The organism is Pedobacter sp. UYP24 (assembly GCF_054057295.1).
Genome location: NZ_JBSRZD010000010.1, coordinates 57,672 through 115,342, shown reverse-complemented (window position 1 = coordinate 115,342; position 57,671 = coordinate 57,672). Strand labels below are relative to the sequence as shown.

The 57,671-nt window shown below is 38.2% G+C and carries 44 protein-coding genes (2 of these 44 cut by a window edge); 18 read left to right on the top strand and 26 right to left on the bottom strand.

The window, feature by feature from the left end:
• The 11 genes from ACVWYN_RS15850 to ACVWYN_RS15800 all read right to left on the bottom strand — a co-directional run.
• A protein-coding gene (locus ACVWYN_RS15850; RefSeq protein WP_457289856.1) for a hypothetical protein crosses the window boundary here: on the bottom strand, positions 1-47 show its 5' end (the start). The gene continues 1,195 nt to the left of window position 1, outside the view; 47 of the gene's 1,242 nt are visible here — the first part of the coding sequence; it begins with the start codon at positions 45-47; its stop codon lies beyond the left edge, outside the window.
• 84 nt (positions 48-131) lie between these two features.
• Complete coding sequence (locus ACVWYN_RS15845) at positions 132-914, bottom strand: hypothetical protein (protein ID WP_457289855.1); 783 nt, start codon at positions 912-914, stop codon at positions 132-134.
• A gap of 151 nt (positions 915-1,065) precedes the next feature.
• Positions 1,066-2,823, bottom strand: coding sequence for an alpha-L-rhamnosidase-related protein (locus ACVWYN_RS15840; RefSeq protein ID WP_457289854.1), 1,758 nt, complete (start codon positions 2,821-2,823; stop codon positions 1,066-1,068).
• Positions 2,824-2,851: 28 nt separating this feature from the next.
• Positions 2,852-6,133, bottom strand: coding sequence for a glycosyl hydrolase (locus tag ACVWYN_RS15835; protein ID WP_457289853.1), 3,282 nt, complete (start codon positions 6,131-6,133; stop codon positions 2,852-2,854).
• Between the two features lie 200 nt (positions 6,134-6,333).
• Entirely contained in the window at positions 6,334-7,410 is a 1,077-nt protein-coding gene (locus ACVWYN_RS15830) for a phosphatidylinositol-specific phospholipase C1-like protein (protein WP_457289852.1), read from the bottom strand.
• Between the two features lie 62 nt (positions 7,411-7,472).
• Positions 7,473-9,062: a RagB/SusD family nutrient uptake outer membrane protein gene (locus tag ACVWYN_RS15825; RefSeq protein WP_457289851.1), complete on the bottom strand. Its 1,590-nt coding sequence runs from the start codon at positions 9,060-9,062 to the stop codon at positions 7,473-7,475.
• 24 nt (positions 9,063-9,086) lie between these two features.
• On the bottom strand, positions 9,087-12,089 hold the full coding sequence (locus tag ACVWYN_RS15820) for a SusC/RagA family TonB-linked outer membrane protein (RefSeq protein ID WP_457289850.1): 3,003 nt from the start codon (positions 12,087-12,089) through the stop codon (positions 9,087-9,089).
• Positions 12,090-12,345: 256 nt separating this feature from the next.
• On the bottom strand, positions 12,346-15,066 hold the full coding sequence (locus ACVWYN_RS15815; RefSeq protein ID WP_457289849.1) for an alkaline phosphatase family protein: 2,721 nt from the start codon (positions 15,064-15,066) through the stop codon (positions 12,346-12,348).
• A 137-nt stretch (positions 15,067-15,203) separates the two neighbouring features.
• Positions 15,204-15,983, bottom strand: coding sequence for a hypothetical protein (locus ACVWYN_RS15810; RefSeq protein WP_457289848.1), 780 nt, complete (start codon positions 15,981-15,983; stop codon positions 15,204-15,206).
• A 268-nt stretch (positions 15,984-16,251) separates the two neighbouring features.
• Positions 16,252-18,111, bottom strand: a complete 1,860-nt coding sequence (locus tag ACVWYN_RS15805; RefSeq protein ID WP_457289847.1) for an MGH1-like glycoside hydrolase domain-containing protein — start codon at positions 18,109-18,111, stop codon at positions 16,252-16,254.
• Positions 18,112-18,149: 38 nt separating this feature from the next.
• Complete coding sequence (locus ACVWYN_RS15800) at positions 18,150-20,009, bottom strand: family 43 glycosylhydrolase (RefSeq protein ID WP_457289846.1); 1,860 nt, start codon at positions 20,007-20,009, stop codon at positions 18,150-18,152.
• Between the two features lie 483 nt (positions 20,010-20,492).
• Here ACVWYN_RS15800 and glgP point away from each other — a divergent pair, with 483 nt between their 5' ends.
• Positions 20,493-22,151 (top strand): alpha-glucan family phosphorylase, encoded by a 1,659-nt coding sequence (gene glgP / locus ACVWYN_RS15795; protein ID WP_457289845.1) that lies wholly within the window; start codon positions 20,493-20,495, stop codon positions 22,149-22,151.
• A gap of 19 nt (positions 22,152-22,170) precedes the next feature.
• Here the strand turns inward: glgP and msrA are convergent, their stop codons facing one another.
• The 3 genes from msrA to ACVWYN_RS15780 all read right to left on the bottom strand — a co-directional run bounded on the left by msrA (position 22,171) and on the right by ACVWYN_RS15780 (position 25,988).
• Positions 22,171-22,827: a peptide-methionine (S)-S-oxide reductase MsrA gene (gene msrA / locus ACVWYN_RS15790; RefSeq protein WP_457289844.1), complete on the bottom strand. Its 657-nt coding sequence runs from the start codon at positions 22,825-22,827 to the stop codon at positions 22,171-22,173.
• An 11-nt stretch (positions 22,828-22,838) separates the two neighbouring features.
• Positions 22,839-23,348: a peptide-methionine (R)-S-oxide reductase MsrB gene (gene msrB / locus ACVWYN_RS15785; RefSeq protein WP_457289843.1), complete on the bottom strand. Its 510-nt coding sequence runs from the start codon at positions 23,346-23,348 to the stop codon at positions 22,839-22,841.
• Between the two features lie 717 nt (positions 23,349-24,065).
• Positions 24,066-25,988: an SPFH domain-containing protein gene (locus tag ACVWYN_RS15780; RefSeq protein WP_457289842.1), complete on the bottom strand. Its 1,923-nt coding sequence runs from the start codon at positions 25,986-25,988 to the stop codon at positions 24,066-24,068.
• Positions 25,989-26,341: 353 nt separating this feature from the next.
• Between ACVWYN_RS15780 and ACVWYN_RS15775 the strand changes: the two genes are divergently transcribed.
• Together ACVWYN_RS15775 and ACVWYN_RS15770 are read left to right on the top strand one after the other, a co-directional pair.
• Positions 26,342-27,223, top strand: coding sequence for an SDR family NAD(P)-dependent oxidoreductase (locus ACVWYN_RS15775; RefSeq protein ID WP_457289841.1), 882 nt, complete (start codon positions 26,342-26,344; stop codon positions 27,221-27,223).
• Positions 27,224-27,309: 86 nt separating this feature from the next.
• A complete protein-coding gene (locus tag ACVWYN_RS15770) occupies positions 27,310-28,230 on the top strand; it encodes a helix-turn-helix domain-containing protein (RefSeq protein WP_457289840.1) in 921 nt (306 codons plus the stop codon).
• A gap of 82 nt (positions 28,231-28,312) precedes the next feature.
• On the opposite strand, the gene ACVWYN_RS15765 is transcribed toward ACVWYN_RS15770, so the two are convergent.
• A complete protein-coding gene (locus ACVWYN_RS15765) occupies positions 28,313-29,287 on the bottom strand; it encodes a GlxA family transcriptional regulator (RefSeq protein ID WP_457289839.1) in 975 nt (324 codons plus the stop codon).
• Between the two features lie 206 nt (positions 29,288-29,493).
• On the opposite strand from ACVWYN_RS15765, the gene ACVWYN_RS15760 reads away from it, so the two are divergent.
• Positions 29,494-30,405, top strand: a complete 912-nt coding sequence (locus tag ACVWYN_RS15760; protein WP_457289838.1) for an SRPBCC family protein — start codon at positions 29,494-29,496, stop codon at positions 30,403-30,405.
• Here the strand turns inward: ACVWYN_RS15760 and ACVWYN_RS15755 are convergent, their stop codons facing one another.
• Positions 30,406-30,600: a hypothetical protein gene (locus ACVWYN_RS15755; protein ID WP_457289837.1), complete on the bottom strand. Its 195-nt coding sequence runs from the start codon at positions 30,598-30,600 to the stop codon at positions 30,406-30,408. It abuts the gene before it with no gap.
• A 230-nt stretch (positions 30,601-30,830) separates the two neighbouring features.
• On the opposite strand from ACVWYN_RS15755, the gene ACVWYN_RS15750 reads away from it, so the two are divergent.
• The gene (locus tag ACVWYN_RS15750) at positions 30,831-31,475 is read left to right on the top strand and encodes a Crp/Fnr family transcriptional regulator (RefSeq protein WP_457289836.1); all 645 of its coding nucleotides are present in this window, start codon (positions 30,831-30,833) and stop codon (positions 31,473-31,475) included.
• 1 nt (position 31,476) lies between these two features.
• Complete coding sequence (locus ACVWYN_RS15745; RefSeq protein WP_457289835.1) at positions 31,477-32,061, top strand: molybdenum cofactor guanylyltransferase; 585 nt, start codon at positions 31,477-31,479, stop codon at positions 32,059-32,061.
• Here the strand turns inward: ACVWYN_RS15745 and ACVWYN_RS15740 are convergent.
• From ACVWYN_RS15740 to nirB, 6 genes are read right to left on the bottom strand one after another with little or no spacing between them, the layout of a single operon-like run.
• Positions 32,056-33,540 (bottom strand): rubredoxin, encoded by a 1,485-nt coding sequence (locus ACVWYN_RS15740; protein WP_457289834.1) that lies wholly within the window; start codon positions 33,538-33,540, stop codon positions 32,056-32,058. The two genes, ACVWYN_RS15745 and ACVWYN_RS15740, sit on opposite strands and share 6 nt — an antisense overlap.
• Before the next feature lies 1 nt (position 33,541).
• Positions 33,542-34,048, bottom strand: coding sequence for a nitrate reductase associated protein (locus tag ACVWYN_RS15735; RefSeq protein ID WP_457289833.1), 507 nt, complete (start codon positions 34,046-34,048; stop codon positions 33,542-33,544).
• Between the two features lie 18 nt (positions 34,049-34,066).
• Complete coding sequence (locus tag ACVWYN_RS15730; RefSeq protein ID WP_457289832.1) at positions 34,067-37,615, bottom strand: molybdopterin-dependent oxidoreductase; 3,549 nt, start codon at positions 37,613-37,615, stop codon at positions 34,067-34,069.
• 43 nt (positions 37,616-37,658) lie between these two features.
• Positions 37,659-39,026, bottom strand: a complete 1,368-nt coding sequence (locus ACVWYN_RS15725) for an MFS transporter (RefSeq protein ID WP_457289831.1) — start codon at positions 39,024-39,026, stop codon at positions 37,659-37,661.
• 10 nt (positions 39,027-39,036) lie between these two features.
• On the bottom strand, positions 39,037-39,387 hold the full coding sequence (gene nirD, locus ACVWYN_RS15720; RefSeq protein ID WP_457289830.1) for a nitrite reductase small subunit NirD: 351 nt from the start codon (positions 39,385-39,387) through the stop codon (positions 39,037-39,039).
• Positions 39,388-39,436: 49 nt separating this feature from the next.
• Entirely contained in the window at positions 39,437-41,938 is a 2,502-nt protein-coding gene (gene nirB, locus ACVWYN_RS15715) for a nitrite reductase large subunit NirB (protein ID WP_457289829.1), read from the bottom strand.
• A 238-nt stretch (positions 41,939-42,176) separates the two neighbouring features.
• Here nirB and cobA point away from each other — a divergent pair, with 238 nt between their 5' ends.
• Entirely contained in the window at positions 42,177-42,938 is a 762-nt protein-coding gene (gene cobA / locus ACVWYN_RS15710) for a uroporphyrinogen-III C-methyltransferase (protein WP_457289828.1), read from the top strand.
• A 25-nt stretch (positions 42,939-42,963) separates the two neighbouring features.
• On the opposite strand, the gene ACVWYN_RS15705 is transcribed toward cobA, so the two are convergent.
• The 3 genes from ACVWYN_RS15705 to ACVWYN_RS15695 form a co-directional block, all read right to left on the bottom strand.
• Entirely contained in the window at positions 42,964-44,247 is a 1,284-nt protein-coding gene (locus tag ACVWYN_RS15705; RefSeq protein ID WP_457289827.1) for a M16 family metallopeptidase, read from the bottom strand.
• 5 nt (positions 44,248-44,252) lie between these two features.
• Positions 44,253-45,620: a M16 family metallopeptidase gene (locus ACVWYN_RS15700; RefSeq protein ID WP_457289826.1), complete on the bottom strand. Its 1,368-nt coding sequence runs from the start codon at positions 45,618-45,620 to the stop codon at positions 44,253-44,255.
• Between the two features lie 192 nt (positions 45,621-45,812).
• The gene (locus ACVWYN_RS15695; RefSeq protein WP_457289825.1) at positions 45,813-46,679 is read right to left on the bottom strand and encodes a universal stress protein; all 867 of its coding nucleotides are present in this window, start codon (positions 46,677-46,679) and stop codon (positions 45,813-45,815) included.
• 174 nt (positions 46,680-46,853) lie between these two features.
• Here ACVWYN_RS15695 and ACVWYN_RS15690 point away from each other — a divergent pair, with 174 nt between their 5' ends.
• The 11 genes from ACVWYN_RS15690 (at position 46,854) to ACVWYN_RS15640 (ending at position 56,558) form a co-directional block, all read left to right on the top strand.
• Complete coding sequence (locus ACVWYN_RS15690; protein WP_457289824.1) at positions 46,854-47,243, top strand: hypothetical protein; 390 nt, start codon at positions 46,854-46,856, stop codon at positions 47,241-47,243.
• Positions 47,244-47,289: 46 nt separating this feature from the next.
• Positions 47,290-47,802 (top strand): protease, encoded by a 513-nt coding sequence (locus ACVWYN_RS15685; protein WP_457289823.1) that lies wholly within the window; start codon positions 47,290-47,292, stop codon positions 47,800-47,802.
• Positions 47,803-47,920: 118 nt separating this feature from the next.
• Positions 47,921-50,320 carry a heavy metal translocating P-type ATPase gene (locus ACVWYN_RS15680; protein ID WP_457289822.1) on the top strand — a complete coding sequence of 800 codons (2,400 nt, stop codon included), beginning with the start codon at positions 47,921-47,923 and terminating at the stop codon, positions 50,318-50,320.
• Positions 50,317-50,499 carry a cbb3-type cytochrome oxidase assembly protein CcoS gene (ccoS, locus tag ACVWYN_RS15675; protein ID WP_457289821.1) on the top strand — a complete coding sequence of 61 codons (183 nt, stop codon included), beginning with the start codon at positions 50,317-50,319 and terminating at the stop codon, positions 50,497-50,499. Before ACVWYN_RS15680 ends, ccoS begins: the two co-directional genes overlap by 4 nt.
• Positions 50,500-50,573: 74 nt before the next feature.
• On the top strand, positions 50,574-52,685 hold the full coding sequence (gene ccoN, locus ACVWYN_RS15670; protein ID WP_457289820.1) for a cytochrome-c oxidase, cbb3-type subunit I: 2,112 nt from the start codon (positions 50,574-50,576) through the stop codon (positions 52,683-52,685).
• A 20-nt stretch (positions 52,686-52,705) separates the two neighbouring features.
• Positions 52,706-52,867, top strand: coding sequence for a hypothetical protein (locus tag ACVWYN_RS15665; RefSeq protein ID WP_457289819.1), 162 nt, complete (start codon positions 52,706-52,708; stop codon positions 52,865-52,867).
• A gap of 2 nt (positions 52,868-52,869) precedes the next feature.
• Positions 52,870-53,664, top strand: a complete 795-nt coding sequence (locus ACVWYN_RS15660; RefSeq protein ID WP_457289818.1) for a cbb3-type cytochrome c oxidase N-terminal domain-containing protein — start codon at positions 52,870-52,872, stop codon at positions 53,662-53,664.
• A 5-nt stretch (positions 53,665-53,669) separates the two neighbouring features.
• Entirely contained in the window at positions 53,670-55,064 is a 1,395-nt protein-coding gene (gene ccoG, locus ACVWYN_RS15655) for a cytochrome c oxidase accessory protein CcoG (RefSeq protein WP_457289817.1), read from the top strand.
• Positions 55,065-55,067: 3 nt separating this feature from the next.
• Positions 55,068-55,496: a FixH family protein gene (locus ACVWYN_RS15650; protein WP_457289816.1), complete on the top strand. Its 429-nt coding sequence runs from the start codon at positions 55,068-55,070 to the stop codon at positions 55,494-55,496.
• Positions 55,493-56,176 (top strand): sulfite exporter TauE/SafE family protein, encoded by a 684-nt coding sequence (locus tag ACVWYN_RS15645; protein ID WP_457289815.1) that lies wholly within the window; start codon positions 55,493-55,495, stop codon positions 56,174-56,176. Before ACVWYN_RS15650 ends, ACVWYN_RS15645 begins: the two co-directional genes overlap by 4 nt.
• On the top strand, positions 56,154-56,558 hold the full coding sequence (locus ACVWYN_RS15640) for a group III truncated hemoglobin (protein WP_457289814.1): 405 nt from the start codon (positions 56,154-56,156) through the stop codon (positions 56,556-56,558). The genes ACVWYN_RS15645 and ACVWYN_RS15640 overlap by 23 nt, the downstream gene beginning before the upstream one ends.
• Here ACVWYN_RS15640 and hemN read toward each other — a convergent pair.
• Positions 56,542-57,671: the 3' portion of an oxygen-independent coproporphyrinogen III oxidase gene (gene hemN, locus ACVWYN_RS15635; RefSeq protein WP_457289813.1), read on the bottom strand. 238 nt of this gene lie beyond the right edge of the window; 1,130 of the gene's 1,368 nt are visible here — the last part of the coding sequence; its start codon lies beyond the right edge, outside the window; the stop codon is at positions 56,542-56,544. The two genes, ACVWYN_RS15640 and hemN, sit on opposite strands and share 17 nt — an antisense overlap.

The following is a 57,671-nucleotide window of genomic DNA, read 5'->3' as shown; positions in this document are numbered from 1 at the left end:
AGGTTGATGAGGCAAATTGTGATCCAATTGTTCTTTGCTTTTAGCATGGTGTTATTTTACCATGTAAAAGTGCTGGAGATTAGCGCTGTCCTACGTGATCGACATCATGTTTAAATATGACATTTATCAAATTATCTCTTACTTCCCAGTAAAGACATCTTCAAATCCATTAGATTGTCAATATTAGGCTTTATTGTACCTTTTAATGGATTATCCATATCTCTAATAGTATGTATTGAAAGTGTAACCAGGACTATGAATATCAGGGGAACTAGTAAATGCTTTCCACCTTCATAAAAACCATTCATAAAGCCAACTAGAAGGCTGATTAATAAGGAGGCAGATATCAGTAATATAATAATTAATAATGGAGCTCTTTCTTTAAAGGAATAGGTAATGGCGTAGAAGCTGGAACTTAAATTATTGTAATAGGGAAACAGTCCCTGAAGCTGAAGTTTTGAATCAGGGTTTATATTACCTATTCTGATAAGGCTAGTTAGGTACTGTCCGTTAAGGTGTTCAATTTGCGTTATAATTGTTTCTGACTTTTTATAATCACTAGTAAAATAAAAGGATATCTGCAGATCAATGTACGTTTTAAGAAATTCATTCGTGCTGTTTTTATAGTCAGCAGAGCAAAGTAAGCTCTGCCTGCGCAGATTGGCAATTGCATCCGCTTCTTTATGAATTATTGAAATACGTTCCCGCATTACATTATTGGTTGAAAGAAAGGTAAAGGATAAAAGCAACGCAAAAAGTCCAATAATAGGCCCCTCTGTCCCAGAAGGCGTCCATATTTTGCCTTTATTTTTATAACCTTTTTTAGCAATTAAATACCCCCAAATAAGTGTAGTGGTAAGTAAAATTGGGTACATTATTGAAAATAGCGTAGAGTCAATAAAATAGTGCATCATTTAGTATGCTTAATTTAAGTAAGCTAAAATAATATTATTTTCACAGCATTGTATTAACTTTCATTACTGATTATCATGTATGCAAGGATTACCAGTAAATGGGCGAAGATAAAATAATGTACAGTTTGGGGATTACTTCGGGTTTATTTTCCTAATGAATGATTTTAACACCTTTTGGTGCAAAAATTTCTGATTTAACGTGCCCATTTGCTAGTTTGGTATGTTTGACTTTTAAAATACCAAAAGGGGTAGGAAAAGTGCCTTCAGCAAATTTTAGATCACCTAAATGCGGTTCAATTTTAATCTCTTTGCAACCAGGCGCCATCACTTTTATTCCAAGTACATGCTCCGTAAGCCAAGGTGTTGGTCCTGCTGCCCAACCATGGCATAAACTTAAACGATAGCCTATATAACAATAAGCTCCATAAGAAGAATGGATGTCTTTTTTACCTTCTGGAACTAGCTGATCAATACGGCCTGCATTTGGTAACCAATCCATGTTGAAATCTTCCCAAAATGTGGTAGCTCCCAGCTTAATCATCGCTCCCCAAAACTCACGAATGGCATCTAAAGAACCCTGATAATCACCCGCTTTAGCTTTTGCCTGTAACATATAATAACCATAAAAAGTAGAGAAATTCTTCACTCCATCCACCCCAATTACTTCTTTGTTTACTTGTTGGGCAGGCATTAACCCAGAAATTGCCAACAATGCAGCGGCTTGCTTAGATTGACCTGGGTCAGGAACATTTTTTTTCAGTCGACTCACTGCCTCCTCACATTTTTTCACTGTTTCCTGATCTTTTAAAATGAGACTTAATTCCTTTCCGGCATTTAAAGTCATTACCAATAATGCCTGTAAGCCAGCATGAATGGCCTTGGGATCTTCTGATGATGGCCAATCTAAGAACCTACCTCCTTCTAACTTTTCACTGTTGTTATTATCTATTTTTGATATCAGCAGGTTAAGTAATCCTTTCAAATAATCCTTTTGTTCTTTCAGGTATTTTAGGTCTCCATTATGCATATACCAATCACGCTGAATAACTATCCACCACATAGAATAGGGAACCATTCCATTCATATAATTGGGTAAAGGTGTAATATCACGAGCAAGATCTAAACTTATAGGAACTACTGGATTATTGCCAAAAACAGCTGCAATGGTAGAGGTTTCAGGGTGCATATCTCCCATCCAAACCAAGCGATCACGTTTTATGCCGTCCCACAAATAATCCTGCATATTTAAATGAACGGTATAAGCACCAGTTAGCCATATTTTATTTAATAAGCTATCGCTTGAATGGAAAGAACCTAGATAAGGGATGTCTCTAAAATTAAAAATAGCCCTTACCTCTTTCAATTGCAATTCGGTGTTATCATCTAATAAATCTATTCTTACAAACCTGAAACCAGTGTTCCCTACCTCTAACTTACCTAACCATGGAACCTCAACAATCATATCGCGCATGGCATGGTCATTTGTAGCATTGTGTACGGGCTCTACATCGCTCATCGCTTCTGAAGCCGATTCTCCAAAACGCACGCGTAACCTTACCGGTTTGTGATTTGGATACATTCCAGTAATGAGCTGTAAGCCACCTTGCAATTCCTTTCCAAAATCTAATAGTAAAGCTGGATGAAGGTCTTTGCTGCTTTTAAAGATACACATGTTGCTGTTGGATAAATCTGCTTGGCCATTGCCCGCCTGTAATAATCGTTTTTCGTTAACGATATCGGCATCAGGCGTTTTCCAAAGTATCTTTTCAGGAGAGAGGTATCTCCTTGTGGTTGATGTTGTGGTTGCCTCTTTGGATCTTTCAGCAGAGAAAACAGGTGGAAGTTGCGCCGAAGCACCGTTAATGATGAGTAAAAGTAGGATGACAATGCTTGCGAAATATTTTACCATGGTAAGGAGAATGAATTTTAATATTTTTTTATTGATAATTAACTGTTTCCAGAACCACTGGCCCCATTAAACCCGAAGGTTGCAACGGATCACCTTTTTTATAAGGATTAAAAGTTAACCAGGTTTTTCTTTCTGGTTTTGACATGTTAAGATCCCCAATAATTCTGTTCATCCAGTTATTGGTTACACTTATTTCCAATGTATTATTCCCAGCCTTTAGCTCTTTGGTAATATCCACGTGGTAGGGATAAGTCCAAACCCCTCCTACTTCAACACCGTTAATCTTCACTTTTGCTACAGCGATGATTTTACCTAGATCTAAAAATACTTTTTGATGATCATTAATATTAGAAAGCTTAAACGTGTTATGATAGACAGCCGTTCCAGAATAATATTTTATATTCTCTTCCGGACGTTTAGTCCAATCCGTTAATTTTTCAAAGGTTACAGGTTTGGCAGGCCCCCATTTTGGGTTGAAATCTACCTGCCATGGCCCCACTATAGGTTGCATACTTAATGGTTCAGGGAAATTGGCCAACACATTTTTTGTTTCTGGGTTACCTTCTGTCGGTTTTCTGAAAACGACAAATGCACTTTCTAAAGGTGCTAATTTCATCGGAATCGAAGTACCACCATCGTAGAAGCTATATGCGGGAAGGGCTCTCATTGAACCATTGATGGCATCCCATAGTTCCGGGATTTTGCCTTTAACCCTGAGTGTTGGGTTTATTGAAATCGTTTTTTCAGTTTGGTTGGAAATAAAATAAATATCTCCGTCATTTAATTTTCTATGAATAAAAAGCGTAGAATCTTCTCCTTCGGTTTTATAGTCTGGCACCACTTTAATCAAGCTTAAAGCTTCCTGCATATTCATTCCATCTATCACCATTCCCTTTCCATAGTGGTTAACCTTTATTGAATGTCCATTTATATTTCCCCAAAGTTCTGCGGATAACTTTTGTATTTCTTTATCAGCAATTGGATAATTTTCAAGGCTAGGTGAACCATCAGGTTTTGGCCCTAAAACCACCGCCCCTTCTCTAACCAATTGAATAATTTTTTTCAGCACTTTAGGCCGCATTGTTTTTAATTTGGGTAAAACTAAAATGCCATAATTCATTCCATCTGGAAGGGTTAATCTTCCATTCTTTACCTCCATTCTATTTTCTATCACTTCAGCATTCATATAATCAAAAGAATAACCACTTGGAAGTTTTGGATCCTGGGTGCCTGTCATCTTAGGCGCATCTTCTCCAATAAAATAAGCTACATCAGCTACATAAGTACCCTGTTGCAACATGAAATTGCATCTTTTAACGTACTGGAGAAACATATCCATATCATAAAACCAGGTGTTCTTACGATTAAATTCATTGCCAAAGGGCGCATTTACACCAGGCCATTTATCATCATAAGGTTGTTCGATAAATAAATGCAGTAAGGTGTTATTAATACCTTCTGTAAAAAAACGATCACCGCGCTGCTTCATCATTTCAGGATAGCGGGCAAAAGTTTTTCCACCAGCAGTAAAAGATTCTGCAGAAACCTTTGTTTTCCCATAAATATGAGCAGCAGAAGATGCAGCTCGGTTTTCTATATTGCCCAAATCGCCTTCGCTCCAGAATTCACCACCAATTTCATCAGACTGACCGCCATACATTAAGAATGTACTCGGAAATCCCCAATGGCCATAATTTTCTAACCAGGTATGTAAACCATGCTGGTGGCTTACTTCACGCAAACCTGCTACGTATTGATATGCAATTTCATTGGCAATAAACCGTCTCAAATCCCACAAGAAACGATCAGACTTTTGTTCACTTCCAACAACTAAACCATTCATTACCGGTAGATAAGGAAGGGGACTGTAACTAAACTGCTTTTCAAATTTTTCAATCATGTTGTCAGTCCAGTTTTGACCACCTGTTTCATAACTATCCTCAACGGTAACTTTCCATGTTTTACGATCTGCTGCTGGGATTCTTTCGATGATCTTACCGAGGAACGCATCGAAATGCGCTGCCACATGCTTTTTGCTCATCTTATCTACTTCTAGACCTGTTCCTTCTGGCGAAGCAGGACTGTTATGCACTCCAGTAGGCGTCATTCCTGAGCGCATGATGATCCATTTACCACTCGGCACATTCCATTTTAATTTTCCATCAGTGCTCATGTATTTGGAAATATCAATCACTTTAGAAGGATCAATAACAAGGTCTTTTTCTTGAAATTCCGGCTGGATGCCCCATTCATAAGATCCCCAATATGGAAAAGGTGTAGGAAACATTTTGGCCAATGTTTTCTCGGCATAATCTTCCACCCGTGGTGAGGATGAAATTTTAATTTCTCTCAATCCGCTACCATCTGGGGACACATCTTTAAAAACAATGCGAAATTCCTTTGAAGAAGTTTCTGGAATGGAAATAGAAGCAGGTGCATAGGGATCAAATCCAACATTTAGAGCGTCATTACTTCGATCAACTATAAATGATTTTAAGGTTTTGAAATTCCCATTATCATTTGCCTGTACCTCAGCTTCCATTTTCATTCTTCTGTGCGCAGTATAGAAGGTGATACTTCTTGCAGTAAAAGGTTCCGCTGTTTTAAAATTTAAAGTAAAATTTCTTTTTGAAGGAATAATTATTTCTGTAGTTGTATCGCCATCCATGCAATTTTTAATACCGTTAATCGCTGGTGAAGAAGAAATTGCTGGATTAAAATCACTTATTGTTTTTTCAAAATCTTTTGGAGCGGGAAAAGCAATGACACGAACATCTTCAAATTCTTTAATAGGTTGCTTTAAGTTTATCTCTAATTGTTTAGGTCCTATGGCCTCTATTTTTGAAGAAGTAAGATAGCGCATGGCTTCGCTCGGTTTTATCCAGGGGCCACCCGACTGGCTCCATCCAGGACTATTGAAAATTCCAATTTCAATATTCAACTCGGTAGCTGTCTTTAAAGCAGCGTGAATAATATCCCACCATTCATCAGATAAAACTTTAACTTTTCCGTAGGGTACTTCATCCAGTCCTATGTTGCCGATAAAAGCCCTGTTGATTCCTACTTTTTTCATGGCATGAAGATCTTTGATCACACCTTCTTTAGAAATATTATCGGAAATCCAATACCAGTAAACACTGGTTTGTACAGAATCTGGAATATGTTTAAAGCCCTCCTCTATATTCGCCAACGGGATTATGGTGGTTGTTTTAAATTTTTCAGCTGCTCTCTTGGTACTGCATGCTAAAAAAAGAGCTATTAAAACAAAGAATATTAAGATATTGGTTCTGTGAAATGGGAATTTCATCATCGTTTGGTACTTGCTTATATTTGGTTATTACTAAATGCCAAAATAGAATAAAGAAAACAAAGAACTATCCTGTACTTACCCGCTTGATTATATATCGATACCCCCAAGCCATAAAAGATCTTTACGCCTGATCTTGCGTAGCTACTTTAGCAAGCATCGATTAAGAAAGTATTGCGACCATGAAGGTCAATGTGGTAATTTTAATGCCCGCCGGTAAACAACGGGTTGTTTCTCAAATAGCTGCCATCTGCAAAGCTGATGATGTAGTCAGATTTAAAGTGGGTACTTTTTTTATAATAATCGGTAGAAATGATCTGCGCACCGGACTGCTGGGCTGCCTCGAAGCTGCTTTTATCGTTAGCCCTTGCTTCTTCAGTATCGCTGTCTGCACGGGTACGAATGATGTATCCTTTTTTTACCAGCGCGGTGATTTGTTCCTGCTGTTTTTTGGCGTTGTTCATTACATAAATAGCAGATTCGGGTAAACCTGGCTCCGAATTGGTAAATAACAACCTGCCTTTTAAAGATGGGTGGCCTGCAATGTAAATGTCGATTTTAGGTTTTGACTCATCCAGCAAAAAAATGAACTTACCTTTGGCTTGTTTCAAAGTAGGCCAGTTTTGGTGCAAAACGGCTTGCTCTAGCGTCTTGTATTTTCCACGCACATGATCCGGTATTAGCAGATGATTCATTCCTAAATTGTCGGCAATCTCTTTGTCCAGCATATCATAAATGCGCGAGTCGAATTTATCAGGGATTGTAAAGCCCGGTTTCTTTATAGCCTCATCTTTAGCATTCATGGTGATGAATACAGGGTTATGACCTGGATGTGCGTCTGACCATTTTTTTAACTCCTGCAAAAATTGTTTAAATGTTGCGCACTGGCTTCTGAAATCGATATCCTGGATATGAAAAACTTTAAACCCAGGCTGCTTCATCACTCCTTCAGTATCAAAAGCAGGCTGACCAGGCACCCAATCCAAGCCTTTCGGATGGGCATATTTGCCACCAAGCGTATCGGCATAAACATCTATCTCCAAGTCCAGCAAACCCAGATCGAGTTGCTCGGTAAGGCTGCTGTGCTCATAATCTATCTTGCTCATCGACACGGAATCAAGGCTATTCAACATTTTAAATAACCTGGGGTCGATCGCTTTTTTATAACTGTTGTGTGAGCCGATTAACTGCACATGATTTATAGGGGTATTATCTCCTGGATTGTCAATACCGGTAAGCGAGCACACAGCAATCAGCAATAAACCTAATGTAATTTTCATGGTGTTGTAAATTTAAACAGCCCCGACTCAAGAAAGTTGGGGCTGTTATCGTGTTTAATTATTTATTGATAACCGGGATTTTGTATCAGTTTTGGGTTTAGTTTTATTTCCTGTGAAGGGATCGGGTAAAGCCTGCGGGTTACATCTTTGTTTAAGGTAAGCACGTCGTTTGGTAGCGGGTATTCCGTCTCGAACTGTCCAAAACGGATGAGGTCATTTCGGCGCCATGCTTCCCATGAGAACTCACGGGCACGCTCGTCAAGCAGGGCATTCAAATCGATACCAACAACTGCAGGCGCGCCGGCTCTTGCACGGATTTTATTCACCAATACATCTGCAGTTTGTAATTCGCCATTAATTACGGTGGCTGATGCCCCGCGTAGGATTGCTTCGGCTTTCATCATCATGACATCAGCCAAACGTAAAACAGGCACGTCATTTCCGTTTAAACGGGTGGCTTGAATAATAGTTGGATCCGGGTAGTATTTTATTGAACGTACACCCTCCGACTGGCTGGCTATTGAGTTCCCCAAGTCCATAGGTTTGCCTGGAACTAATGTCAGCTTAGGCTCAATGTAGATCTGCGTGGTGCTGCCTGGATAATAAACCGGTTGGGTAGTAAAACCACCGCTGCCATCTGGTGCAAATTGCGGTCCGGCGAGCCAGGTTTTGGTACGTACATCTCCAGGCAGGTTAAACCTGTTGTAAAACTCGGGCGTGGTACTCATGGCTATACTTAAGCCCACGTTAAAGCCATAGGCGTTTACCAGGTAGTAAAAGAAACCAAAACGGGTAAACTGGTTTCCCGGAATTTGCTGATCGTATGGAATGGCGAAAATAGTTTCGTTGATCTGCGGACCGTTATTGGGTAAAAATATATCGCGAAACTTAGCATCCAGGCTGTAGTTGTTGTTCTTTAAAACACTATCAGCCATAGCAACGGTTTGGGTGTTTTTAGCTATACCTGTGTACACCTGTGCGTTCAGATACATCTTTTCTAATAAAGAAAACACCATTGCTTTGGTTGGACGACCATAGTAAAGTGTAGCATTGGCACTGTTTTTTGCCGGTAAAAGCTGAACTATACTCAATAGTTCGCTTTCTATAAACTGGAACACTTTTGCACGTGATTCAGTACCGGGTTGGTTAACAACAGGAAAATCAGTAATGATTGGAATATTACCATACAGATCCATCATAAAATACATGTAAAGCGCCCGCATTGCCTTTATCTCAGCAATGGTGGCTTGCTTTTTAGGCTCTGGTGATGACGAAGCATTCACAAGGCTAAGTATACGATTACAAGTATTGATACCCCCGAAACCCCATTGCCAAATGCTTGTGACATTAGGATGGTCAAATGTCCAGGAGTGGTAGTGTAACTGGCGATATTGACCACCGTCATCAAAGTTACCATCTCTTGCAGGCAGGATAGCTTCATCGGTAGAAAGCTCCTGCATTCGCCAGTAAGGTACGGCATACTGAGACGACAGGTTAGAATAAATAGTTCCTAATAAGGCATTGTAATCTCCATCGTTAACCGGGAAATTCGATTTAACGTACTGAGATTCTACAGGCACATCTAATTTTGTACACGAAAAGGTGCCAACCAGCACGGTTATCGCTGTACATAGTATAATTATCTTTTTCATCTTTATAAAGTTTATTTTATGTTATTAAAATGCAGCGATTATACCAGCGCTGAAAGTACGAGTTTTAGGATAAAAGTCTTTGTTATCTATACCCGGGGTTAGACCACCGATATTGATCTCCGGATCTACACCGCGGTATTTGGTGATCACGAATATGTTGTTACCTGATAAATACAGGCGGATGCTTTTAACACCTTTAAAGGTTGGCCTTATGGTGTAACCCAAAGTGGCGTTATCTAATCTCAGATACGAGCCGCTTTCCAAAAAGCGATCTGATACCAGGTAGCCGTTAACATCTTTAAACGATTCGCCTAAAGTAAATCTTGGGATATTCTGGAATTTAGAATCGGCAGGGTTGTTTAACGATGCAAGTGTTGCATTCAGTATCTGGTTGCCATACACGCCGCGTAAAAGGAAGTTAAAATCGAAGTTTTTGTAGTTAAAGCTATTGCTCCAGCCGTAAATGAATTTTGGTTGCGCGTTTCCTGTAATGCGCTGATCTGTGGTAAGTGGCTGACTTGCAGTTGTTGATCCATCAGCTTTTTGGTAGGTGCTTACACCGTTTGCATCTTTACCCAGGTAATGCCATAAGTTATAAGTTCCTATTGCATAACCGGGCTGTATTACTTGGCTGCTAAGGAATGATTGCCCCTTGCCACCCAATTGTGCAGTAAGGATATTGTTAACCGCGAATTGCGCATTTGACAAGCTTTCTACAACATTTTTATTGTGGGCTACGTTGAATGATGTGCGCCAGGTAAGGCTTTGTGTTTTTACTGGAGTGGCATTTAACACCACCTCGATACCGCTATTCTTTATTTTACCAACGTTAGCCGTTAGCAGGGGGTAAAAGTATTGAGTGGTAGATACCTGATAAGTGTAGATCAAATCAGAAGTTTTTTTGATGTAGTAATCTACCGAACCACTTAAACGATTGCTAAATAGACCAAAATCCAAACCAATGTTAGTGGTGGCAGTGCTTTCCCATTTCAGGTCGGGGTTATCGTTACGCACCGGGCCAATAGGGTTAGTTATCACGCCATTGTTAAGGAACTTGCCGCCACCCGGAGGGATGCCGTAGATTAATTGTGCTGTAAAAGCATCGAAGCCAAGGCTGTTACCCGATACACCGTAACCTGCACGCAGTTTCAGATCGCTGATCACCGGAAGCTGCTCCATGAATTTTTCGCTGATGATCCTCCATCCTACTGAAGCAGCCGGGAAATAACCGTGGCGCTGGTTGATACCAAAAGCCGATGATCCATCCTCTCTTAAAGATGCCTGCAAAAGGTACTTATCATCATATTGGTATTGCACACGGCCGTAGTAAGAGATCAACCGTAAAGTAGAGATGTAGTTGGGGTCGAATTTAATTTGAGCCAGGTTGCTTGGGTTAGAAAGGAACAAATTATTAAACGTTAAATTATCGTTTGAGAAACCTTGGGTTTGTACCCCAAAGCCGTCATTGGTACGGTCCTGCTGATAAGAGTAACCACCCAATAACTTGATGGAATGCAAACCAAAGTCCCTGTCGTAGTTCAGGTAAGCTTCCACTACATCACTGGTGTTTTTATAAGCGGTGCGGTTGGCTAACCCACCCAAACCTACTGCAAGTCCGGATTTGCTGTTTAAATACGTATTAATACTGTTTTGGTCTTTTTGGGTTGATCCGTTTAGCGTAAATTTTAAGCCTTTTAATATATCAACCATAGCAAATCCATTGATAAGCGTTTTGTTATTATCGGTTTTGATGAAGTTGTTATCAATAAGTGATAGCGGGTTCAAAGTACCGCTACCTGTGCGGGCAAAATTTTCTTTGTAGCTGCCATCGGGATTAAACGGACTAACGGTTGGCAAGTAAAACAGAATACCCGATAATACTTGACTCTGGACAATATCATCACTTTTTGTACCGCTGTTGGTAAGTGTAACGCCTAGTTTAAGCCTATCATTAAAAAAACGTTGGTTGACGTAGCCCTTAAATATGGTACGTTCTAAGCTGGTGTTCTTAAGTATCCCGTCGTTTTTAAAATAGTTTACACTTGCACCATATTCGGCATTGTTGCCTGCGCCACTGTAGGCCAAATTATGATTTTGAGAGTAGCTGTTGCGCTCAGCAAGTTTTTGCCAATTGGTATTGGATCCGTCATCATCCAATGGCTTAGCCAAAGGCTTTACGCCATTATCCAACAAATATTGACGCAACTCGTCTCCGGTTAGCACATCAATTTGTTTGGATACCTTTTCCATAGCTCCGTATGCGCTGTAAGTAAGCCTAGTTTGACCAACTCTCGCTTTGCGGGTAGTAACAATTATTACACCATTTGCGGCTCGCGAGCCATAAATAGCAGTTGATGATGCATCTTTCAAAACATCAATACTTTCAATATCTGCGGGAGCAAGCAAGTCTATAGAAGCACCTGGCACGCCATCAATAACATAAAATGGCTGCTGTGCCGCACCTTCGCGCAGCGTAGAGGGGCCACGTAGAATAGTAGCGGGCTGTTTATTTGGGTCTCCGCTTTTTGTAATGTTTAAACCAGCAACTTTACCCTGCAAAAGTTCGGCAGGGGTTGTTAACACACCTGCGTTAAAATCTTCAGCTTTTACAGATGTAATCGCACCGGTAACATCTTTTTTGCTGGAGGTTCCATAACCTATCACTACAACGTCTTTTAATTGGCGTGCATCGGGCAGCAGGGTGACGTTAATCGTGTTATCGGCACCAACTTTTACATCTTGAGAGATACTGCCAATAAAGCTAAACCTTAAGGTAACAATGTTGCCGGATACGCTTATGGCATATTTACCACTTGCATTTGTGATCACCCCTTTAGTGCTACCTGTAATAATTACAGAAACACCTGGTAATGGTTGATTTTTTTCGTCGGTAACGGTACCGCTAACGGTACGCCCGGTTTGGGAAAATGCTGGCAACACACTAATGATCATAGCGCAAAAAAGCATTATCCACTGCCTTGAATGATAGTTTTTACCATTAATAACGCGCTGGTAGATTTTTTTCATAAATGAATTATTTTTTGTGGAAACGTGTATCCCTATTAAATTAAATGCAAAGTAACAGCGGCTTTGTTAGCAAAATATCAACTGCCCATTAGCTTATTAATAACATTAGTAATGGATCTGGGATCTTTGATTAACTAAAGACCACCGTGTTAATAATATTTTAATACCAACATAAGATTACATATATCTAGTTGGGGCAAAAACAAAACAGGCAGCCATATGGGCCGCCTGTTTAAAAACCAACTCTTCTTGATAGTTAGTCGTCTGTATCTTTACCGGCAAAATTTGTAGGATAGGGTTTTTTGCCTTTAGCTGCAAACCAAAGGATGCGATTCATCACATCGTCGTTTCCACCATCTATATGATCGAACTCTGGGCGCAAAGATAGTTTGGCGTAATATAGGTTGGCCCCTTTTAATTTGGCTAAACCAGGGTTAATCCGGTCTATAGCAATTCTATTAGTTAGGCTTTGATAGGGTATAGTAATTTGCCGCTGGTTAAAACAGTTAAACATAGGCAGTGCTGTAGCATCCATTATATTCATTGGAGGTATGCCTAGAATTTGTTCTATAGAGCGTACCATGCTTACCTGGTTATAGTTTGTGCTTATTTTGTGTTGAAATACGCTATAGGGACTTATCACAAAACCTGTAGTTCTGTATGCAGATACATGATCCCATCCTGCTTGGGAATCATCTTCGGTTATAAAAATTACTGTATTCTTCCAGAAACGACTTTTGGTTACTGCCTCCACTATCTTACCCACGGCCAGGTCGTTATCGGCTACCATTGAGTTTGGAGTAGGCAGGCCGGGTCGTGTGCCAGCGGTATGGTCTGCTGATAAGGCCATCACCATTAACTGTGGTAAGGCATCACCGGGCTGTTTCTCATAATCTTTCAATTCTTTTATAAATGCCGATGCCCTAATTTGCTCAGTTATCCGGTGTTCATCAGATCCGGGGAAGTTTTGGGAAAGCATCGGACGTACACGCGATATCGTGCTGGTGTTGTTAAAATTAAATGGCTTGCCTGCTTTGTAGTTATTGTAAATGGATGTCCAGGTTTGTGAATTATCAAAATGTGGCTGACAAGCTTCACCGTAGATACGTACTGTTTTACCATGGTCGGCAGCGTTATTCCAAATAAAGCCATTACTGGCATATACTAAGGCATCTTCCTGCACATGCGGATAACTTCGAAACCAAGCCCTAACATTTTTTTCTACATAATCAGTCACCATGGCGGCGTCTGTCCATTGATGCCCTTCTGCAGAACATTTGCCCGATGCGTAATAGTTATCCAGCAGTAAAAATCTGCGGGCCAACTCATGCTGGTTGGGAGTAATGCTATCCCCATAGATACAAAGCGATTTATTGCCGTTGCCTTCAGGCATATCGCCCAAAACCTGATCATAAGTACGGTTCTCTTTAATAATATACAGCACATGATTAAAAAGCGATGGCTCTCCTATGCGTTCGGGCATTGGCTTAGCCACCACATTTTTCCGCGGAAGTAAACGGGCTATTTCCTGCCTGAAAGTAAGATTAAGCTCCTTTACCTTTTTGGTATATGCCTTTAAAGTAACGTCATCTGGGATGCTAATGATAGATACGGTGGCTTTTTGATGATGCGAATTAAAAGATTCCACATCATCGCCACCAGGGCGGTCTCCCCCGCTTAGCTCTTTACTCCCTACGCGTGCCCCTTCTCCTTCTAAATTTGTTACAAAAAGGTTATTTCCATCTATAGCCAAACCGCCGGGATAGGCTTCTGTTGGGATAAAACCTTTAACCTCGCTAGATCCGGAGCCCCTTTTTGCTACTTGGCTGCCTAATTTAACAACCGCCACCGCATTATCCATTCCGTTGGCTACATATAACGTAGTACCGTCAGGATCAATGGTTAGGGCATTTGGAGTATCGCCGATAAAGCTCTTTTTACCGGGCATCAGCTTAACGGGTATCGATTCAATATTTTGAAGCGTGCTGGTTGATATTACCGATACTTCATCGCTGTTACCGTTGGCTATGTATACAAATTGCCCATCGTTACTGGCAATTATTGCGTTAGGATGCAATCCAACTGTTATTTGTTTAATTGTGGCACCGGTTAAAGTATTGATCACAGAAACGGTACCCATTAATGTGGCACCTGTTTTTGGGTCTATATATGTTTTGCCATAAGGTACGCCTGCCGTTTCTTTGTTTAACGTATCAGTGGGTTGCGGACCGGCCCAATTGGTAACGTAAGCTTTATCTTTTACAATTACCAAACCATATGGTGCAACTCCTGTATTAACGCGGTAAACTGTTTTACGGGTGGTTAAATCTATTTTCACGAGTTGGTTATTCCCGTTTAATACCACATAAAGGTAGTCCTTGAAGTTTTCGGTGCTGATGGCTATCTCGTTTGGTAACGCCAATGGAGAAGGACTTTCGGGTTTAAATTCGATGGTATTTATTATGGTGATCTTTTGACCATCCCACCCTGCCTGAAAAACAAGAGAGCATGAGTTTTTACCGTTGGCTAAAGCAGCGCTCCAAAAGATATTTACCTTGCCGCTGATCTTGGCTACCTTCAGGCCCGAATAGGTGCTCATCAGGCCGCGGTATTTGCTGTCAGTATCGTAAGCCCAACGGGCAGTAAGCTTTTTTGTTACGGTATCTATTATAGCTATGCCATACCGGTCCTCTACCGCCAGTAAGGTTGTACCGTCTATCAATTTAACATCCATACTATGGTTTTCCAATTCTGGATTGCCAAAGCTTACCACTTTACCAACGGGATCTATCAGCCGGTTATAGGGCATCATCACCGGTAGAAGTTTATTGGTAAGCGTGCTATCGTCATAGGGGGAATGCATATTCCGCGCATCGTTATCGATCCTATTTCTTTTATCAAGAGCAGACTGGCAGCCGGTAAACGCGGCACAAGTTATAATAACCAACAATACTGAGAAAAGTGTTTTAACGCGCATATTGTAAAATTACAAATTACTAGATCTAATATGTTTTTAAACAGCAATTAATGTTAATTTATCAATAGCGTCTTAAACGATTAAAAATAGTCAAGCTGCCCAACCATCGGCACTTATTTTATTTCAAAAGGACCAGTTTATTTAGCTGAAGATTTTACTAATTCATTTTTTAAAATATTGTAGTAGATGTAAGGATCATCGGCTGGATATTTATTGTACTTAATGTTCGTATCTTTTGTATCTGCTATACCCCAATTGATTGAATCACAAGTATCGTCATAAGAACCGTAAACACTGTATTCTTCGGCATGTTTTGCCCATTCTACCCTTCGCTGCCATTCAACCCCATCAATGTGACGCCATGTGTCATTAACAACGCCAGCGTTAGGAGAAACAAACCGAACTTTACCATTAACACTTTCAGAATAATTCCGGTATCCCCATCCATCACTTTTACCAGGAAGTATGGGATCATTAACTTGTGTAGTCCCAATATGAAACTTTGATAAATAAGTTTTCGAGCTTTCAGGTGCTTTATCATAACGTTCCCAATACATATCTGATGGCTGAAATGCGATGAGCATAGGTCTACCATCCCCAAATCCATATTTTCTGTAAGATGCATCCTGTGCCCACGTGTTCCATATTCTTTTTGCTTTTTCATTCCAATCAGAGAAAGATCCAGCGGCACCTATAAAAATAATAAACTGCATCTTTTTCTTGATGCAAACCTTTTGGATGTTATTTACCATGGGGCTGTAGATGTCCCAGTATTTGTTCCATTGGCTATCGTTGGTCATGTCTACAATTACAACATTAATACCTGCTGTTTTTATTTTTTGAAGCACATCATCCACTTGGCTAATATCATTATAATCATGCGCTGGATTCCACTTTCCATTTACCAAAAATTTCATACCTCTATTGTTTTCACGGCAACAAATAAGAATGTGGGCACATGGAACACCGGCCTTTGCACTTGGCATATAAATAGATAATGGAATTATTAGTAGGAGAATAACCCTGAAAACAAACGATGGCTTCATTTTAAAAATTTTGAGATTAATGGATATACTTTATTAAGAATTTTTTTCCAATATAGTTCGGATGTTCCAAATAGCTATCCTGTACTTACCTGATTGGTTCTCAATGCTGTAATCTATTTACGGAAATATATCCACGCTGTTATTTTTGATTTAAAGGTTGAAGCGGATTACCCATATAGCCGTCTTCCACAAAAGACATAAAACCCAGCAACGCCCCCCAATGATAAAACTTATCACTGTTTGGAACATCATCCCCTTCGCCGGTTTCTGCATTGTAATTTTCGTAAATGTACCGGTTGCTCGACCATGATTTTAAAAATAATTCTTTCGATTTGCTTATAATGTCTTTCCTTGCCTGAGGTAGGTTGTAATTTCTGATGCCCAAATAAACCAAAAAATTCAACGGTGCCCATATTCTTCCGCGCCAATAGGTATTGTCTTTGTAAGCCGTATCATTTCGCGGCGAAGATGGTAAGATCCATTTACCCCAAAATTCCTGCGGATTATAAAAATGTTCGGCCATCATTCTTTGCGCCTGCTGTTGTGAAGCTACTTTAGCAAGCATCGGGTAAAACAGCGTTGGTGATAGAAGGTAACTGAATTTTCCGGTTTCTAGATTTTTATTTAAAAACAACCCGAAAGGATCGCTCCATAAAGTTTTAAGCGATTTAGTATATTTTTCTGCACGAAGGTCTAGTTCTAAAACAATATCAGGCTTGTTCAGTTCTTTTGCAATATCAGATAGCGCCTGGCAATCTGCTATATACGTGCTCATCAAACCTACATCAGCTAACTTTTGAAGTTTAGTAGTACTGTCATATGGCGCATTATCATACATGGTAGAGTTATCCATTCCTGATTCCCATTTTGGAGCATCTTTGTTCACAAGATCTGATCCCCAAACCAAATATCCATCCACATCTCTTTTTTTAGGCCACCATCTATTCCAGGAAAGCAATTTATCAAACACATATTCCAGCAACCATTTTTCTTTGTACTTTTTATAAATTTCTTTTATGACTATGGAACCCACTGGTGGCTGAGAACGATCATTTGTTTTACCAAGCCCAGCGGCGTAATTGGGAATAAAGCCACTGTCAGTTATTTCATCAGTGATGGCAATGGCATTCGCATAAGCCAAGTTTTTATTATCTAAAGCAAACATCCAAGAGGCGAAATAAGTATCCCAGTCAAATATTACCCAGCCCTTAGCGTCTACGCTCCAGATGCGACTTACAGGGGCGATCACCCTATCATGTGTAGGTTCATAAATTACATCCCATGCCAATACGTTTTGCATTGGTTTGTACAATTCCTCGTCACTTGCATACTTCTTATAAGTTAGTAACAAACTATTCCTCGCATGCGCGATGTTTGCTTTAATCTGATCAACAGTTTGTTTTTTACCAATACTTATACCCACAGCTTTACCAAGATTAACTTCTTGATAAAGGGAATCTTTATGGCTAGCCATCACAATGCTGTTACTAAAAATTTTAAAATTACCAGAAGGTATTTTAGCAGCAAAACCCTCGGTCGTTTTAACTATTTTTCCTTTTCTACCCCAAAGCATTTCAGGACGAATAATCATTAGGTTTGATTTATTTTTATTCAAAGGAGTAATTAAAATTACTTGGTCGTTCCCACTTGCTGCACTTTCTATTTTTAATTTAACTCCTTTCCATTCGATTGTTAATTCTGTGTAAGAGCCATTAAAACTATGAAGTCCCGGCCTAATTGTTTCTACATTTTTACCTCTGCGGCCTATTAGTGATTCTCTTAAAATATCACCCGACTTACCATCTTTCAATTCAAGATTTAATGCTAATCCAGCTGGTAAAATAACGTGTGATAAAACACTCCGTGTATTCCAGGTATTCCAACCTGAAGCCAATTTAGCTTTCAATTTAGCATATTCTTGGGCAGGATTTTCCTGTTGTGCGTAACTTTGAAGCACTATAAATGATAGGAGTATTGCAAATACAAATTTTATTTTCATAGTAATTAAAAAATGAGTTATGTCCTTTTTTGAATATTTTAATAACTAGTCCACGTAACTAATCCTGCATCAACAAATTGATCAATACCATCTTTGTGGCAATGAATTGCGATAACATTTGGTCGATTATTTTTAATGGCTCGTTTAGCCGCATCATTTATTTTTTGCAACGAGTATTTATTAAACCCCTCCATGCCACAAGCCTCTACCCCATTGATGTATATTTCGACATTGCTGTTATGGTTTACACTTAGCACTAAATTCTCTAATTCTGCAGAAGAAAGATGTCCAAAATTTATTTTCTTACGAAGCCATATTTCATCCGAAATCCAAGCTGTATTACCAGCCTTCCCAAAGCCACTTTGTCCACTTTTCCATGACGTATCATCAAAAGAAATTTGATCCCATCCCGCCAAGGGCTTGTTAAAAGAATATTTCCATTCCACACTTTTAACTTCCTGGGAAGGCAAAATAACTTTTGCTCTTGCATTGCCTCTAACAGGCAAAACTCTACCTCCATTCTCTAATTGAAACTTCACTAGGGTCGGCGTTATATAAATGTTTGAAATATCATCTGAGCCAAACATAGTTCCCCAGATTTGACCACGTTTATCTTTAAACAAGCTGCTATGTCCACCGTGCCGCAATGCAAGCCAACTGTTGGTGTATGGGCCATAAATATTGTCGGCTACTGCAATATTTAAATCATAAGTATATTTACCCATATCTTCGTTCCCCTTTGCAGAGTACAAATAATATTTATTATTTAACTTAAGCATTCCTGAACCTTCAAAGCCTACGGTTTTTCCATCAAAAGTCTTTAAATCTCGAAAAGGTTCTGCAAAGCCTGTCATGCTATCATTCATTAAAGCAATGAGACAATGATTTCTAAGAAAATAAACCTTATCGTTTTCTTCAAACAGTGACCCATCAATTCCTTCAGTTATTGGGCCATCAGTTACTTTTGTATAGGGACCTTCTGGTCTGCCAGAAATGCTTTTAATTAAACCTGTTCTTATTCCTTGTGGTGCAAATGTGCCCATGCTATAAACCATATACCAATTTTTCATTTTATTGATATAATGAATTTCAGGAGCCCAGAGTGGCCGCCTGCCTTTCTCATCATATGCTTTTTCCCAGGTGCCATTTTTTTCAATACTCCAAACTAAGCCAACATGCGTCCAATTTTTAAGATCAGTAGATTTCCAAAGATGCAAACCATCATTATGATCCCAGGCATTCTTATGGGAAATAGCCCCATCGAGATAGCAACTTGTATGTACCATATAGTAAACACCGTCAGGACCTACTGTAACTTCTGGGTCGCGACCAATAACATCAGTCATTACACGAATCGGTGGCAACTCTGCACCTTCAGGTATGAATGCAGTGGAAGGAATAATTTGATATGTTTGACTTTTATTTTGCCATGCGAGTTTACAAACTGTCTCTTTGGTAGTTGACAAATGTGTTCTAAATCGATACTGAACTCCTTTAGTCAGACTAATGGTTCCGGATGACTTTGCTGAAGAAGACAGCATCGAATGATTGATAATTAGGCTGTCATTTACCCATAACTTATAGTCGCCAAGTGTTTCTATTTCAAAGGTGTAAGGCCCAGAATAATCAGGGATAATATAGCCTAACCATTTAACCGAAAAATTATTCCCACTTATTCTTTTATCAGGACTTTGATTAACCCAATTAAAATTTATAGTGGTATCACGGCGCATGAAAACAGAATCTTTAAAACCAGCCCGATTAAAATAAGTTCCTTGTAATCCTTTTTGATCAAATGATTGAGCACTACAATTTAAACTGAAAAAAACGCTCCAAAAAAACAATAATGATATTAAAAATAGCGGTTGGATAGTATTGAACTTGCTTATTGTTTTCATATTCTAATTCATAGTATAATCATAATCAATCTTTTCAGACGATAAATAGCTATTGAGTATTCGTATTCCAGGTTAACCAGAAACACTTGTGATTTACAAAAAAAAATGACTTATTACAAACTAAGGCAATTGTTTTTTCATTATATTAATCTTTTTTCTCATTAAGGTCTTTTGTAATTAAAAAAAGAGAAGAAAATGAATAAAGCGTTGCGCATAATACCTTCTTTCAAAGTCCTATTTCTATGCTATCCATATAAGAGCCGTTTAAGAGGATTGTAAGAGCGTGTCTTGTCCTAAAACACCTTGGTTTAAGGATTTGAGATTGACTATAAATACAAATTTGGGAATGCCATTTCAGTTATACAACAACCCGACAGTTATTATCTGAATCAATATCCAAAGAGAACGGCCAAATGATGAAAATCACTTAACCAAATGCCCATCGTCAATAGCGATAACGAATTAAAAGTTTACGTTTGATCCATGAGCATTACCAGAAAAGATATATTCGGATATGAGCCCAATAGCGAATATTCGTTACCTGTTGCCTATTTTTCAATGGAGTATGCAATTGATCAGTCCCTAAAAATTTATAGCGGAGGGCTAGGGTTTTTATCAGGATCACATTTGCGTAGCGCATTTGATTTGAAGCAAAATTTAATTGGCATAGGAATATTGTGGAAGTACGGTTACTACGATCAAGAAAGGGATAGAAATGGGTTGATGAAACCTAATTTTATCGAAAAGAATTACTCATTTCTGCAGGACTCTGGTGTGCTGCTGACTGTACAGGTACACAATTCACCTGTTCATCTGCGGGCTTTCCTTCTTAAACCAGATACTTTCGGCTCTGCACCAATTTATTTGCTAAGCACTGATATTCCTGAAAACGATGAATTGTCGAGGTCAATAACCCATTGTCTTTATGACCCAAATGAAGCCACACGTATTGCACAAAGCATCGTTCTAGGCATAGGGGGCGCAATGTTACTGGATGAGCTGAATCTTACACCTGATATCTATCATTTGAATGAAGGTCATGGGGTAGCATTAAATTTTTATCTTTACGAGAAGTACAAAACACTTGCAGAAGTAAGAAAACGTGTGGTATTTACCACCCATACACCTGAAAAAGCAGGTAATGAAGAACATAGCTTTGACCTGCTCAATGAGATGTCCTTCTTCTATCACCTTAACCAGCAGGAAGTTCGGTTACTTTTAGGCATGGAAGTCGGTAATTTTAACTATACTCTGGCTGCTTTAAAATTTGCCCATAAGGCAAACGGTGTTTCTAAACTACACGCTGAGGTGGCCAGAAATATGTGGACCGGGCAGCAGGGTATATGTGAGATCATATCAATCACCAATGCGCAGAATAAAAATTATTGGGTAGATGAAATAATAGACCAAACTATTGCTAGAAACAATGAATTAGCTTTTAAAACCCGTAAAACAAACCTTAAAAAACAGCTTTTCAAAATAGTAGCCAACCAATGCGGCAAACTTTTTGACGAAAAAATACTAACCATTGTTTGGGCAAGGCGATTTGCTGGCTATAAGCGTGCCGATATAATTATGCGGAATTGGGAAAGGTTTCTAAAACTGAGTAATAGCACCCAATATCCCATACAAATCATCTGGGCAGGAAAACCATATCCTGAAGATTATGAAGGTATTGCGCTTTTCAACCAGATCATTACTAAAGTTAAAGCATTAGCCAATTGTGCAGTTTTGACCGGTTATGAATTGGAATTATCGGCTTGCTTAAAAAAGGGTGCTGATGTATGGCTTAATAACCCAAGAATGTATCATGAAGCGTCAGGTACGAGCGGAATGACAGCCGCTATGAATGGTGCCATTAATTTATCAATGCCAGATGGTTGGGTACCAGAGTTCGCCAAGGAAGGCGAAAACTGCTTTCTGATCCAGCCTTCAATGCTTGTTCAGTCTGAAGGTCAAACTGATAGCATTGAAAACAGCAACCTAATGGACAAATTAGAGAAAACGGTGTTACCCATGTACTATACCAATCATAAAAAATGGTTTAACATCCTCAAACAAGCAGCAGCTGATGTCAATCCAGAATTTGAATCAGCCAGAATGGTTAGGGAGTATTATGAATTAATGTACAAATGTACATAAAGTACCCACCGAATCACCCTTAATGCTTAAATTCAGGTTTTAAATAGGCATTCATATGATTACGAAGTTTCATTACCTTCGGACCAGATACATTTTTGATATATGAACTTCCTGGATGCGATTTATAATAGCCCTGATGGTAGTTTTCTGCAGCATAAATCACTTTAAAAGGCAAGACCTGCGTAACAATTGGATTCCCATAATGATGGGTTGCATTTACCCTCGCAATAGCTGTCTTTAGTATCTTTTCTTCTTCGGGGGTACGATAAAATGCAATTGACCGATAATCTTTACCCTCATCAGGCCCTTGCCTGTTTAACGTTGTTGGATCGTGTGCATAGAAAAATGCCTCGGCCAAACTTGCATAACTAATAACTTTTGAATCATAATAAACTTGAACAGATTCTGCATGACCGGTATTATCAGAAGAGACTTCTTGATAAGTTGGATTTTTAACTGTCCCACCAGCATAACCAGCCACAACTTTGGTTACGCCATTAAGTTCGCTTAATCCTTCAGACAAGCTCCAGAAACAACCACCCGCAAAAGTTGCTACCTTTTCATTTGCTTTAGGCACAGGTAAATTGGCAAATGCAAGATCCTGTTTTGACGTTTGTCCGTTTGCATAGGAAGTAAAAAACAATGCAGTTAACATCCATATTTTGTTGATTTTCATGATCTTTTATTTTATTTAGATGGTATAAATTTTAATGCGTAAGAATTCATGCAGTAACGTAAGCCTGTTGGTTTAGGGCCATCATCAAAAACATGTCCCAAATGTAAACCTGTTGATGCCTCTACTACTTCATTTCTAACCATACCGCCAGAATTATCGCTAACAACCTTTATGGCTTTTTCGTCAATAGGCTTGAAGAAACTTGGCCAGCCAGTACCAGATTCAAATTTAGTATCTGAAGTGAACAGAGGTTTACCTGTAGCCGCACTTACATAGACACCTTTTTTGTGGTTGTTCCAATAAGGATTATGGAATGGTGGTTCTGTTCCGCTGTTTACCATAATTTCATAAGTATTATTTGAAAGTGCTTTTTTCCAATAATCTTTAGATTTTGCCATTGGATATTTTGACTCCTTTTTTTGTTCAGCCATTTTGGAACCTCCATCGGCTTTATTATTTTGGCTGCAAGCATTCAATGCCAATGCCATAAATGGTATTATTAATAATCTTAATTTGCTCATAACCGTTTAGTCGTTAAATAATATAAAACCTTACAATAATAATTCAGCGTTTTATTGCATCGTTATTTACGCATAAATCAAGTCGTTAGTTTCAGATTATTCAATTAAATATCAGATTTTAAGTTTATTAAGAAACTAACTATTCCTCGTGGAGCACAGGAGAAAACTATTAAACAAAAATAATTTCAAAGAACTTTTTCACATGCATCACTGCTTGCTAACATCGCGTTGTATAATACAAATTTACCCAATGTTGATGTACTAAAAAAGGTCATATGACATCACTTGGTACATCATTTGACTGTTTTTTGTACGTCATATGACATAAAAAAGGTACAAAGACAAGATTATCAACATCTTAAAATCCCACCTTTAAGTCTCTGTTAAAAGGGGAAAACTAAATGCCGTTAAAGGGTACAACGATAACAGAGTTCAGGAACTGCTTCGGAACATCTTCGATACTTAGACCATACTTCTCCACAAAAAGGTACCCGTTTTGTGGAGAAGTATGGTCTAAGTATGGTTTTAGTATAGTCTAAGTGTAGAAGTAGATATTTATCAGATAAAGCGCAAATTCAATTTTAGTATTTATTTATGCCGGGTTAGATACGATCAATTACCAAATGTTACAGCCAAAAATACCATAGATATATTCATATTAAAAGACCCCAGCGTTATGCCGGGGTCTTTGAACTTCAAAATTTCTACAATCCTCTTTTAGCTTGGATTGATTTCAGTAACCGTTACAATTTCCTTTCGCTTTTCAGGATCCATTAATTCCATTAGCCGGATGCCTAATAACCCATCCATCGCTGAACCTCCAGTGCCTCCAATTAGCACATCAGGGATTAACTTCACATTGCCTTTAGACAATTCCTCCGTAATCTTGTAACGGGTAAAATTCTCTCCACCAAGTGCTTTAACGGCAAGTTCATACGCTTGAGCAGTAGATTTACCCACTGCTAAAATTTTACCCGCTTCTGCGCTACCTGTCAAAGAAATTTGCTCAGCCTCTGCTGATGCCCTCAGCTTAATGGATTCAGAATCTGCCTGCGCACGGGCTTTGGTAGCTTCAGCTTCTGCATGGGCACGCATCTTTGTAGCTTCAGCCTCTGCGCCAACAGCAAGTTTTACACCGGCAGCATCCCCTTCAGCTTTTTTAACCGTGGCACTGGCAGTCCGCTCTGCTATCTCTACACTTTGTTGTGCTTTCACAATGTCCTTTTGCATATCAGCTATAGCGGTTTCTTTCTCCATACCCTGACGGGTCTCCTGTGCTTGTTTCTGGGTATTGTAAGTTACTTTCTGCTCCTCAGCAAGTTTCCGGTCGGTTAGCGTTTTCATTAGCGACTCTGGCGGCACAATATCTCCTATAAGTGTATCCACCGCATTCACATTATACTCATCCAACACCTTACGGATGTGTTCTTTTGCAGATTCCTGACGCTCTTTACGGGTACTTAGGAATGCAATTACATCACTATCCTGTGCCGAATTGCGGAAATAGTTACCAATTGTAGGCTCCAATACTTGCGATACCAGATTAACCATGTTACCAAAGCGCGCAATAACTTTAGGCGCTTCTGTAGTAGGTACATGGATAATTTGTGACACATCCAGATTAAATGGAAAACCATCCTTTGAACGTACAGTAATGGTGCACAGATTCTTATCCAGATTATGGGCTTCACTTCGGGCAGATGCCCAGTTCAATACCAGGTTAGTAGTTGGAACCAGTTCCACTTTCATGATATATTTATTGATGGGGTATTTGCCAGGACCAAGTGGCTCCAGCCATACTCCTTTTGAACCTTTGGCTACAATGTTGCCATGTTTAAAATCAACTCCAGTCAAATCATTTCCATCGTTGCCGATGTATGAAATTACCACACCTACGAAACCTATAGGAATTTCTGTCATAGGAATTTGTTCCAGTTGAATGGCCCAGGGATTTAGATTGTACGAACCAGCCAGAATTACCTGTGGTTGCAATCCGCGGTTTCCTCCTCGTTTAATAAACATGTCGAAGTCTTGAAAATTGTTGTGTCCTTCAATTAGCGATCCTGCAATCTGGTTAAGTTCAATGGGTAAACCATCAAGCGTTGTAACTATACCCACCATACTTTCCTGGATACGCACCATTTCAGTAACGGAAACCTGGAACAACAGTGTATTGATCCGGTAAGATCCAGAGGTGATGTATGAAGTTTGGCGGCCACGTTGTCCACCATTTTCAAGAAATGTAACTGCATCTTGATAATTGTCACAATCTACCCGCTGGCCCAGAATATTACCAGTAGGTATTTCAGCACCATCTTTAGCCATGATCAGTCCAATTTTACCTTCTGGAATAATAGTAAATTCTTCCATGGTAACCGCATACTGCCAAAACCACATCTTAAAGTACAAACCAGGGGCAAGCGACTTTCCTTGAAATCCAGCTTCTCCTCTAATGGCAATAATCCTTCCGTCAGGTAATTCCCGACCAGCCCCGACTAGTACAAACTTTTTTGTTACCAGTCCAATTCTATCTTCCGGAACGATGATCATTCCGAAAAAGAACCTTAAAATATATTTGTATAAACCTGCACACAACAGTGCCACTAAGACCCACCAGTAATTTAAAATAAGCGTTTCCATAATTGTATTATTTATCTTTTATAGCTTGAAAAACCATTGATCAAGCCCGATTTTGATATCAAATAAAGTGCTTTGTTACCACATTATTTACTTATTTTCAATATATATTTTCATCGATTTTAAGGCACCAAAGATGATTCAGGTGCGATTTTAGTAAAAATATCATCTGCACTTGATATTTTCGGAAATCAATTAGTAGAAGTCAGGAAAGTGGCCAATTTTAAGGCATTGATCAAACGCTATAATGCTGGATATGTAATTCTCGGTTAGCCTACAAAATTCCTCATTTAGACTACATTGCCCCTTACCCTGGAACTGATCTTTGTGGTGTTGATAATTTAAAACATAAGATCATGTCAAATCAAAATGAAACTTCAGCTTCCGTAGCAAAATCAGCTAACGGCGAAACCAATAAAGTGTGGTTTATTACGGGTGCCTCCCGTGGCTTTGGTAGCATATGGGCCGAGGCCGCACTTAAGCGTGGCGATAAGGTTGCCGCTACAGCTCGTAAACTGGAAAGTATAGCAGGTTTAAAGGAAAAGTACGGTGATAATGTGCTCACTTTGGAGCTGGATGTGACCAATCCGGAACAGGTTAAAGCAACGGTTGAGCAGGCTCATGCACATTTTGGCCGATTAGATATCGTACTAAACAATGCAGGTTATTCTCTTGTTGGTACTGTTGAGGAAGCCAATGCTGAAGACATTCGCGCACTTTATGAAACAAATGTAATTGGTCCCGTTGCGGTTATTCAGGCAGCCCTACCCCTGCTTAGAAAACAAGGAGGCGGTCATATATTAGGTACGTCGAGCAACCTTGGCCATGTAACCCTTCCCGTTATCGGTTATTACTGTTCTTCAAAATGGGCTTTTGAGGCAATTCACGAAAGTTTAGCTGCAGAGGTTAAGGCTTTTGGCATTAAAGTGACCATTATAGAACCGGGCGCTTATGCCACAGAATTTGGTAGTCAGGAATCGTTAAAATTTGCTGCCGGACTGGATATTTATACAGATTATAAAGCTCAATTTGTAGACAGTTTAAAAACTATGGAAAGAGGTGATCCTAATGCAACTCCTGATGCAATATTCAGTGTAGTAGATTCAGACAACCCACCATTAAGGTTCTTTTTAGGCAGCCATTGCTTACCGTCGGTACGTACCGCTTACAACGAAAGAATAGCCGTTTGGGAAGAGTGGGAACCCGTATCTAACGCTGCGCAGGGCGAATCAAAGTAATTCAGCCAAAGTAATAGTATTGATAAGTGAATAAAGATAGCCGATATTTAAAGTCTTATCGGTTATCTTTCCATAAATCCCTAAATATGAAACAAGAAGAATCTGCACCACATAAGTTCGATTCGCTAACAGCCGCTCATCTTTCCATGGGTTTACCAAAGCCTAAGCATCCTTTAATAGGTCTTATCAACGGTGCTATCGATCCAGTTGGACCAGGTGCCATGCTTAAAAGCCATATACTCAGCTTTTATAAGATATCCTATAAGCCAAAACTAAGCGGTAAGTTAAAGTACGGCCAGAGTTATTATGATTTTGATGAGGGCGGCTTGCTATTTGCCTCTCCAGGGCAATTAATTGGTAGTAATGATAATGATGGTAGTGTTTGTTCAGAATATACCCTGCTTATCCATCCAGATTTCTTTTCTGGTTACTCTTTAGCTAAGAAAATTAGGCAATATGGGTTCTTTTCCTATTCGGCAAATGAAACTTTGCATCTTTCAGATGAAGAAAAAGCCACTATATTTTCCATTTTTAGGTTAATTGAAGCCGAGTTGAACAGCAGGATAGATGATTTTAGTCAGGATGTGGTCATTGCCCAGATTGAATTATTGCTCAATTATGCAAACCGGTTTTACAAACGCCAGTTCATTACCCGAAAGGCGGTAAGCAACGACTTATTAGTAAAGCTGGAGGAACTTTTAGATGGATATTTTACAGAACAAAAGTCATTAAACAAGGGAATTCCCACAGTTCATTATCTTTCGGATCAACTGAATATATCACCGAGTTATTTAAGTGATATGCTCCGGTCTTTAACGGGGCAAAATGCGCAACAGCACATACACGACAAGCTTATTGAAAGGGCAAAAGAAAGGTTATCTACAACTAGCTTATCTGTTGGCGAAGTTGCTTATGAGTTGGGATTTGAACATCCACAGTCTTTTAGTAAATTGTTCAAGACAAAAACTAATCTATCGCCATTGGAATTTAGGAGGTCTTTTAATTAGAAAATATCCCTACTCAATGCTAACAGTCCATGTATCATGAAATTGCGTTAGACTAAAATGAATCTGCCGGTGAAGGCGGAACCTAGAGATTTTTGTTGTATTTGTTTTTGTATTCCAGCGGACTGATACCTGTAACCTTCCTAAATACCTCGCGGAAGGCTTTGACATCAGAATACCCTACTTCGTACATTACTTCGTTAACCGTTTTACGGTTGATTTCAAAAGCACGCTTTGCCCATTCTATTTTAACGCGCTGTAAATACTCCAACGGTGTATTTCCTGTAGCTTTGATAAACCTCCTGTCGAAATTTCGCCTGCCTACCGCAAATTTAGCAGATAGGAAATCTATTGCTATTTTTTGATGAAGGTTGCTCTCAATATACTTTTGTGCTTCCTTTACCATATCATCTGCGTGCTGTTTCTGCCCCTTAAATATGATAAATTCCTGCTGACTTTGTCTGTCCATCTCAATTTGGAAAACTTTTGAGCAATAGATGGCAGTTTGTCTGTCATAATACTTTTCTACAAGGTAGATCATTAAATTTAGGAACGAGTACGCTCCTCCATTGGTATAGATCCCATTTTCATCAGTTATCAATTTACCTTCCTGTAAGTTTACTTTTGGAAAACATTGTCTAAAGTTATCTGCCGCTATCCAATGTGTAGAACAGCTTTTACCATCAAGCAAACCAGTTGATGCCAGCAAATATGCACCTGTACATACACTTGCCACCTCTGCCCCATTCTTGTATTGCTGCTTAATCCATTGGATCAACTGTTCATTTTCCCTAACTGCCTGGTCATAGTTGTGGTTTAGTGAAGGAATAATGATCAGATCGGTCTTCGCTATGTTATCGATAGTAGTATGAGGTTTTACAGAAAAAAAATTGTTGTGAAACCCTACTTCAGCAACCGTTCCAGCAACCTGAACTTTAAATATAGATGGTTTGCCGCCGGCTTTCCAATAATCGTTAGCACGCGTAAGTATTTTATAGGCTCCTACGATACTACTTAAATTATTTTCGCCATTTGGTGCCAATATAGTAAGGTGTTTCATGGTTTTTTTTGATAAAGGTAAACAATGCTAATGTCCAAATCAACCCACTACAATGTCCATTTTACACCCTAATAGATAATTTATTTATATGATCTTTATTATACGCTTACACTTATATCAATCTGATGATAAAATCATACCTCTACTTAATAATCCCCGTTTTTATGCTTGTATCTACACCCCTTAACCAAAATAAAAATATAGCCATGAGCACATCTGATTTTACAACTACCTTTTTGGTAGATCAAACACCAACTGAAGTATTTAACGCAATTAATGACGTGACTGCCTGGTGGTCTGAAGATTTCAAAGGTCACTCTAAGAAACTTAACGACGAGTTTGAGGTTAGGTTTGGCGATGTACATTACTCTAAGCAGAAGTTGGTAGAAGTATTGCCAGACAAGAAGATAGTTTGGCTAATTACCGTTAGCCATTTAAGCTTTTTAAAAAACAAAACTGAATGGACGGGTACAAAGGTCATTTTTGAAATTGCCAAAGTGGGTAACAAAACACAGATACGCTTTACGCATGAAGGATTAACTCCTCAAATTGAATGCTACAAAGATTGTACAAATGGCTGGTCTCAATTTTTGCAAAACAGTTTAATTCCTTTAATTACTACAGGTAAGGGTAATCCTAATGTACTGGACAAAGAAGTGAAGGAAAAGACTGAAAAAGTAAAGGATTACCATACGTCATTTTCTGTAGATAAAAGCTCAAAAGAGGTATTTAATGCTGTTACCAATATGCGGGGATGGTGGTCGGAAGAGATAGAAGGTCCAACTGATCAACTTAACGCTGAATTTAACTACCACTATAAAGACGTTCATTCCTGTACAATGAAAATGGTAGAGCTTATACCCAATAAAAAGGTGGTTTGGCTAGTTACTAAAAATAACTTCAATTTTACGCTTGATAAGTCAGAGTGGATAGGTACAAAACTCAGTTTTGAAATAGCTGAAAAAGATGGAAAAACACTTTTGCATTTTACGCACATTGGTTTAGTTCCAGAATACGAATGCTTTGAGATTTGCAGAAACGCCTGGACAGATTATATAAATACAAGCCTTTACAATCTGATTACAACAGGTAAGGGTAAGCCCAACCCAAAGGGATAACTATTTAGTTATCAAAACAGTCTTTTTGTTAAATTTTACTACTTGTTTTTCGTCCATACGATCTATAACAAGTCTATATTGAGTAGGTTGTTCCTCTTTTTCTAGCAGTACGCCGAGGTTAACAATTTTTGCCCCAATTGGGATTTCAGAAATAAGATAGCGCTTTAATTTCGAAAGATCGCGTGGTAGTCTCATGCAAAAGGATTTTGGTTGCGTTAAAGTATGTGTAAGAGTACTTATTCCAAAGATAGCAAAAGTGAATGATTAAATCATTCAAATTCGTATTTCCGTTAGCTTCCTTAAGCTCATAATTTTTTATATTTGTTAGCTTAGATTTGAGCCTTGATCATCAAATTTTAATTTTATTAATATAGTTCAAATTAAAGATGAAAAAAAATACCAGTTGCGATCTTCAAACATGCTTTATGTGCAAACTCTCACTTAAGGAATGGCATCCTGCAATTGCTAGCAATAAGCAAAATTTTATTGCCAAAAAGGGAGAGGTTATTATAAAAGAGGGAGATCCGGTAAGTGGCGTTTATTTTGTTACATCGGGGAATGTTAAAGTTCACAAGCAATGGGGCGACAAGGAACTTATACTACGTTTCGCTAACAAAGGGGCTATTTTTGGCCATCGGGGAATTACTAGTAACACGTCTATTTATCCAATATCTGCAACTGCTTTAGAAACCACCAGTTTCTGTTTTGTTGATATAGAATTTTTTAAAACTACGGTTAAAGTAAACCAGGAGTTTGCGTACGCCTTATTGATGTTTTATGCAGATGAACTTCATACTTCAGAAAAAAAAATGAGAGATCTGGCATTGATGTCTGTTAAAGGCAGACTAGCAAATGCCATTTTGGGCCTTAAAAATCAGTTTGGGCTTAATGAAGATGGTTATTTGAATTTAACTTTAAGCAGGCAGGATCTTGCAGCTTATACAGGTGCTACTTATGAAACGGTTTTTAGAACAATGAATGAGCTACTTCTTGATAAGCTTATCGTGGTAAAAGATAAAGCGATCGGAATTCTTGATGAAGAGGGACTTATTAATTTGAGTAATAAATAATATGCTTGGTATTGTATTATGTGGAGGACAAAGCCTGCGAATGGGTAGTGACAAGGGAACGCTGAGTCATCTGGACAAACTTTGGGCAAAGATAGCAGCAGATAAAATTACCGAGTTTAATATTCCTGTAAAATTCTCTGTAAATCCCACCCAGATAGCGTTATATGCTGGTTATTTTAGTGATGAAAAGCTAGTTATTGATCATACATCTCTCGAAATAAAAGGCCCTTTATTAGGTCTGTTATCAGCCCATATATCCGAACCATTATCTGATTTATTGATACTAGCTTGCGATATGTTGAATATGGAAAGCAGGTTATTGGAAGTACTTATAAATACATTTAATGCATCCCCCTCTTTTGAAGCTTACATTTTTACTAAGGATGGTCAACAAGAACCTTTATGTGGAATATATACAGGAAAGGGTCTGGAGAAAATTCTACATACCATGCAAACAAAGGGACTAGCGAAACAAAGCATGAAATTTATACTTGAAAATCTGAATGTTAATGAAATTGAAGTTAACGAAGCAGATTACCATTTGTTCAAGAACTTTAACGCTCATGCTGAAATAAATGGTTTATAAAAGCTGTAAAGAAGCCTGATCAATTTTCATAAAATTAGACTTATCACTTTCGCAAACTGAACAGCAGAAGGTTTCTTCCAAATTTTTAAATAAGGTGCCCGGCTCAATACCTTGCGCAGGTTCTCCAAGAGATTCATTGTAAACAGTAAAGCAACTCTTGCACTGATAAACAAAAGTATCTGATGGCTCAGGGCTTTCCTGCTTGGCTGGCCATAATTTTTGTTTGTTAGTTTCAAGATTGCTTATTCTGTGTTTATGAAATTTATGGATCGCGCGGCTTAATTGCTCTGGCAGCAACGAGCGTGGATTATTCTTGCTGTAAATTTCGCCGGTTCTTTCGTTAGGATTAAAATTTCTCGCGCACAATATATCGTAAACTGGTAGCATTCTAAACCAATACAGGTTAACCAGGTAATGTTTACGAATGAGGATGTTACTGAAAACCTCACTTTTTCTTCGGGTCTTAATTCCAAAACAAATACCGAAGGTTCTAGTATCATCAATACTAAGGTGCTTTACCAGAAATGTTTTCAAAGCCAGTCCGTCTGTACAGTTGTCTTCAACTTGAAAGTTCAACTCATTTGCAGCGTGTCGCATGTTTAGTCCAAACTCTTCCAGCAATACATTCCATTTTTTTTTGTCTACTTCTTCTATACCCTTTACAATGATGGTTTTCCATGAGGTACAGCAAAGCTGTCCAAGTTTAGTATCTAAACAGAGTTGACACAGTCGCTTTAAAAATGCAACACTAAACAATTCATCTCTCCGATAAACTCCCAGCCAATATTTATTGTTATTATACTTATTTAAACCCTCGTAATACGGCAAATTAAACGTAGATAAGGACACCTCGTGTTCTGCTACTTTTAAAACTAGATTTTCGGTTTCTAGCAGATTAAATAGGTCTTCGCCCTGTGCCTGCTCGTTACCAATAAACTGCATTTTATCACTAAGTATGATACGTTCTAATTCCTTAGTCACTTTAGCAATGTGATTTGTATAGCAAAGCTGTTTCCATTCGCACGTTACATTAGTTTTTGGAAACCTTACAATTAAATGCCAATAATGTTCAGCCTGTGCCGAAGCTACCCAGTTGATATTACCAGTAAGCATGGGCGCAAAGCTTTGATCACTGTCGCAAATGTTTACTTTAATCCGAGGCTTGAAATCTATGTAGTCCAGTATATCCTTATAAACCCCTTCTGTTAGCCAGCTTTTACGTGCAAATATTTCTTCTGCTGGATAAGAACTAATAATATTTGGGTAATTATCCTCTCCTACTTCATACGCCACACCCAACTTTTCTAGTTCTATTTCTAGTGTGCTAATATTATAGTTAGCTGCATCTATCAGTAACTGCTGCCGAAGCCCGAAACGAACAAATAGAGTTTTCGCCTTTGTGGCAGCTAAAAGAATATCGTTTAGCATACCTGGTGAAATGATTCCTCCTGGAAAATTAATAATGATGGTTTGATCCATTTTATAATGTTATTAGGCCAAATTCTGCTACTGCAACGGGGAAATTTTTATTCTCGTGACCAGGTCTACATAATTTTAAAAGTGCAAACCTCTGAATATTGGTTAAACTTTGCCATTGCGCCAAATTGATCCTTATGTTTAATTCTGCAGATTTCTCCCTTAGTGTTTGCGGAATACGAATCAGGTTTGCCCAATCTGGGTGGCTCTCTACTTTCAGTTCAGTTCCTGGCTTTCCTGTATGGCCTGCAATTAGGTTCTGCAAATATTCACGATAATTAAGAATCTGAACTTTTGTAGCTATTGGAAGTAGCGCTAGTTCAATTCTTTCGTCGCAATAGAAGCGTGACCATTCTGCAAGCTTTAGCTTGATACCTGCAATATCCATTTTAAAACGAACTATCATTGGTATACATCTAACGTTTTCTTCTATGAAATCCTCTTCGAACTTAAAATATTCAATTCCCTTTAGGTCTTTAAATTCTGAAGGCGTGAGTTTTATATTAACCATGATTATATACTTTGTTGATTACACTGCTACTTCAAGCGCAATGTCCACTTTCATAACATTTATAAAGGTATCAAGAATCGCTTTAACTTCTGGTCTGCAGCTTCCACAACCCATACCTGCACCAGTTAATTGACAAAGCTGCAAATGATCTTTACATCCTTCGTTTATTTTATTAATGATATTCCCCTCCCCTACATTATTACAGCTACAAACTGTTTTCCCAATTAGAGGTTCAGTTGCTTTTCCACTACGTAATAGCTGAAGCCGCTTTTCGCTTAACTCCATTTTGTTCTCAATCAAACTTCTGAATTCTAAAAACTCGGTTTTATCGCCAATAAGTATTGCGCCAACTAATCTGTCATTATGTACAATACATTTTTTATAGTAACGCTTGGCCCGGTCTATAAAAACAATTTCCTCGTAGGTTGGGTCATTTGCAGGTGTTTCTGCCAACCCTAAAGAACAAAGTGCTAAACTGTGCATTTTCAAAATATTCATCAACAAACTCCCTTGATAAAATTTAGCAATGTCACCGCATATAAACCTGGCAACGGTTTCGGCCTGCTGTTCAGCTGCCGCTGTAATTCCGTACATCTGACCGTTAAATTCTGCAATTTCTCCAATGGCATAAACATCTTTTTCACTCGTCCTCAAGTAATCATCTACCACTACTCCTCTTTTGCAATTTATTCCAGCATCTTTTATTAATTCTATATTGGGAACAGTACCTATTGCAATAACTAATGTTTCGCAACTAATTAGCGAACCACTCTTTAATCTTATTCCCGACAAATCTTTATCACCCATTACCCTATCTACTTCATCATTGTAGAAAATTTCAATACCCTTACTAATCAGTTCTTCATGTAGTAATTGGCTTCCAAGCGAATCTAGTTGACGTCCCATTAATCTGGAAATTCGCTGAATGATAACCACTTTGACACCTTTTTCTGTAAGAGCAGAAGCAAGTTCAATGCCCAATAGTCCACCGCCAACTATCGCCACTTTTCCATTTGCACTTACAGTATGCTTTTTAAAATTATCTGCATCGTTGCGACTACGCATCGTAAATATACCTTTTAAATCTGGCAGGTCTTTAAGCATAAATGCCCTGCTTCCAGTGGCCAGAACAAGTATATCGTATCGATGAATACTACCATTGCTGTCTACAACGGTTTTACCAGTTTTATTAATCTTTTCTATCCCGGTTCCACGATGTAATTTAATGCGATATTCCGTTTCTTCGTCATCGCTCATTTTAATCAGGCTATCCCAGGGTAAAGTGCCAATAATATAATCTGGAAGCAATACGCGATTATAAAACGGATAGGACTCCTTGCTAAATATTTCTATTTCATCTTCGCTATTTAGCGACCTGAAGCTTTTAACGAAACCACAGGCACCTGCACCAGCCCCGATAACAATAATTTTTTGCCTGCCCTTTTTGTACAATTTTACTTCAACCGCACTAAACTTAAAATCTGGCTCTTTGCTAAGGGGATCGATTAGATTATTGGTTAAGTTATTTACACGGTTTAGATCACTTTTAAGAATTTTACCCCAATGCATAGGCATAAAAACGACACCTATTTTGATATCTTCTGATAATTTTGCCTTTACTCTTACATTTCCACGCAGATTTAATACTTCAACAAGATCATCGTTTTTAATATTCCTTAAGTGCGCATCATAAGGATTAATCTCTAAAAATGACTCGCTAATATGCTGATTTAGCTTATTTACCTTACCAGTCTTACTTCTGGTATGCCATTGGTCTCTAATCCTACCAGTTGTTAAAATAAGTGGATGGTCTGGCGTTAAAGATTCAGACTGGTTTTCTGCGTTGAAAGATAGAATATTTGCTTTTTTGTCTTCGGTGTAAAACTGTTGATCAGTAAATAACCTTGCCGTTCCAAATCCTGTATCACCTTTGGGATAAGGCCACTGAACAGCTTTTTTTTCCTTAAGTATTTTATAGTTCAACCCACTTATATCAATATTGGTTCCAGCTGTAAGTGCGGCGTGTTCGTCATAAATTTCAGAGGAATCTTTGAAATCAAAGCCCTTATATCCCATTTTCTTCGCAAAACGGCAAATGATCTCTGTATCGGCAAGAGCTTCTCCGGGTGCATCAATTATTTTATTAAGGTGGCTAATATACCTACCTGCGTTGGTCATTGTTCCTTCTTTTTCTGCCCAGGCAGCAGCCGGCAAAACAACATCTGCATAACTGATCGTCTCCAGTTTATTACTGATGTCCTGAACAACAACAAACTTTGCCATTTTAAGCCCAGCTTCCGCAGTTCTAACGTCTGGCAAGCTAATCAATGGATTTGTACATAGAATCCAGATTGCCTTAAGCTTTCCAGTATTCAGTTCGTCAAACATTTCTGTAGCAGTTAAGCCTGGTTTGGGCTGAATGCTTCCTAAAGGTATATTCCAAAACTGCTCTACTTCATTTCTATGAACTTCATTTTTCAAATTACGATGAGCAGGCAGCAAATTACTCAATCCTCCAACCTCCCTGCCTCCCATGGCATTTGGCTGTCCAGTAAGCGAAAAAGGGCCACTTCCAGGTTTCCCGATCTGTCCAGTAATTAGGTTTAGGTTAATTAAAGAGAGATTTTTGTTTGTACCAATTACACTTTGATTGAGCCCCATTGTCCACATGGTGATAAAACCTTTAGCATTACCTATATAAGAAGCTGCTAGCCGAATATAACCTTCGTCTACACCGCAAATTAAAGCAGCTTCTGCTAATGATGTATCAAACACTTTTGAACGATATTCCTCGAACCCATTAGTGTTTTGGTTAATGAAATTTTGATCAATATTTCCAAGTTCAATTAAACATCTTCCAATTGCATGATGGAGGGTAATATCAGTCCCAGGATTGAGCTGCAAATGCACATCTGCTAATGCGCAGGTTTGTGTCCTTCGTGGATCGCTAACAATTATTTTGAGGTTAGGATTATTTTGCTTTGCAGCTTCTACACGACGCCATAAAATAGGATGACACCATGCGGGATTTCCACCTGCAACAAAAATACAATCGGCAATTTCAATGTCATCATAACTAATTGGGACAGTGTCCTCTCCTAAGCTCATTTTATAACCTACAACCGCACTGCTCATGCACAAACGACTATTGGTATCTATATTGTTGCTACCAATAAAGCCCTTAACAAGTTTATTAACAACATAATATTCTTCCGTTAAACATTGACCGCTAGCATAAAATGCAACACTATCAGGCCCATGTTTATTAATCAATGCCTTAAAAACTGCAGCAGTTCTTTCCAGAGCAGTATCCCAACTAACCCTTTGAAGCGGCATACTTTTATTATAACGCATTTGAGGATAAAGCAGCCTATCACCTTTATCATTTGCAGTGTAGTGCAAGTTCATACCTTTACTACATAGCATACCCTTATTTACCGGATGTGAATGATCTCCTTCAACGGTGATTCTCCCCTGAACATCTTTGTTTACTACAATACCACAGCCTACGCCGCAATAGCAGCAGGTTGTGGTATTCTTTGTTTTATTGTTCTTTCCTTCTTCCAAGACGTAAATGTTTTATGATAGAATTATCATTTAATTGGGTCTGCTAATTTCCTGAAGTAAAAATAAGTTCTTCAATTTTTGACCTCTTCTGTGCCATAATGGTTCTGAAGATTAATACGCATATACCTATTGCCAGGATGATAAACCCAAGATATGTAAAGGCTAAGGTATAATCTATAAGTTCCTTGTGAATTAGTATACCATCCTCCATTATATCTTTAGACGAATGAGCTGCTTTAGCCTTAAACATAAAGGCAATAAGCATAGCACCAATATTGCCACCCGCACCCACAATACCTGCAACACTGCCCACTGCTAAAGGGTTAATAAAAGGAACGAGGCTATAGGTAGCGCCATTTGCCATTTTTAAACTTAGTCCGAAAATAAACATCATGAAAATGGACATCCCAATATTACCAGATTTAGCAAACCATATTAGGCCAACTCCTTCAATTAGCAATAAAATAGACAACAGAAGTGTCTTTCCATCAAAGCCCCAGGTTTTACCAATCTTATCAGCAACAATCCCACCAAATGGTCTTGCAAAAACACTAATCCAGCCAAAAATTCCTGCTACTAAACCTGCTATAGCTATGCTTGCACCAAATGAATCTGTAAAGAATATAGGAGCAAAATTATCTACTGTTATCTCTACTCCAAAACATGCTGCATAAGCAACAGTTAGAATCCAGGTACGGTAGTCTTTTGCAGCCAAAAGAAATGTATTTTTAATTTTTATTTCATTACTATCTTTTATGTTTTTAAAATCGCCTTGCGGACTATCCAAAGTGTAACGATAATATAGAAAGGCACAAAGCAACAGCATCAACCCAGGAAAAATCATCGCATAGCGCCAGCTATCTTCAGTGCTACAAAGACCTAAAGATGTAAGTCCCGCTGCAATTAATGGCATAAAAACATTTGCTGCACCCCCTCCTGCATTTCCAAATCCACCTGCGGCAGCATTAGCAGTTCCTTTAATATTTGGAGCAAACATGATGGAAGTATGGAACTGGGTGATGACGAATGAAGCACCAATTACCCCTATAGCCAATCTGAAGAGCAAAAAAGAGGTGTAAGAATTACTCGTGCCAATAAGTAGTACAGGAATCGCACATATCACCAAAAGCCATGTATATATAATTTTAGGGCCAAATTTATCTACCAATCTGCCAATAAGTAGCCGCGCAATTATTGTTGCAGATACAGATGCAATTTGGATGTTACCCACCTGATCTTTAGTAAGGTGTAACTGCTCTCTGGCTATCTTCATTAACGGTGCCATTCCAAACCAGGCAAAAAAGCAAAAGAAGAAAGTAAGCCAAGTAATGTGGAAGGTTTTCATTTGAACACCCTTCAGCGAAAATATGTTTAGTTTTTCAAGTGGTTTAGTTGTAGTATCAAATATCATAATAATTAATTTAAAATTTCGCTATCGTACTGATATACACCGTACCATCTTCTATTTTTACAGGATAGACCTTAATTGCACACTCATCTCCATTTAAACATTCACCAGTATTTAACGAAAATGTTTTCTTGTGGAATGGGCAAGCCACTTTGGGTTCATCAGTAGAAGACCCAATCATACCGCGACTAAGTGCCATTTCCTTTTTATGTGGACATTCGTTTTGTGTGGCATACCATTCGTTTCTCCTTGTAAAATAAAAGAGCGCAATTTGATCGTCACCATGTTTTATACAGACGCCGCCATTCTCAACGGCATCTTCGACTTTGCAAGCAGCTAACCAGCTTTCGGAAGTTTCATTCATTTTTTTTGGTTTTAATTTGTTAGGTTTTTATGTGATCTATCTGGTTAGACTATTTCCATTCGGCAGTTCTTTTCTGCCCGCGCATCTCCACAAATTCAATGGACGGGTCTTTATCTTCCGGTGCATTAACAAAGTGAGAAAAGCGCTTCCTGATGGCAGGGTTTTCTACCGCCTCTTTCCATTCGCACTTGTAAGAGTTAATTAGATTTTCTACGTCGTTTTCCCACTGCTGAGCCATGTTAAGGCTATCATTGACAACCACATTTCGGAGATAATCTATCCCACCCTCCATTTTATTTAACCAGGTTGCAGTTCTGGTAAGAGGATCTGCTGTTTTAATGTAGAACATTAAGAATCTGTCAATATATCGTATGCAGGTATCACTATCAAGCTCTGTTGCCAGTAAAAGTGCATGTTGAGGTTTACTGCCGCCATTGCCACATACATATAAGTTCCAGCCCTTTTCTGTAGCTATTATTCCAAAATCTTTACTTTGAGCTTCTGCACACTCTCTTATACAACCGCTTACGCCTGATTTAAATTTGTGCGGTGCACGAATACCCCTATACCTTTCTTCTATTCTGATTGCAAAGCTCACACTGTCGTGAAGTCCGAATCTACACCATGTACTTCCAACACAACTTTTTACGGTTCTAAGTCCTTTCCCATAAGCATGCCCGCTTTCAAAACCAGCTGCTATGAGTTCTTCCCAAATTAAAGGCAAATCATTAAGATGCGCGCCAAACATGTCTATTCGCTGACCACCAGTAATTTTTGTGTATAGATTATATTTCTTAGCAACCTCACCTATTGTAATTAATTTCTCAGGAGTAATTTCTCCACCAGCCACACGAGGTACTACCGAGTAAGAACCTCCCTTTTGAATATTTGCTAGGAAGCGATCATTGCTATCCTGAGCTACATCGTTTCCTTTTTCAAGGATCATTTCATTCCAAAGACTAGCCAATAGAGAGGCTACCAGAGGTTTACAAACTTCACATCCGTCATTTTTACCAAGTGCATCTAAAACGGCGTCGTAACTTTTAAGCTCATGAATATGAATAAGGTCAAAAAGTTCTTGCCTTGAATAATCGAAGTGCTCACATATTACATTCTTAACATATTTACCTTGAGATTTTAAAGTATATGACAATAAGTCTTTAACCATAGGCAAACAACCGCCGCAACCTGTACCAGCTTTTGTGCACTTTTTTAAGTCATCTATATTTTCACAGCCATCAATTACTGCTGAGCAGATATCCCCTTTTGAAATACCCTCACAACTACAGATTAGTGCATTATCCGGCAAACTTGTAATTCCAGATCCTGCTGCTGTGTCTCCACCCCTCGAACCCAAAATAAGCTCTTCAGGATCGTCTGATAATATAATTCGATTATTGGATGTTTGCAACAGCAGGTTATAGGCTGTTGCATCTCCAATTAATATACCTCCTAAAAGGTATTGCCCGTCATTACTAATGTTTATCCGTTTATAGATTCCTTTATGCTTATTCTCAAATACTATAGTACGGCAATCCGGTTCAGTTATGAAATTATCACCAAAACTAGCTACATCTATTCCTATCAATTTTAGCTTCGTACTCATATCAAAGCCCAAAAACGTTTTTGTTCCGTCGCAAAGATTGGTAACTAGTACTTCTGCCATTTCATAACCCGGAGCAATTAGGCCGTAAATCATTCCTTCAAACAATGCACATTCACCAATCGCAAAGATCGATGGATCGTTAGTTTGCATCTTTTGATCAACAATTATTCCGCCTCGTGGGCCCACATCTATACCACATGCTCTTGCCAGCTCGTCTCTTGGTTTAATTCCGGCAGATATTACCAGCATTTCCACAGCTAAACTGGTATCATCGCTAAATTTTAACCCTGTTATTGCTTCTTTACCCTCTATATATGAGGTGTTTTTATTAAGAAGAATTTCAAGTCCAAGATCAGATAGTTTCGAAGCTAAAATTTTGCTACCTGCGTCATCTATCTGTCTCGGCATAAGCCTGGGTGCAAATTCAACTATACTAGTTTTCTGTATTCCTAAATCTATAAGTGCCTTTGCAGCCTCCAAACCCAACAATCCACCACCAATTACCGAAGCGGTTCTTACTTTTTTTGCATAACTTCGAATCAAATCCAGGTCTTCTATGGTACGGTAAACGAATACACCTTCTTTATCAACACCTGGAATGTTAGGTACGAAAGCGCCAGAGCCTGTGGCGAAAATTAAAAAATCGTAAGAATATGTTAAACCAACTAAAGTGGTGACCGTTTTTAAATCGCGATCTATTTGGACAACAGGACTATTAAGGTGTAAATCAATTTCATTTTCCTGATACCAATTTTCTGTAGATAAAGAAAGATCCTCAGAAGTTTTACCATTGAAGTACTCACTTAAATGGACACGATCATAAGCACGTCTAGATTCTTCACCAAAAACAGTCAATTTAAATAAATCACTTCTGGATTTGAGTTTTTCGCAAAATTTGTAGCCCACCATTCCATTTCCGACCACAATAATTTGTATTTTCTTCATATTAAGACCTTTTATTCATTAATTATTCAATATAAACTTATGTTTTTGTTTTTTAATTCTAAATATAACCCGTAAATTGGAATATATATTTGTTATAAATCACATTTACTAATTTTTGATATACGAATGTAGACATAAATTGTATTAATTTTAGTGTTTATATGATATTTATCATAAATATTTTTAATATTCAATATATTTTCAAGACTTTTACAGAATAACATTTAAGTAAATTCACATGAAGACGACAAAAGAAACAAAAAATATATTTATTATAGGATCGGGACCTGGAGATCCTGAATTACTTACATTAAAGGCTTATAAAATCATAAAATCAGCAGAAGTTATACTTTATGACAATTTATGTAGCGAAAAAATCTTAGAAATTGCACCTAAGAGCTGCAACATGATTTATGTAGGAAAAAAACCTTACAAATGTTGTACTCCTCAAGAAAAAATAAATGATTTAATTGTTGAACATGCAAGTCAAGGGAAGATTGTGGTACGTCTAAAAGGTGGCGATCCTTTTATTTTCGGAAGAGGTTTCGAAGAATTACTTTTTGCAGAAGCACATGGAATAACAGCAACATACGTACCAGGGATCAGCAGTATGCAAGGTATAGGTTCAATTGATATCCCGCTTACGCATAGAGGAATAAGCGAAAGCTTCTGGGTAATAACAGGCACAAAAAAAGATGGATCCTTATCTCAAGACCTCAAGTGTGCAATGAAAAGCTCTGCAACAGTTGTAATTTATATGGGAATGAAAAAGATGAGAGAGATATCAGAAATCTATAATTCAGAAGGACGGGGCTCAGTACCAGCTGCAATTATACAGCATGCAACGTTACCAAACCAAAAACATGCAACCTGTCAAGTATCCGATTTACAGAAAACAGCATTACTGCATGGCCTAAGCAATCCAGCAATAATTGTAATAGGTGATGTAGTGAGCGCAAAATCATTGTTTCATGAACAATATAGCAGCCTGGTTGGATAAATAAAGTTATAGATTTGGATAAAACCTATTTAAAAGCATCTTTACCCAATTGCTCATCCCCTAAATAAACCCATATCGCGCCAGCAAGGTATTTATTGAATACCCTACTGACTTCTTCAGCATTAACTGCGCTTATTTTATCCAGCATATTTTCTTCAAGTTTGTAATCACCCAATATTTCTGCTTTACCCAAATTAGAAACTATCGAAACTGCGCTTTCCTGGTCGTTATAATTATCTAGCTTATAACTCTTTTTGATATCTTTAAGTACGTTTAAATTGTAGTTTCCCTGCTTGATGTCGTTGAATGCCTCCATCATGCCTTGTATAGATTTCTTTGGTTGTGTTGTACTTACATAAAGCGAAGTATAAGGCATCTGCAATAATTTTACAGTCGCACCAGGAGCATAGGAAAGCGCCTGTTCTGTTCGTAATTTATAGTGCAGGTAGCTACTTAAAACTGTTACCGCAAGTTTAAAGGCAGGATAATCAGGATTGCTCATTGTGGGCGCATTCATTACCCTACTTATGTAATTTGTAGCGATATTGCGTTGCGTAGTAATTAAGCGATCTCCCTTAAGTTGAACATCTGTATAAATAGGCAAATTGTAAGTTTTGGAAGGAATTCCAACAAAAGCATCTTTAATCTTTTTTTCCAATTCTTCTCTGCTGATCTTGCCTGCTACTACCAGGAACATTCTTTTTTTATTCAACAGCGTATTGAAATAGTAATTCCTTACACTATCTGTATTTAAATTTCGCAGGGATCTTTCGCTACCTAATGGCAATACAGCATAAGGCGTATTTTTAAACATCGTTGTAAATGTCATCTGATCAACCATTGCCTCCGGACTAGCATCTCTAGCATGTGTCACAGATATGATCCGTTCCTTTTCATTACTAAACTCCGTAGGATCAAATGTGGGGTTAACGATTGCATCTGAGAACAACTTCCAACCTTGGTTTAGGTATTTGGAAATACAGCCCATGCTAATTGCGCCATAATCTGTTGTGGAGGCGCCAGAAATATTAATACCATACTCATCTGCCAACTCCTGATAATCGTAAACCTTATAATTTTTAGTACCACATGTGGTTGCAGTAGCCAAGGCAAGATTTTCAATTCCCGCCTGTTCTGGCCGGTAATTCATAACTCCACCTCTAAAGTACATAGCAATACTTACTGTTTCTTTTTGGGTAGGACGAAAAATAACTTTAAGACCATCCACATCGAAGGTTGTAGCAGGAATTTGAGCTACGGCCGTACTGCTTAGTACAACAGTTAGAAAACTTATCAGGTATAGTTTCATGAGCGTTACTTGGATTTGAAGAATTCTTCAGGTTTAACAGTATCTACGAGACTGGAATGGATAAGGAGACCAGCAGTATGGGGCTTATCCTTAATATATTTGCGTACATAATCAATAAGGTCTTTCCTCGTTATTTTATTCACATTCTCCTCATAATGCAAATAATAGTCTATTGAAGCAGATGCCCACCAGAACGAAATCAAATGGGAATATTCTGAAGTGACCTCCCTTCGCTCAACTTGCTCCACGGCAAGCAAACGTTTTGCCCGTTCTATTTGAGCATCCGTCAGGTAATTATCATCATCCCAAAGTGCAAGTTGTTTTAAAATTTCTTCGTAACATTCTTTTATCTTGCCTGGGTTCGGACTAATACCTAGTCTGATTGGTCCTGTGTATTTCTGAGTATAATAACCCACGTTAATATCTCTGGCTAAACCCGTACTTACCAGAGCCATTTTAAGCTTTGACCCATTTTGATTCACTAAATAGGAAAAAACATCCGCAACGTACGTTCCTAAAACATCATTCCTGGTATCTGGCCCAAGCCAGCTGAACTGTATTTCAGGATCTAAAATTTTATCGGTTTTTAATATGTAATAATCGCTTTTAGCTAAGGGTACCACTTCAGGTATTGGCCACTTTTTAAAGGGATCAAATTCAGAAGCTTTCCAGCTGCCAAAAACAGTTTCCGCTGCTGAAAATGCCTCGTCAGCCTTTACATCTCCAGCAATAACCAGCACTGAATTATTTGGCCAGTAGTATTTATTTCTTATGGAATCCATTTTAGCAGGTGTAGCAGAGAGAATAACCTCATGATTACCCACAACGTTCTTTCTGGAATAGTTGTCTCTCCAAAGTCGCCTGCTGTCTTCTTCAATGAAGTCAAACATCGGACTGGATTCATGCCTAGTAAACTCTGCATTTACCACCTCGTTTTCCTTCTTCATCTCCTCTTCTAAAAACATCGGATTCCGTATCGCAGAGTTCATAAACTTTAACCCGCCCTTTAGATTTTGGGAAGGTAAGGTAAAGTAGTAATTGACAACCTCCTCTCTGGTTGTAGCATTAGAGTTGATCTCCAACTCATTACTTTTTTGAACAAAACTGGAACGAGTTGGATAGTCTTTATTAGCAGAAAAGAAAAGATGTTCGTACAAATGGCTAAGACCGTTGTATTCTTTGGGTTCTGTAAAAGACCCATTTCTGCAGGCAATTTCTATCGTTGCCAATGGTACTGTACTGTCAACAATAACTAAAACTTCAAGCCCATTTTTTAACTTATGTTGATACATATTCTCAGCAACTTTACGTTGGGAAAAAGCGGTAAATGAAGAGAAAGAAAATAAGATTACAAGGGCATATCTGGAGAGCATAAGGCTAAAATTTGAATTATTGGTTTGATTAATCAAATAAAAATATTATTTATTAATTAACCAAATAGTTCTGGCATTATTTTAACCCCTACTCTAAAATGTTTATGAGCGTGATTTCAATTCGGATGACGCTTGTCTTCTTCCTGGGTAGTATTATCGGTTATCCATAAACAAATATAAAATATACAAAGCTTAGACTTCAATAACCCTTCCACTAAGATCTGGTATAACTAAAAATGGAACTTTTGTATGGAAACTGATGCGCTTAGTCATGCTTGGATGAAATAACCCACCTAAAAATGTCCTTTTATGGCTAACCATCGCTAACATATCTATATGATTTGAATACACAAAATTTGTAATACTATCTTCAAAATTTCTTCCAAACAACTGCGTAACTTGAATTGCTCTACCAGGATATTTTCTTTCCAGTACTGCCTGGTAACCTGGCGCGCTCCTTTTATGTGTAATAACTTCCAATTCGGTGTCTTCATCTTCGCCGGTAAAAACCATTACCTGAACCTCTACTTTATAAAAGTCTGCAATTTCAAACAAAGCCATCAAGGTTTCTTTATCTTCCACGAAGTTATTAGTGGCAAATAAGAGTTTTTCTGGTTTTTTCCACTCGTAATCTGAAGGTACAACAATTACAGGAACATTTGCTTTACCTATAAGTTCAGCCGTTTGAGTTCCCCAGAACTTTTCCTTTAACCCGCTGGCCCCATGTGTACCCATTATCACCATATCAATACCCTGTTCTATTATAGCTTGCAAGATACTATCTGTAACAGCGCTATTGGAGATTTCTGTATTAACAGAACCTACACCTCTCTTAGCAAGTTGGTTTTTAAGGGAGGCCATTTCCTTTTCAGATTGTTGGATCATTGATTCATACAATTCTACACTCATTCCTGTGTAGTCACCATACACGTTACCCATAAAATTGATCACATGGAGTAGTGACAATTTTGCAGTAAACAACTTATTTGTCTGTACGGCAAAGTCAATTGAAGTATCTGCACAACTCGAAAAATCAGTGGGAATCAGAAGCTTTTTCATTTTATAAAATATTTATCTGTTGGAATATTATTAGTAGTAACTAGCTGTAATTACAACTATAAATTTCTCAAAAGCTAATGGTTACATTAATGATAGAAAACAGCAAATATTATGATTTTGATCATAGCTACAGCAATACAGACTTAATACTTTTGCTTTATAAAGCAAGAGAAAATGATTACAACTTTAGTTATCAACAGATTAGAAACAGTTCAAGATAAATTGAACAGACTGGCAGAAAAATGGACAGTAACCAGCTCATCATTGGAGAATCAAATTGGCAGACTGGAAGCCTTATTCAGGTGTGGGTCATTTATTATCAATCAATCAAATGTGAATACGCTTGAAAATTTGAGAAATTTGGTTGGGAAATTGAAAACCCATCTAAAAAATCAAATCATGGATATAAAGGCAAATCTTAATCATCCATTCTACAATGCTGATTTTGCTTTAGATAGTGCAAATTTGAAATTATCCTCAGAAATAGATATACTTATCGCAAAAACCTACACTTTCAAAAGGTCAATTTTCGATAAGAAAGATCATTGTAAAAAATTATTTTAATAGTTGATTTTATCAAATAAAATGATAAGAGTTCCGTTGTTTAAACATGAACAAGATAAAATTATTATTTTCCGCTACTATAGTTTTTGCCTTTGCAGCTTGTAGTCAGTCTTCACGAAATACAGAGGCTACTAACATTAAATCTGATTCAATAACTGTGAAATCAGACACTGCGCTTATTGGTAAAATATATGCCAAACCAACCCAGAAAATAGGCAATCCTTTTGAGTTAATTTTTACTGTTTACAACCATACAGACAGTGCAATGAAATTTTGTAAATGGCACACTCCTTTTGAACCATTAATGAGCAAGTATTTAGACATAGTGATGGAAAATGGAAAGGAAGCTTCCTATAAAGGGCCTATGGCAAAGCGCATCATGCCACCTCCAGCAGATAGTTATATTAGTATTGCACCCGGTGACAGTCTTTCTGTTAAAACTGATCTTTTAAAGGCCTATTCATTTAATAAACCTGGGAAATATAAAATCCTATACAACTCATCAGCAACGAGTGGAATCCAAATCACTGATTCTATTAGTGTAGACATTCAAAAATAACTTTAACTCATTTCTTTCCAGAATGCATTTGATACGTGACGAGCGTCACTTATTAGGGCAATCTTTGTCACGTTCTAACTTTCGAATAATTAACACTTTTGGAGCATAAAATAGTTTTATGCTTAAGGAGAAATCAGCAGCAATACACTCAGTTTGTTTTCATTGTGGAGAGGAAGTTATTGATGATTCATATCAAACCGATCTAAAGACATTCTGCTGTGTAGGTTGTCAAACTGTTTATACTATTTTATCTAAACACAACCTTTCCAGTTATTATAGCTATAATAATGTTCCAGGGCAAACTCAGAAAGGAAATAAGCAAAATCTAGATTACTTGGATGTTAAAGAAATATCAGCGCAGCTGGTAGACTATCAGGATGATCAGATAACCATAATAACATTTTACATACCTGTCATTCATTGCAGTTCATGTATTTGGCTACTGGAAAACCTACATGAGCTACTGCCTTCTGTAGTAAAATCGAGAATTGATTTTTTAAAAAAGCAAGTTAATATCACGTTTAAAAATGAAAAGACTTCATTAAAAAATGTAGTTGAAATTCTAGCCACTATTGGTTACGAACCATTAATCAGTTTGCAGGACGTTGTTAAAGAAAAGAACTCTAATTCGGATGATAGGGATTTGGTCACCAAAATAGCCGTGGCCGGTTTTTGTTTTGGGAACGCGATGTTGTTAAGCTTTCCGGAATACTTTGGGATTGGAAATTTTGAAAGGGTTTACGCTAATTTCTTTGGCTGGCTTAACTTGGTATTCTCCATCCCAGTAGTACTATATAGTGGCGGGGGCTATTTTATTTCTACTTGGAATAATTTAAAAATTGGTAGACTCAATTTGGATTTCCCTTTAGCGTTGGGAATTGCAGTCATGTTTTTCCGCTCCATATACGAGATAAGTACGCAAACCGGTGCTGGGTTTGTAGATACGCTAAGCGGATTGATCTTTTTCCTTCAAATTGGAAAATGGATGCAACAACGCACATTTCACCACATTTCCTTTGAACGTGATTACCGATCTTACTTTCCAGTTGCGGTAACTACAATTAGAAATGGTATGGAAAAATCTGTACCCTTAGCCGCGCTTAAAATAGGCGACAGGATTTTGGTTCGCAACATGGAAATTATTCCAGCTGATGCCATATTGCTAAAAGGAACTGCCGAAATTGATTTTAGTTTTGTAACCGGAGAATCTGAACCAATAACAAAGTCACTTGGTGAGATCATATATGCTGGCGGCAGACAAACTACTGGTATACTAGAAATGGAAGTGCTCAAGCCTGTATCTCAAAGTTATCTGACTCAACTTTGGAACAATGATACATTTCTTAAACCTAAAAACGGCATCAAAACCTTTAGTGATACAGCAAGTAAATATTTTAGTTTTCTACTGCTTAGTATAGCCATAGCCGCAGGTACTTTTTGGTTATTTCAAGATTCCAATCGCGCAATGGCATCATTTACTGCCGTGCTGATTATAGCCTGTCCTTGTGCCTTAGCTTTGAGCTCTCCTTTTACCCTGGCTGCTGTGATTGGTATTTTTGACAAGAACGGCTTATACTTAAAAAATAATGCGGTAGTTGAAGAATTAGCAAAAATAGACACCTATGTGTTCGATAAAACAGGAACTATAACCAGTCCACAAGCCGCATCAGTATCCTTCATTGGCGATCTTACAGACGCGCAAAGACAACAAATTTGTGACCTTGCAAGAAATTCTGGTCACCCGCTAAGTCGTGAACTTACGACCTACCTAAACCTAAAAGAAAAATTTAGAGTAGATTATTATACAGAAAAAATTGGGAGAGGAATCAGTGGGATGGTCAACGGAAATCACGTAAAATTGGGAAGTTCTGCATTCCTTAGCCTTCCACTGAAAAACTCTTTTGAAAACACCAGCGTTCATGTGATGATCAATGAGAACTATCTCGGATATTTTAACTTTAATCAGCCATGGCGTAAAGGCTTTAAAAATGTGGTGCAGAGATTAAACAACCAGGCCGACCTCCATTTGTTGTCCGGCGATCGAGACCATGATAGGGCATCCCTTATTCCATTCTTTACTAGTATTTCAAAAATGCATTTCGAACAATCTCCCCAAAACAAGCTGGAATACATATTGAACTTACAAAAAAACTCTGGAAGGAAAGTATTGATGTTTGGTGATGGTTTGAATGATTCAGGTGCATTGAAGCAAAGCAATTTGGGCATAGCCATCACAGACAACATCAACAATTTTACCCCAGGCTGTGATGCGGTATTGGATGGTAAAAGCTTTCAAAAGATTCCTCAATTTATACAACAGGCTAAGGATGCAGTAAAAGTTATCCATCTTTCATTCGCAATATCGCTTACTTACAACATAGTCGGGTTATTTTTTGCAGTACAGGGTTTACTCTCTCCTTTAATTGCAGCCATACTAATGCCCTTAAGTACAATTACCATAATACTATTTACCACGCTCACTGTTAGATTATTTGCACGAAAAAACAAGCTAATATGAACATACTATTTTTTTTAATCGGCTGTAGTATTCTTTTGGCGCTCATTTTCCTTGCAGCCTTTTTCTGGGCTATGAGGTCTGGTCAGAATGATGATACTTACACGCCATCAGTTAGAATATTATTTGACAATGAAATAATTGATCCTGTTAAAAAAATAGGTGACCAAGATCACATTTAAGACAAACATCTATCACGGATCGGCAAATTAAAGCCCCTTAATTTTACTGCACGTAACCATACAGATATTATAAAATGACTGAAAAATTTTACTACGACAATAAGATCGTTAGAAACTTTGCCATAGCCACCATAGTTTGGGGTATAATAGGCATGACAGTAGGCTTGCTAATTGCTACCCAACTGTTTAAACCAGCCTTTAACATGGGTTCGCAATACACTACTTTTGGCCGGATCAGACCATTGCATACCAATGCAGTGATTTTTGCTTTCGTTGGAAATGCGATCTTTATGGGGGTCTATTATTCCCTTCAAAGACTTCTCAAAGCCAGGATGTTTAGTGATGTACTGAGTAAAATTCATTTCTGGGGTTGGCAGCTCATCATTATTTCTGCTGTGATTACGCTTCCTTTAGGCTTTACAACCTCACACGAATATGCAGAACTGGAGTGGCCAATAGATATTGCCATAACAATAATATGGGTAGTTTTTGGGGTAAACATGTTTGGAACGATTATTAAACGAAGAGAGCAGCATATGTATGTGGCCATCTGGTTTTATATTGCTACGTTTGTTACTGTTGCCGTTCTTCACATCGTTAATTCATTTGAATTACCTATTTCAGCTTTTAAAAGCTATTATGTATATGCCGGGGTGCAGGATGCATTGGTACAATGGTGGTATGGGCACAATGCTGTTGCGTTTTTCCTGACTACTCCGTATCTGGGAATGATGTATTACTTCCTTCCTAAAATGGCCAACAGGCCCGTATATTCCTACAAACTGAGTATCCTGCATTTCTGGTCGTTAATTTTTATCTACATCTGGGCAGGCCCACATCATTTACTATATACCTCACTCCCATCCTGGGCTCAGTCTTTGGGTGTAGCGTTCTCCATCATGCTCATTGCCCCAAGCTGGGGAGGTATGATCAACGGACTCTTAACATTACGTGGCGCATGGGATAAAGTTAGAGAGGATCCAATCCTAAAATTTATGGTTGTTGGTATTACCGCTTATGGAATGGCAACCTTTGAAGGGCCAATGCTGGCTTTAAAACAGATTAATGCAATTGCTCACTATACAGACTGGATTATAGCACACGTACACGTTGGAGCACTTGGGTGGAATGGATTTTTAACCTTTGCAATTTTATACTGGCTTATACCAAGAATCTACAGAACAGAGCTATATTCTAAAAAACTGGCCTCATTCCACTTCTGGATAGGCACATTAGGAATTATTTTCTATGCAGTTCCATTATACTTCGCTGGTTTCACACAAGGCTTGATGTGGAAACAATTCAATGAAGAAGGGATGTTAAAATACCCCAACTTTTTGGAAACAGTGATCCAAATTATTCCAATGTATATCTTAAGGGCAATTGGTGGTGCGATGTACCTTACCGGAGTATTGGTGATGACTTATAACCTGATCAAAACTGTAAAGACAGGTAAACTACTTGCAAATGAAGCAGCAGAAGCCTTGCCGTTGCCAATTAATTATCAGCCTGTTGGCTCAGATAAAAAAGCGCACCGTTTTCTGGAACGTAAGCCAATGATTTTTTTGGTGCTTTCTCTTATTGTGATACTAATTGGAGGAATGATCGAGATGATGCCAACTTTTACTATAAAATCTAACATACCAACAATTAGTAGTGTGAAACCGTATTCTGCGCTGGAATTGCAAGGTCGGGATTTATATATAAGAGAAGGTTGTGTAAACTGTCACTCTCAGATGATCAGACCATTTAGATCAGAAACAGAACGCTTTGGAGAGTATAGTAAGGCCGGAGAGTTTGTTTACGATCACCCTTTCTTGTGGGGATCAAAAAGAACAGGCCCGGATTTGCAACGTGAGGGTGGTAAATATGGAAATAGCTGGCATTTTAATCACTTATTAGATCCACAAACCATGTCGCCAGGTAGTATTATGCCGCCATACGAATGGTTGATCAATCAAAAATTAGATACTACTACCACCAGGGCAAAAATCAATGCAATGAGAACACTGGGTGTTCCTTACGAAGATGGATATGAAAATCGTGCAAATGCCGATCTGGACAAACAAGCAAAAAGCATAGCTGATGATTTGAAAGACAACAAGGTAAATGTAAAAAGCGATAGGGAAATTATAGCCATTATTGCTTACCTGCAAAGACTTGGAACTGATATCAAAGCAAAATAGAACAACTAAAACAAAGCAAGATGTTTAAGCAATTTTTAAATGAAGTAAATGGTAATCAGGTTTATCTGATTACATCTATGGGAATATTTATGTTGTTTTTCATACTGGTAACGGTGTTGCTACTGACAATGAAAAAGGATAAAATAAAATACATGAGTGAACTCCCTTTAAAAGAAGATTAGTTATGACAGAATTATTTATTGGCCTACTATTGGCCGTTGCTATCATTGTACTTGGCGTTTCAATGCTGATATTGAAAGTAATTAGGGTATATGCGAAAGAAATTCTGAATCCAAGCCCATTTGACACAGAAGCGGAAAAAGAGCAAAGGCGAATTGCTTTAGCGCAAACCGCAGTAGTTTTGCCTGCTAAGCCATCTGTTTTAGAAAGGATTATGGGATTGAAGCCCATGTCAGAGGAGAAGGAGCTAATTATGGAGCATACCTTTGATGGTATTGCTGAGCTGGACAACCCAACTCCTGCCTGGTTTATGGTACTATTTTATGGAACGATCATCTTCGCCATCGTTTACCTTACTACCTACCATGTATTTGGATGGGCACCTTTACAGGAAGAAGAATATGCCATTGAGTTAAAGCAAGCCGAGGAAGCTAAAACGGCCATGTTGTTAAAACCGGGCAACGCTGCCAATAAGATTAACGAGAACAATGTAGAAATTATTAAAGAGGCTGCTGAGCTAAAAACAGCAGGAATACTTTTTAAATCCACCTGTGCGCCATGCCATGGGGAAAATGGACAAGGCATTGTAGGACCAAATCTTACTGATGCGTATTGGTTACATGGCGGAACTGTTAAAGAAATTTTTAAAACTATTAAATACGGAGTGCCAGACAAAGGGATGATTGCATGGGAAAAAACAATAAGACCAAAGCAGATTGCAGAGCTGGCAAGTTATATTTTAACACTTCAGGGTACCAATCCCGCAGGAGCAAAAGCACCGCAAGGTAATAAATTGTAACAGGCATGTCGCAAGCCCCCTCAAATTTCAGGAATCAAATCTCCACGCTAACTGACGATGGGAATAAAAGGAAATGGATCTATCCTAGCCATATTAAAGGAAAACTATATCGTTACCGATCTTGGGTTAGTTTCTTTTTTCTTGCGCTGCTATTTTCTGCTCCTTTTATAAAATTAAATGGCGAACAGCTGGTTCTTTTGAATGTGCTGGAGCGTAAGTTTGTTTTCTTCGGCATTATTTTCTGGCCTCAGGACTTCTACCTATTCGTACTCGCTTTGCTTTCCTTTATTGTATTTATCGTATTGTTTACGGTTGTATTTGGGCGGGTATTTTGTGGTTGGGTATGTCCGCAAACTATCTTTATGGAAATGGTTTTCCGGAAAATTGAAACTTGGATTGAGGGTGATCACATTCATAAAAAAAAATTGGATGATAGCCCACTAAACTGGGAGAAGTTCTATAAGAAAACTTTAAAACACAGTGTGTTTTTCTTGATCTCTTTTCTGATATCAAACATATTTCTGGCATTTATTATCGGTAAAGAAACGCTAATAAAAATTATCACTGAACCAGTAAGAGAACATGTTTCAGGCTTTATTTCGCTTTGGGTGTTTGCCTTTGTCTTTTACCTGGTATTTTCCAGGATGAGAGAGCTGGTTTGTACGGTGGTTTGTCCTTATGGCCGCTTGCAGGGCGTCTTATTGGATAATCAGAGTATAATAGTTGCCTATGATTACGAGCGCGGCGAGCCCAGAAACAAGATAAGCAGAGGCCAGGAAAATGTGAGCGGCGACTGTATTGACTGCAAATTGTGTGTTCAGGTATGTCCTACGGGCATAGATATCAGGAATGGTACCCAACTGGAATGTATTAACTGTACGGCATGCATAGACGCATGTGATATGGTTATGGAAAAAGTTAATAGGCCCCTTAGGCTAATTGGTTTTAAATCTGAATCAGAAATCAAAAATAAAACCAATTTCAGGATCAGTAAAAAGATATACGGCTACAGTATTGTATTGCTGTTTTTGGTCACCGTTTTAACTGTATTGCTGCTCAGAAGAACCGATGTAGAGACTACTATACTTCGCGCAAGCGGAACATTGTACCAGCTAAGAGATAAAGACAGCGTAAGCAATCTTTACACTGCAGAACTTGTTAATAAAACCAATGCATCAATCAAATTTAAACTATTGCCAGACGATCCCCGGGCAAAAATCCAATATATTCAGGGTGCAGACAGCATTGCTTATGGAAGCAGTGTTAAAGTTACCTTTTTTGTACTGCTCCCTTTAAAGGCTATTCATCGGTATAAAACCGCAATAAGCTTTAAAATTATAAGCCATGGAAAAGAAATTGATCATTTTGAAACAACATTTATAGCACCACCTAACGAATAAACTATGAACTGGGGCACTAAAGTAATTATTGGAATGGGGTTGTTTATGACCTTCATCGTTGTTTTGGGCGTACTAATGGTACGTAGTGATGATGACGCCCTGGTAGAAAACAACTATTATGAAAAAGGATTGGAATACAACCACGATTACCAATTTAAAGAACAGGTAATTAAAGACAATGCACTACCGAAAGTATCGGTTTTAAAAGAGGAAATGGATATAAAGTTCAAATTTCCATCAACAGGTAAAATAAAATTGATGCGTACTTCCAACAAGAAGTTGGATAGAAGCATTGATTTTAAAACTGATTCTAGTAACACTTTTAAAATAAACACTGGCGAATTGGCCAAAGGAAGGTGGCGACTGATTTTACAGTGGAAAAATGAGATTGGAACTACCTACCTAAATGAACAAGAGATCACATTGCCATGAATAATAACGAACTGGCTTTTTTTATCGGTTTACTTGGGTCACTACACTGTATAGGAATGTGCGGTCCTTTGGCTTTTGCAGTTCCGGTAAATCAACCGGGCTGGTTAGCTTTAGTATGGAACAAATTTATTTATCAAACGGGAAGGATTATCTCCTACTGTCTTTTAGGTCTTGTTGCCGGCTTACTGGGCAGACAGATCTGGCAGACAGGCCTTCAACAAAGCATTAGTATATTTACAGGCGCGTTGATCATACTTGTAGCCTCTACAAGATTGCTAAAAGTTAACTTATTTGGAAAACGCCGTTCGAGACTAATGGCCCCCTTTTACAAACTATTCGATTTCGCTTTTAAGCATAAGGCCAACCACTTGATTATTGGTGCATTAAATGGCTTACTTCCTTGTGGATTTGTGTACCTCGCACTGGCAGGAGCTATAAATACCGGAAGTGTAAAAAGTAGCGTAAATTATATGTTTTGGTTTGGAGCCGGAACTGTACCTTTGATGTTGGCAGCCACTGTTGTTGTTAGTTTTACAGGCGTGCCATTTAGAAGGAAATTAAACAAAGTATTGCCTTTCGGTATGCTGCTTTTAGGATTCTGGTTTGTATTCAGGGGAATGGGACTTGATATACCATATTTGAGTCCAAAACCTCAAAATGGAATTACAGAATGTAAATAACACAAAGATGAATAAAGACATTACAGAAAAAGCAGATATTCTGTTACTAGTAGAAAACTTCTATCGGAGCGCACTAAATGATGAATTCATTGGCCCCATTTTTATTAAAGCTGATTTTAATTTAGAAACACATATTCCAATAATGGTTTCCTTCTGGCAAGGGATTTTATTGAATGAACATAGTTATCATGGAAACCCGATGATTAAACATATCGAACTTAACAAAGTCGTCCCTTTAAAAGGAGAACATTTTGATCGATGGCTGCAAATCTGGAAAGAAACTGTTGATAAGAATTTCAAGGGAATGGTGGCCAATAATGCTATAAAAAGAGCAGATAATATTGCTCATGTAATGATAAGTAAGCTCAATCAGCTAAACTAAAAAGCTGAGTTGATGGAATGGCTTCCCAAAGTCTTAGGTCGAACGTCATGCAAATATTCCTGAGGAATCTTTTACCATTTGTTGTTACATTTAGTGAATGATCAGAAATTTTAATCAGACCATCTCTTTCCAATTCTGCAGCCCTTTCCAAACACATCATCAGTTTTTCATCTTTGGCATCCTGAGCATTCCAATCTGTAGCGTCTTTACACATCAAATTCAGAATATGCTGACGAAAAATAAGATCGGTACTCGTTAAAATATGCCCTTTAACAATTGGAAATTGATTTGCATCTAAACAAGAAAGGTAATCTTCCACAGTCTTAACGTTCTGAGCAAAGGCATTCCAGCAATCGCTGATCGAAGATACGCCAAGACCAATCATTACTTTTCCTTTGTGCTCCGTATAGCCCATAAAATTTCTATGTAACTTACCTTCTTTTGCTGCTATATAAAGGGCATCTGAAGAAAGAATAAAATGATCCATACCTATTTCGGAATAACCAGCATCCAGTAGTTTACTTCTCCCGATTTCATAAAGTGTTCTTTTCAGTACCGCGGATGGCAGATGTGTTTCATTATACTTACGCTGACCAGGCTTTATCCAAGGTACATGCGCATAACTATAAAAGGCAATTCTGTCTGGCCGAAGCTTAATAACATCATCCAGGGTTTTAGTTAAACCTTCAACAGATTGTAATGGCAAACCATAAATCAAGTCGTAATTTATTGAATTATAGCCAATCTGTCTGGCTAGCAGCGTAGTATCCTCTACCGATTTATATGATTGTATTCTATTAATAATGACTTGAACTTTAGAATCAAAATCTTGTATACCTAAGCTAATGCGGTTAAAGCCAAGCGCATATAAAGTTTGTAGGTGACCAGCTGTTGTATTTTTAGGATGTCCTTCAAAACTAAATACTGCATCCGGATGAATAGTAGCATCCGATAGAATACCTTGTATAAGCAGCTCCAGGTTTTCGGGACTGAAAAACGTTGGTGTGCCACCTCCAAGATGTATCTCCCTTATAGTAGGCTTAATTAAAAGTTTTTCTAAATACAACTGCCATTCCTTCAAAATAGCATTAATGTATGGTAATTCTACATTAT

Coding starts and splice junctions, on each gene's coding strand:
- ACVWYN_RS15815 (WP_457289849.1), bottom strand. CDS start 15,066: ATGCGCGTTAAAACACTTTTCTCAGTATTGTTGGTTATTATAACTTGT.
- nirD (WP_457289830.1), bottom strand. CDS start 39,387: ATGAATGAAACTTCCGAAAGCTGGTTAGCTGCTTGCAAAGTCGAAGAT.
- ACVWYN_RS15825 (WP_457289851.1), bottom strand. CDS start 9,062: ATGAAAAAGATAATTATACTATGTACAGCGATAACCGTGCTGGTTGGC.
- ACVWYN_RS15765 (WP_457289839.1), bottom strand. CDS start 29,287: ATGAAACACCTTACTATATTGGCACCAAATGGCGAAAATAATTTAAGT.
- cobA (WP_457289828.1), top strand. CDS start 42,177: ATGAAGACGACAAAAGAAACAAAAAATATATTTATTATAGGATCGGGA.
- glgP (WP_457289845.1), top strand. CDS start 20,493: ATGAGCATTACCAGAAAAGATATATTCGGATATGAGCCCAATAGCGAA.
- nirB (WP_457289829.1), bottom strand. CDS start 41,938: ATGAAGAAAATACAAATTATTGTGGTCGGAAATGGAATGGTGGGCTAC.
- ACVWYN_RS15775 (WP_457289841.1), top strand. CDS start 26,342: ATGTCAAATCAAAATGAAACTTCAGCTTCCGTAGCAAAATCAGCTAAC.
- ACVWYN_RS15835 (WP_457289853.1), bottom strand. CDS start 6,133: ATGATGAAATTCCCATTTCACAGAACCAATATCTTAATATTCTTTGTT.
- ACVWYN_RS15745 (WP_457289835.1), top strand. CDS start 31,477: ATGCTTGGTATTGTATTATGTGGAGGACAAAGCCTGCGAATGGGTAGT.
- ACVWYN_RS15645 (WP_457289815.1), top strand. CDS start 55,493: ATGAATAATAACGAACTGGCTTTTTTTATCGGTTTACTTGGGTCACTA.
- ACVWYN_RS15640 (WP_457289814.1), top strand. CDS start 56,154: ATGGAATTACAGAATGTAAATAACACAAAGATGAATAAAGACATTACA.
- ACVWYN_RS15780 (WP_457289842.1), bottom strand. CDS start 25,988: ATGGAAACGCTTATTTTAAATTACTGGTGGGTCTTAGTGGCACTGTTG.
- msrA (WP_457289844.1), bottom strand. CDS start 22,827: ATGAAAATCAACAAAATATGGATGTTAACTGCATTGTTTTTTACTTCC.
- ACVWYN_RS15810 (WP_457289848.1), bottom strand. CDS start 15,983: ATGAAATTTTTGGTAAATGGAAAGTGGAATCCAGCGCATGATTATAAT.
- ACVWYN_RS15800 (WP_457289846.1), bottom strand. CDS start 20,009: ATGAAAACAATAAGCAAGTTCAATACTATCCAACCGCTATTTTTAATA.
- ACVWYN_RS15690 (WP_457289824.1), top strand. CDS start 46,854: ATGATTACAACTTTAGTTATCAACAGATTAGAAACAGTTCAAGATAAA.
- ACVWYN_RS15755 (WP_457289837.1), bottom strand. CDS start 30,600: ATGAGACTACCACGCGATCTTTCGAAATTAAAGCGCTATCTTATTTCT.
- ACVWYN_RS15840 (WP_457289854.1), bottom strand. CDS start 2,823: ATGGTAAAATATTTCGCAAGCATTGTCATCCTACTTTTACTCATCATT.
- ccoG (WP_457289817.1), top strand. CDS start 53,670: ATGTCGCAAGCCCCCTCAAATTTCAGGAATCAAATCTCCACGCTAACT.
- ACVWYN_RS15735 (WP_457289833.1), bottom strand. CDS start 34,048: ATGGTTAATATAAAACTCACGCCTTCAGAATTTAAAGACCTAAAGGGA.
- ACVWYN_RS15705 (WP_457289827.1), bottom strand. CDS start 44,247: ATGAAACTATACCTGATAAGTTTTCTAACTGTTGTACTAAGCAGTACG.
- msrB (WP_457289843.1), bottom strand. CDS start 23,348: ATGAGCAAATTAAGATTATTAATAATACCATTTATGGCATTGGCATTG.
- ACVWYN_RS15760 (WP_457289838.1), top strand. CDS start 29,494: ATGAGCACATCTGATTTTACAACTACCTTTTTGGTAGATCAAACACCA.
- ACVWYN_RS15665 (WP_457289819.1), top strand. CDS start 52,706: ATGTTTAAGCAATTTTTAAATGAAGTAAATGGTAATCAGGTTTATCTG.
- ACVWYN_RS15660 (WP_457289818.1), top strand. CDS start 52,870: ATGACAGAATTATTTATTGGCCTACTATTGGCCGTTGCTATCATTGTA.
- ACVWYN_RS15805 (WP_457289847.1), bottom strand. CDS start 18,111: ATGAAAATAAAATTTGTATTTGCAATACTCCTATCATTTATAGTGCTT.
- ACVWYN_RS15820 (WP_457289850.1), bottom strand. CDS start 12,089: ATGAAAAAAATCTACCAGCGCGTTATTAATGGTAAAAACTATCATTCA.
- ACVWYN_RS15700 (WP_457289826.1), bottom strand. CDS start 45,620: ATGCTCTCCAGATATGCCCTTGTAATCTTATTTTCTTTCTCTTCATTT.
- ACVWYN_RS15740 (WP_457289834.1), bottom strand. CDS start 33,540: ATGGATCAAACCATCATTATTAATTTTCCAGGAGGAATCATTTCACCA.
- ACVWYN_RS15685 (WP_457289823.1), top strand. CDS start 47,290: ATGAACAAGATAAAATTATTATTTTCCGCTACTATAGTTTTTGCCTTT.
- ACVWYN_RS15750 (WP_457289836.1), top strand. CDS start 30,831: ATGTGCAAACTCTCACTTAAGGAATGGCATCCTGCAATTGCTAGCAAT.
- ccoN (WP_457289820.1), top strand. CDS start 50,574: ATGACTGAAAAATTTTACTACGACAATAAGATCGTTAGAAACTTTGCC.
- ACVWYN_RS15680 (WP_457289822.1), top strand. CDS start 47,921: ATGCTTAAGGAGAAATCAGCAGCAATACACTCAGTTTGTTTTCATTGT.
- ccoS (WP_457289821.1), top strand. CDS start 50,317: ATGAACATACTATTTTTTTTAATCGGCTGTAGTATTCTTTTGGCGCTC.
- ACVWYN_RS15770 (WP_457289840.1), top strand. CDS start 27,310: ATGAAACAAGAAGAATCTGCACCACATAAGTTCGATTCGCTAACAGCC.
- ACVWYN_RS15845 (WP_457289855.1), bottom strand. CDS start 914: ATGATGCACTATTTTATTGACTCTACGCTATTTTCAATAATGTACCCA.
- ACVWYN_RS15650 (WP_457289816.1), top strand. CDS start 55,068: ATGAACTGGGGCACTAAAGTAATTATTGGAATGGGGTTGTTTATGACC.
- ACVWYN_RS15695 (WP_457289825.1), bottom strand. CDS start 46,679: ATGAAAAAGCTTCTGATTCCCACTGATTTTTCGAGTTGTGCAGATACT.
- ACVWYN_RS15830 (WP_457289852.1), bottom strand. CDS start 7,410: ATGAAAATTACATTAGGTTTATTGCTGATTGCTGTGTGCTCGCTTACC.
- ACVWYN_RS15725 (WP_457289831.1), bottom strand. CDS start 39,026: ATGATATTTGATACTACAACTAAACCACTTGAAAAACTAAACATATTT.